A 56,372-nucleotide genomic window follows, 5' to 3' on the forward strand; every position below is an offset into this window, starting at 1 on the left:
CTCCAGCGGGCCCAGGATACGCAGGCGCGGATGACGGTCGCGGGGAGGGCGCACGACGCGGCCCGCCATCAGCGCGTCGAGCACGCCCGGAAACGCGCCCGGCGCGAGCGGGTCGGCCTCGCCGGCGGCGTCTGAAAGCTCCTCCAGGAAAGCCGAAGCGGCGGCGTGATCGTCGCTTTCCGCCCCCTCGGACAGCGCCGCGTAGGCCCAGGCGAGCGCATCCACGAGTGCGCCGAACGCCACGGCGCGCTCCGCGGCCAGCGCCGCGAGCGGCCCGAGCGCGGCCTCCAGCCTGTCCGCCAGCGCGGCGGCCTCGGCCCGATCCGCAGCGCCGAAGCGCTTCGGGATTGCGCTGCGGGGGTTGGAATGTCCCTCGACGCCGGCCCGCAGCCCTGCGAAGCCCGCGCCCGGCAGCGGCGCCCGCAGGACGCAGGCGTCCAGGAAGTCGAGCGCGCGCGGCGAAAGGCCGGCGGCGGAAGCGAGCCGCGAGGCGGGCGCGCGCAGCAGCGTCAGGATCGCCTCCGGCCGGAGGTCGAGCGCGGTCTCGGCCGCGAGCCGGAGCAGCGCGCCAGCGGGCGTGCAGGCGAGCGCCGCGCCGGCGCTGTCGTCGATCGTGACGCCCCAACGCTCGAGTTCGCCCGCCACCCGCGCGGCGAGGTCGCGGTCGGGCGTCACCAGCGCGGCGGTCTTGCCCGCGGTCGCCAGCGCCTCGCGTAGCGCGACGGCGATCGCGGTCGCCTCGCCGCGCAGATGCGGCGCCTCGACGATCGTGACGCCCGCAAGCGCGCCTTCGATCTCCGCCGCGGACCTGCCGCTGTTCGCCCACATGTCGGTGGTCTCGGCCGGCCGCAGGGCGTCGGCGACCAGCCGGGCGCGCGCGCCGAGCGCGGGAGGCGGCGCGCCGAGCGTCCGCACCGCGCGCCGGGCGAGGCCGAGCGCCTCGACGAGCCGCGCGAGGCCTCGCTGGGGGTGTCCGTAGAGGCCCGGCCCATCGCCGGAGAGCAGGGTGGCCCAGCCGGCCTCGTCGAGGCCGTCGGTGTCGAGGCCGGGCAGCACGACCGCCCCCAGCGGGTGGCGGGCGATCGACGCGATCAGCCGACGGGTCGCGGGCGCGGTGCCGGTCGAGCCGGCGGCGATCACAGGGGCCGCGCCGTCGGCGACGCGCCGCGCGGCGGCGTCGAGCTGCAGCCGTCGCCTGCGGCTCGGGTCGAGCCGCCCGCGCTCCTCGACATGTCCGGGCCACGCCGCGAGCGCCACCTGGAGGAAGGACTGGGTGATGGCCCAGTAACGGTCATGCTCGCCGGGCACCAGTTGCGACAGGCCGGCAAGGTCGATCTCCTCGGTCTCGACGGCGTCGATCAACGTCTCGAGGTCGCCCGCGAGATGGATGGCGTCCGCGGCGGTCGCGGGGATCAGCGGGCCGTCGTCCGCCGCGAGCGACAGGACCGACCGGTCGAGCGCGTCCGCGAAGCGCAGCACCAGCTTCGCCAGCACGAGCCGCCGCTCGAGCGGCGCGGCGGCGGGCGGAAGCTCCGCCTCCTGGGCGTCGAGCGGCTCTGCGAGGCTGAGATCCTCGTCGACGTCGCCCAGCGGCGCGATCCGCGGCAGCAGGGTGGCGCGCCCGTCGAGTTCGGCCAGGAAGGCGTCGCGCAGCGCGCGGGCGGAGCGGCGGCTCGGCAGGAAGATGGTCGCGCCCGCGAGCGCGATCGGATCGTCGCGCGGCGCGAAGCCCGGAATCAGCTCGCCGTCCAGCAGCCCCCGCACGAGGGTCGGCAGGAACGGCGCGCCGGCCGGGATCGTCAGGACGTTCGGATCGCGCGAATCGGCCATCCGCGCAGGATAGCGCGCGGCGGCCGCCACGGGTCAGCGGAAGGTCAGGCGGCCGACAGCGTGAACGCCTGCTCGGCCTCGCCGATCGCCTCGGGCGTCCCGACGTGCAGCCACAGCCCGTCAAGCCGCAGACCGAACAGGCGGTCCTTCGCGATCGCGGAGTCCCATAGCCGGTTCAGCGAGAACGGGCCGTCGGGCGCGTCCGCGAAGGCCGCGCGGGGCATCACGGCGGCGCCCGCATAGACGAAGGGCGCGACCTGCCGCTCCGGCCGCCGCCTGAGCTTGCCGTCGGGCGTAAAGCTGAAATCGCCCGGGCCGTCGAAGCCGACGCTGCCGGTGAGGGCGGCGACCAGCAGCAGCGCGTCCATGCGCGCCGGGTCCCAGTGCGCCATCAGGCGCTTCAGGTTCGAACTCGCGCCGTCGATCCAGAAAGTGTCGGCGTTGAGGATCAGGAACGCCTCGCCGTTCAGCAGCGGCAGCGCCTTCGCGACCCCGCCGCCGGAATCGAGCAGCCCGGACCGCTCGTCCGAGATCGCGACGTGCGGCGTGCGGCGGCCGGTCAGATGGGCCTCCACCTGATCGGCGTGATGATGGACGTTGACCACCGCCCGCTGCACGCCGGCGCGCGCCAGGCCGTCGAGCGCATGATCGAGCAGCGTCCGGCCGCCGACCCGGACGAGCGGCTTCGGCAGCGTGTCGGTGATCGGGCGCATCCGCGTCCCGAGCCCGGCGGCGAGAACCATCGCGTCGGTCACGGGCGTCACGCCGCGTCCTCCGTCACCCCCAGATGGGCGTGATACCAGGCCGCGAGCTCGGCCAGGTCCGGATGGGCGAGGTTCGTGGCCAGCGCCCGCCGCACGCGGGGAATGTTCTTCAGGTAGCCGGGCTTGCCGTCGCGCTTCGCGAGCCGGACGAAGATGCCGAGGATTTTGGTCGCGCGCTGCGCGCCCATCGTGGCGTAGGCGCGGGCGAACTGACGCGGCTCGAAGGCGGGGTCGGCCGCGCGCCGCCCTGCGAGATAGCGCGCCGCGAGCGTCATCTCGAGCTGCTCGGGCATGTCGACGCGCGCGTCCTGCAGCAGCGAGACGACGTCATAGGCCGGCGGGCCCAGCACCATGTCCTGGAAGTCCAGCAGGCCGAGGCGCTTCAGCCCCTCGCGGTCCGGCCGCCAGGTCAGGTTCGGCGAGTGATAGTCGCGCAGCGTCCAGGTCAGCGGCTCGGAGAGCACCGGCTGCAGCGCGGCCGCCCAGAGCTCGCGGAACGCCTGGCGCGCCTCGGGCTCCGGAGCGGATCCGGTGACGTGCGGCAGGTACCACTCGTTCAGCAGGTCGCTCTCGGCCAGGAAGGCGGAGAGATCGTAGAAGGGCGGGCGGTAGAGCTCCTTGCCCACCGGCAGCTCCGTCGGAAGCGGCCGGCAGTGCAGGTCGGCCAGCAGGTCGACGGCGGTCTCGTATCGCCCCGGGATCGGCGAATCGAGCGCCACCACCGGCTCGACGCCCAGATCCTCGACCAGCAGGAAGCCGGTCCTGACGTCGGAGGCGTAGATCTCGGGCGCGGCGTAGCCGAGCGCCCTCAGCCCGTTCGCGACCGCCACGAAGGGCCTGACGTCGGTGGCGAGCTTGGCGAGCTGCGCATAGGTCTTGCCGTCGCGCACGATCGGCCCCGGGGAACGCGGCGGGGAGTCCATCAGGATCGCGGTGCGGCCGTCGAGCGTCAGCCGCTCATAGAGCCGGCTGGAGGCGTCGCCCTGGATGTGGTCATGCGCGGCGGCGGCCCAGCCGGCGCCTTCGAGGAACTTCTGACCGTCGCGGAGCCGGGCCAGCCGGGGGGCGAAGCCGCCGCGGCCGGTGAGGCGGGCGCGGCGCGCCGCCGGATCGGGGCCGAGGTCCAGCTCGAGGTCGAGCCGGTCCGGCGGCAGCTCGGCGCCGAGCCGGTCCGGCCATTCGACCAGCACGATCGCGTCTTCGCCGGCCTCCTCCCAGCCGAGTTCGTCGAGCTCTTCAGGGCCGGACAGACGGTAGAGATCGGCGTGGACGATCACGCCGCGCGGCAGGTCGTAGGTCTGGAGCAGGGTGAAGGTCGGGCTCGGGGCCTCGAGCTCCGGGTCGCCGGCGCGGGCCCGCACCAGCGCCCGCGCGAAGGTGGTCTTGCCGGCCCCGAGTTCGCCCGAGAGCGTCATGAGGTCGCCGGGCTTCAGCGCGCGGGCGACGACCGCGGCGAGCGCCGCGGTGGCGGCCTCGTCCGGGAGCGCCACGTCCCAGCGCGCCTCGTTCATGGTTTCGGGCTGCAGCGCCGTCCTGGTGCGCGCGGCGGGACCTCTCATTCGGCGGCCTCGGAGTTGATGGCGCGGAGCGGGAAGCGGCAGGTCACCACCGTGCCCTCTCCGATCCTGGAGTCCAGCGCGACCGAGCCGCCATGCAGCTCGACGAAGGAGCGGACGATCGACAGGCCGAGCCCGACGCCGCGATGCGCGGCCCCTGCGGTGCGGCTTTCGAACCGGTCGAACACCTTGTCGGCGAGCTCCGGCGAGATGCCGCTGCCCCTGTCCGCGACCCTGAAGATCATGGCGTCCTGCGTACGCTCCGCGCTCACCCTGACGGCATGGCCGGGCTTTGAGAAGCCAATAGCGTTCGCCAGCAGGTTGAACAGGATCTGGCGCACGCGCTTGCCGTCTGCCACGAAGGTCCCGACGCTCGGCGGCGCGTCGATCTCGAGCCCGAGACCGGCTTCGGCGAGGCGGTCCCGCACGCCCTCCACCGCGCCGTCGATCGCGTCGCGCGCGTTCACCGGCCCGAGCTCGAGCTCCATCGCCCCGGCGTCGATCGTGGTGAGGTCGAGAATGTCGTTGATGATGGCGAGCAGCGCCGACGAGGACGACAGGATGTGATCGACATATTCCCGCTGCTTGGGGCTGAGCGCGCCGAGCCGCGGGTCCCCGAGCAACTGGCCGAAGCCGATGATGTTGGTGAGCGGCGACCGCAGCTCGTAGGAGACGTGGCTGGTGAAGTCGGCCTTCAGGCGGGCGGCGGCCTCGACCGCCTCCGCGCGGTCGCGCAGCGCGCGTTCCACGTTCACCCGCGCTGTGACGTCCGTGAACGTCGCGAGCGTGCCGCCGTCCGGCAGCGGGAGCGTCACGACGTCGATCACCGCGCCCTCCGCGCGGTCGATGCGCGCCGTCAGCGGCTGGCGCTCGTCCGGCATCGCGGTCATGGCCATCTTGAGCCGGCGCCAGAGCTCGGCGTCGGCGTGGCGGGCGCCGCACGCGGTCAGGATCTGGTCGGCGTGCGGGCGCTCGGCGAGTTCTTCCTCGGAGAGGTCCCAGAGCGCCTGGAAGGCCGGGTTGTGCAGGCGCAGCCGGCCGTCCGAGCCGAACACCGCGACCGCCTCCTGCAGATGGTCGATGGTTTCGCGCTGCACCTTGGAGAGCGCGTTGAACCGGCTCTCGAGCGCCAGCCGCTCGGTGACGTCGTCGAACAGATAGGTGACGCCGCCGCGCGGATTGGGGGCCGCGACCACGCGCAAGGTGCGGCCGTCCGGAAGATGCCACCAGTGCTCGCGCGCTTCGATCGCCCGGTAGGCCTCGTGCAATTGGGCCTTCCAGGTCCGGAAGTCCGCCTGCTCGGGCAGCTTCCGGTCCGCCCGCAGGCGATCGAGGATCACGGCGTCGCTGGGCGAGGTCTCCAGGAAGGCGGGGTCCAGCGACCACAGCTGGCGGTAGGCCTGGTTGTGGAAGACGAGCGCGCCGTCGGGCCCGAAGATGGCGACCGCCGTGGTGAGTTCGTCGAGCGTGCGGCGATGGGCGTCCATCTGGCGCGACAGGTCGGCGCGCACGTCCTCGAGCTCGGAAACGTCGGTCGCGATCGCGGCGGAGCCGAACGCCGCCGGGGCCTCGACCACGTCGAAGATGCGCCGGGCGCCGGCGAACACCGCAGGCGCCCGCTTGCGGAACACCTGCCCGGCGTCGTTCGCGCGCCGCGCCGCCGCCCGCTCGTTCTGATCGAGGAACTCGGCGCCGCGCTCGACCGCGGCGCGGCCGTCCAGCGCTTCGACCGCCTTGCCATAGGCTTCGTTGGCGTAGATCAGCCGCCCACTCTCGTCGCGCAGCCACACGGGGTGGATCAGCGCCTCGGCGAGCGCCGTGAACCGCCCGAGCGCGGCGTGCAGTTCGGCGTTCCTGGCGTCGGTCTCGGCGCGCGCCAGCCGTTCGCCGGTGACGTCGCGCAGCCGCAGCATCACGGCGGATCCGATGGCGCGGCCGTCGGCCTCGATATGCGCGCCGCGCGCGGTGCGCAGCATCAGGCGGAGCGGCTCTCCGCGTCGGCGCAGCGCCTCGACGGCGCCGTCGATCATTCGCGCGGAGGACGCGTCGAGCCAGGTTCCGAAGGCCAGCAGGCGGGTTCCGGCGGGGGCCCCGGGCAGCCGCGAGGCGTCGCCGACGATCTCGGGATCGCGTGCGCCCGCCCGCCAGATCACGATGGCCTGGACGTCCGCGGCGGCGAGCACTTCAGCGAGATCGAGGCGGGCGCGCAGTTCGCCGATGGTGGCGTCGGCCTCGGCGCGGGTCTCGGCGATCCGCCGGCGGGCCCGCACCAGCAGGACGGAGCTGACGACGGCGGCGAGCGCCGAGCCGACGAACAGCGCCAGCGCGGCGGTTTCGGGCGCGCCCAGCGCTGCGGCCTGCGCGTGCCCGGGAATCAAAACGCCGACGGCTGCTGATGCGGCCGTCGGAAGAGCGGCGCGTGGCCGCAACCGTTCGGACATGTGGCGAAGCCCCCGACGACGACGGAAGAGCGTCGCCGCTCCCGCCTTCAGGCGCCTCGCCCCCGACGGCGCCCGTCCCGAATCACCTTGAAGTTAGCCGAGGCCGAGGCCCCGCCCCAAGAGTCCGGAACGGGAACGGGCGGCGAAAATCGCCGCCCGTGGCGCCTCAGTACCGGTAGTGCTCGGGCTTGAACGGCCCTTCGCTCGGAACGCCGATGTAATGCGCCTGCTTCTCGGACAGCTTGGTCAGCTTGACGCCGATCTTGCCGAGGTGAAGCGCGGCGACCTTCTCGTCGAGCGTCTTGGGCAGGGTGTAGACCTGCTTGGCGTAGCGGCCGTTGGTGTTGTTGGCGTAGAGCTCGATCTGCGCCAGCGTCTGGTTCGTGAACGACGCCGACATCACGAAGGACGGATGGCCGGTGGCGTTGCCGAGATTCACCAGGCGGCCTTCGGACAGAACGATGATCCGCTTGCCGTCCGGGAACTCGACCTCATCGACCTGCGGCTTGATGTTGTCCCACTTGAAGTTCTTCAGCGCGCCGATCTGAATCTCGCTGTCGAAGTGACCGATGTTGCAGACGATCGCCCGGTCCTTCATGGCGCGCATGTGGTCGACGGTGATGACGTCGATGTTGCCGGTCGCGGTCACGAAGATGTCGGCGCGGGTCACCGCGTCCTCCATGGTCGTGACCTCGTAGCCTTCCATCGCGGCCTGAAGCGCGCAGATCGGGTCGGCTTCCGAGACCATCACGCGGCAGCCGGCGTTGCGCAGCGAAGCCGCCGAGCCCTTGCCCACGTCGCCGAAGCCCGCGACCATGGCGACCTTGCCGGCCATCATGACGTCGGTGCCGCGGCGGATCGCGTCCACGAGCGACTCACGGCAGCCATAGAGGTTGTCGAACTTCGACTTGGTGACGCTGTCGTTGACGTTGATCGCCGGGAACAGCAGCTCGCCCTTGCGCGCGAGGTCGTACAGGCGGTGGACGCCCGTGGTGGTCTCTTCGGTCACGCCGCGGATCGCGAGGGCGTTCCGCGTGTACCAGCCCGGATGGCTCTTGAGGCGCTTCTTGATCGCCGCGAAGAGGATCTCCTCCTCCTCATTGGTCGCGCCGTCGAGGAACTTCGTGTCGCCCTCTTCGGCCCGCTTGCCGAGGTGGAGCAGCAGGGTGGCGTCGCCGCCGTCGTCGAGGATCATGTTCGGCGTGCCGCCGTCCGCCCACTCGAAGATGCGGTGGGTGTATTCCCAATACTCTTCAAGCGTCTCGCCCTTGACGGCGAAGACGGGGGTGCCGGAGGCCGCGATCGCGGCGGCGGCGTGGTCCTGCGTCGAATAGATGTTGCACGAGGCCCAGCGGACGTCGGCGCCGAGCGCCTTGAGCGTCTCGATCAGCATCGCGGTCTGGATCGTCATGTGCAGCGAGCCGGCGATGCGCGCGCCCTTGAGCGGCTGCGACGGACCGTATTCCTCACGCACCGACATCAGGCCGGGCATCTCGGTCTCCGCGATCGCGAGCTCCTTGCGGCCCCAATCGGCGAGGGAGATGTCTTTCACGACGTAGTCGGGCTGGCTCATTGGGAGGTCCTTGCGTTGACGGGCGCGTCCCGCGGGCGCGCCGAGATCCGTTCCGGTCGTCCGTAGCACGTCGCCCGACGGCGTTCAATAAAGACATAAAGAAGTCTTTATGTGTGACGGCCACTGAAGGCGGACGCACGCAAGCGCCCGGCGGGCGGCCGCGGCGGCGCCAGATCTGCTGCTGTGGAGGAAATGCCCCGAGGCGTCTGGCTCAGAAACCGGACGTCACGGAGGCGAGGCGCGTCGGGAAGATGGTCGGCCCGCTTCCGCCGGTCGGCACGATGGCGGTGCGCATCGAGGCGGTGACGAAGTCGTTCGCCCCATATGCGAGCGCGTTGGCGTCGGCCGCGCCGAAGCCCGCGAAGGCGACCTGGACCCGGCGGTCCACCGGTCCGCCGGCGATCGACGTCAGCGTCTCGGTCTGCGGCCTGGAAAGGCGTTCCTTGTCCGCCCTGACGGCTGCCGCCACCACGGCGGGGTCGAGGCCGGAGCCGGATGAGGGCGCGCCGAAAGCTGGCGTTTCCGGGGCGACGGAGATCGTCAGGAAGCCAGCGGCGAAATCCCCGGCGAGCGCGACGGGCGCCGCCGGCATCGCCGGAAACGGCGTCGGCGCGGGCTCAGCGCTGACGGTCGTGACGAAGCCCGCCACGGCGCCGCAGGTCAGAATCCATCGGGAACGGCGAATCCGCCGAGCCATGCTCATGTCCAAAGGGATAGGTCATCACCGCCGCTCAGCCGAGCGCCAAATGTCCGACCGAGGCGGTTCGTCGCACCCGTTGCATTTGGGCCGCACTGTGGCGCCGCGGGGGCGCTCGTCGGGCGGCCTCCCGAAGAGGTGACATTCCAAGCCCGGCTCCCCATGTCAAAGGGAGCAGGGGCATCTCGCCCCGGGGACAGACAGGATTATGACCGCTCGCATGCCTCGCCGCCTCGCCGCCCTCGCTTTCGCGAGCCTCATCGTCGGCGCCTCGTTCGCGCCGGTCGACGCAGATGCGCGGGCCGGCCGCAGCTCGAGCTTCGGCAGCCGCGGCGCGAAGACGTTCTCCGCGCCGCCTCCGACGGCCACGATGCCCAACGCCGCTCCCGTCCAGCGCTCGGTCACGCAGCCGGGCCAGGCCGCGGGCGCGCAGTCGGCCGCCCAGCAGGCGCCGCGCCGCGGCGGCATGTTCGGCGGCGGTCTCGGCGCGGGTCTGCTCGGCGGCTTCCTCGGCGCCGGCCTGTTCGGCATGCTGTTCGGAGGCGGCCTGATGGGCGGCCTCGGCTCGATGGCGTCGATCTTCGGCCTTCTGCTGCAGGTCGCCCTGATCTTCATCGCCGTCCGCCTGGTCATGGGCTGGTTCGCGCGGCGCAACAGCCAGCAGCAGCAGCCGGCCGCGGCGGCCGGACCCTCGGGCTATCGGTTCGAGGCGCCCGAGGAGCGCACCCGCGGCGGCATGTTCGGCTCGACGTTCGGCGGCGGCCTCGGCGCTGGCGCGGGTCCCGCGTCGGAGCCCGTGACGCTCGAGAAGGCCGACTTCGACGTGTTCGAACGTCTGCTCGGAGAGGTCCAGCAGGCCTGGTCGGACCAGGACATCACCCGGATGCGCTCGCTCGCCACTCCCGAGATGGTCGAGGTCTTCGCTGACGACGTCGCCGATGACGCCAGCCGCGGCGTGATCAACCGGGTGAGCGACGTGAAGCTGCTGCAGGGCGATCTGGCCGAGGCGTGGCGCGAGGGCGGTCGCGATTACGCGACCGTGGCGATGCGCTACGAGCTCAAGGACTGGACCGAGGAGCAGGGCAGCGGACGGGTCGTCGACGGCGACCGCGACGCGCCGACCGAGGCGGCGGAGCTGTGGACCTTCGTCCGCGCGAGCGGCGGCCGGTGGCTGCTCTCGGCGATCCAGCAGTCGGCCTGAGCCGACAAGGCGAAGAGGAGCCTACTCCTCTTCGCCGAACCTGCTCTCGACAAGGCGCGTCAGGGCGTCGAGCGCGGCTTCCGCCTCGGCGCCTTTGACTTCGACATGGATGGTGGTGCCGGGCCCGGCCGCGAGCATCATGAGGCCCATGATCGACGTTCCGCCGACGGTCTCCCCGGCGCGGCTGACGCGCACCGAGGCGTCGAACTTCTCGACAGTCTGGACGAATTTGGCGGAAGCGCGGGCATGCAGCCCGCGCTTGTTCACGATCGCAAGCTCGCGAGAGACGCTTTCACACGAGTCCACAAGCGTCTCCGCCTCGAGCCCACGATCATTTGCCGGAGAGCACGCGGCTCGCGACGTTGATATATTTGCGCCCCGCCTCCTGAGCCTGGACGACCGCCGCGTCAAGTGGAAGATCGGACCGGACGCTCGCGAGCTTGATCAGCATCGGCAGGTTGATGCCGGCGATCACCTCGACCTTCCGTCCATCCATGCACGATATCGCTAGGTTCGACGGCGTGCCGCCGAACATGTCGGTCAACACCGCGACGCCGTCGCCGCTGTCGACCTCGCGCACCGCGGCGAGGATGTCCCCGCGGCGCAGCTCCATGTCGTCTTCCGGGTCGATGGTGATCGTCGCGATCTGCTGCTGCGGACCCACGACGTGCTCCAGCGCGGAGCGGAACTCGCAGGCGAGACGACCGTGTGTCACGAGGACGAGGCCTATCATGCAGTCTTTGCGCAAAACTCATTGCGCTCCGGGTCGGGATCGGCGGCCATGGGCCGGCCGTTCCTTTGGACAGGCGCGTGCGGCGCCAAACGCTTCATTTTTCCATGTTGCGGCGCGAACGCAAGCTCTGATGCTTCACGGTCAGGCGCCGGCCAGTTCCGGACCGTGAAAAGCAGGAGGGCCGCCGCCTCCGGATCGCCGCGGCGCACGGCGATCCGCGGCAGAGGAACGTCCAACAGGCGCGCAGTGGCGGCGTCCGGCTCGGGCATGCGCTCCGGCTGCACCTCGATGTCCGCCACGAACCTGACCACGCACGCGCTCAGCGCGGGAAGCCTGAGGAGGCCGACGCCGCGACGCTCGATCAGACCTTTGAGGACGTCGGGCGCCTCCGCGACCAGGCGGCCGCCGGCCAGACTCAGCCGCGTCCGGTCGTCAGCGACCAGCCGCGCGAACAGCCCTGCGGCCTGGGCGCGCTCGATGAGAGCCGCCGAGAGGCTGGATTTCCCTGCGCCCGAGGGGCCGCGGATCAGGACCCCGGCCTCCCCGACGACCACGCAACTGGCGTGAACGGAGCCCGTCCCGGTCATTTCATGGCCGCCGGCAGCCGCACGACGAAGCGCGCGCCCGTCACCCTGGCTTCGCCCGCGACCGTCTTCATGCGGTTCTCCGCCTTGATCCGCCCGTTATGAGCCTCGACGATCTGCTTCGAGATCGAAAGCCCAAGGCCGGAGTTCTGCCCGAAGCCCTGCTCAGGTCGATCGGTGTAGAAGCGGTCGAAGATCTTGTCGACGGCGTCCGGCCGGATGCCCGGACCGGTGTCGTCCACCAGAATCTCGACCGAGTTCCGCACGCGCTTGCAGGTCACCTTCACGACTGAGCCAGGGGGCGAGAAGGAGCGGGCGTTGTCGATCAAATTGGTGATCACCTGCGCCAGCCGGGAATCGTGGCCGAGCACCAGATAGGCGTCGCGGCCCTGCGCCGCATCGACCACCTTGAGCTCCACAGTGACGCCGTGCTCGCGCGGCGCCCCGTTCTGCATGTCGATCACCGTGGTCAGCAGCTTGACCATGTCGACCGGCTCGGCGTCCTGCCGCTGAAGCTCGGCGTCGAGCCGGCTCGCGTCGGAAATGTCGCTGATCAGCCGGTCGAGCCGGCGCACGTCGTGCTGGATGACGCCGAGCAGCCGCTCGCGCGACTCCTCGGTCTTGGCGAGCGGCAGGGTCTCGACGGCGGAGCGCAGCGAGGTCAGCGGGTTCTTCAGCTCATGGGCGACGTCGGCGGCGAAGCGCTCGATCGCCTCGATCCGCGCGTAGAGCGCGCTCGTCATGTCGCGCAGCGCCCCGGACAGATGGCCGATCTCGTCCGAGCGCTTGGTGAAGTCCGGGATCTCGGCGCGGTGCTTGTAGCGGTGGCGCACGCGCTCCGCGCCGTCCGCGAGCTTGCGCACCGGTCCGGCGATCGTGCTGGCCAGCAGCAGCGACAGCACGAGCATCACGGCGGCCGCGACCAGGAACACGCGCATGATCGCGAAGCGCTCGGCCTGCACGATGGAGTCGATGTCGCCGCCCTGCGTCGACAGCAGCAGCACGCCGGTCACCGCCCTGAAGCGCTGCACGGGCACGGCGACCGAGACGATGATCTCGCCCGCGTCGTTGACCCGCACGATGCTCTGCGGGGAGCCCGACAGCGCCTTCGTGACCTCCGGATAGCCGCGGCCGTTGCTCGCGCCGAGCTCCGCATAGAGCGGAAGGTCCGAGCGTCGAAGCCAGCTCTTGATGGTGCGGCCGATCTGGTCGAGCAGCCCCGGATCATGGGTCTGGGGCGGCGGCAGGTCGAAGCGCAGGATGTCGCCGCGGGCGTAGAGCGAGCGCGAGTCGAGCAGCAGCGCGCCGTCGCGGTCGTAGATGCGCGCGCGGGTCCGGGTCGGCGTCACCAACCGGCGCAGCACCGGAGCGACGCGCTCGGGATTGATCGGGAATTCGAGGCTCTGCAGCCCCTCGTCGCCCGGCGAGGCGGTCTGCCCGGCCTGGAGTTCGAGCAGCTTGTCGGGGTCGACATAGAGCTGGTTGGTCTCGACGGTCGCCGAGGAGGCGATCGCGCCGGCGATGATCTCGCCCTGGATCAGCAGGCTCTGGACGCGGGCGTCGATCAGCCCGGCGCGGAACTGGTTGAGGTAGAGGATGCCCGAGACCAGCGCGACGAGGCCGGCGAGGTTCAGAACGACGATGCGCCGGGTCAGGCTCGAGAAGCCGAGGACGCGCAAGGCGCGGAGCGCGCGCATGACCTTGACGCGCCATGGCTCGCGCTGGCCGGCGTCCTCGTCTGCGTCGGTCGGGACGACGTCGTCCGCCCGCTCGGCTTCCACGCTCATGAATGATGGACTGAAGCGCCGCGCGAGCCGCCGGCGCTCAGATCTCCTTGAACCGGTAACCCACGCCGTAGAGCGTCTCGATCATGTCGAAGTCGTCGTCGCAGGACTTGAACTTCTTGCGCAGCCGCTTGATGTGGCTGTCGATCGTGCGGTCGTCGACATAGACCTGATCGTCATAGGCCGCGTCCATCAGCGCGTTGCGGCTCTTGACGACGCCGGGCCGCATGGCGAGCGCCTGCAGGATCAGGAACTCCGTGACGGTGAGCGTCACCGGCTCGCCCTTCCAGGTGCAGGTGTGGCGCTCGGGGTCCATCATCAGCTGGCCACGCTCGAGCGCCTTGGAGTCAGGCCCCTTCGGGGCGCCGGGGACGGTCGGCTCCTTGGCGGCCGCGCGCCGCAACACAGCCTTGACGCGCTCCACCAGCAGACGCTGCGAGAACGGCTTACGGATGAAGTCGTCGGCGCCCATCTTGAGGCCGAACAGCTCGTCGATCTCCTCGTCCTTCGAGGTCAGGAAGATCACCGGAAGCTCGGACTTCTGCCGCAGCCGGCGCAGCAGCTCCATCCCGTCCATGCGGGGCATCTTGATGTCGAAGATCGCGAGATCGGGCGGAGAGGCGCGCAGCCCCTCGAGCGCCGTCGCGCCGTCATTATAGGTCTGGATCCGGTAACCCTCGGCCTCAAGCGCGATGGACACAGAGGTCAGGATGTTGCGGTCGTCATCGACCAGGGCGATCGTCGGCATGGCGCCTTCTTGTATAGCACAGAGTGCAGGGCATGAACCGACTTGGCGTGGCTTTAATGTGACGCAAGGTCGCGAGCCCTCTTTTTGGCCGCATCTGCGATCGAAGCGAGGCCAGGACCGTCGAAGGAGCGCGAAGCATGACCACCTCGAACGCTTCTCCCGCGCCGGAGGAAACCGCCGCTTTCGACCCTGCCTCGGTCGCCCGCGCGCTCGTCAGATCCGCCCGCCGCGCCAGCCTGGGGACGATCGACCGCGTCTCCGGCCTGCCTTACGTCTCGCTGGTCGCGGTCGCGACCGCGCCCGACGGCGCGCCGCTGCTGCTGGTCTCGAACCTCGCGCGCCACGCCGCCAACCTCGCGGCGGATCCCCGCGCGAGCCTGCTGTGCGCGGAGGTCGGCGCCGGCGATCCGCTGGCCCATCCGCGGGTCACGCTGTTCGGACGCTGCGCGGCCACGGACAAGGCGGCGCACAAGGCGCGCTGGCTCGCCCGTCAGCCCGAGTCCGAGCTCTATTTCGACTTCGCGGATTTCAACATGCTCCGGCTGGAGCCAGAGGGCTGTCATCTCGTGGCGGGCTTCGGGCGGATCGTGGATCTCGGATGGCCGGAAATCCGCACCGAGACCGCGGGCGCGGAGGCGCTGCTCGCCGCCGAGGCCGGGGTGGTCGAGCACATGAACGAGGACCATGCCGACGCCACGCGCCTCTACGCCACCGCGCTGCTCGGCGCGCCGGACGGCGACTGGACGTTCCAGGGCGCCGATCCGCTCGGCTGCGAGCTCGGCCTTGACGGCCGCGCCGTCTATCTGCGCTTTCCCCAGCCCGTCACGGGGCCCGGAGAGGTTCGGCGCGCGCTCGTCGATCTGGTGGCCGAGGCGCGGTCGCGCGGCCCAGCACGGTGAGCCGCCCGGGCCCGGAGCCCGGCCAAACGTGAAGGCGAGATTAACGGTCCGTCACGTTGAGGTCGTTTTTAGCTGTTTGATGCCGCGCCTCGCGTGCTAGCGACGGCGCCTGTCAGGGCGACCTTCTCGAGCCAAGGAGAGACGCGTTGAGGCAGATCGGCGTTTGGAATCGCGACTTCGGCGCGGAAGCTTTCGGCTTCGAGGCGCTCGCGGGCGTGAACTGGAACCTCGGGCCTGCGGCGCTCGTCGAGCGGGCGGTCCGGCGCGGCGAAGGCGCGCTCGCTTCGAGCGGCGCGCTCGCGGTCGACACCGGGCCGCACACCGGGCGATCTCCCGAAGACAAGTTCATCGTGCGGGACGAGGCGACCGAGAGCACGGTCGACTGGAACGCGCACGCCAGCCTGACGCCGGAGCAGTTCGAGACGCTGCGCCAGGACTTCCTGGCCCACGCGCAGGGGCGCGAACTGTTCGCCCAGGACCTTCACGTCGGCGCCGATCGCCAGCGTCGCCTGCCGGTGCGCACGTTCAGCGAATACGCCTGGCGCTCGATGGCGGTGCGCACGCTGCTGGGCGAGCCCGGCGCCGACGAACTCGGTGGCTTCACCCCGGAGCTGACGGTGCTGGACATGCCGTCCTTCCGCGCGGATCCGGAGCGGCATGGCGTGCGGTCGGCGACCGTGGTGGCGATCGACCTCACGCGTCGCATCGTGCTGGTCGGCGGCACGGCCTATGCGGGCGAGATCAAGCACGCGATCCTCACGGTCATGAACCACCTGCTGCCGGATCGCGGCGCGCTGCCCCTGCACGCCGCGGCCTCCGTCGGTCCCGACGGCGACGTCGCGCTGTTCGTAGGTCTGTCGGCCACCGGCAAGACGACGCTTGCGGCGGACCCGGCGCGCAGCCTCATCGGCGACGACGCGCTTGGCTGGAGCCCGGACGGCGTCTTCAACCTGGAGGCCGGCTGCTACGCCAAGGCCGCGGCGCTGTCGGCGGAGGCCGACCCGGCGCTGCGCAGCGCAGCCACGCGTTTCGGCGCCCTGCTGGAGAACGTGCCGCTCGATCCGGAGACCCGCGACCCCGATCTCACGGCCCGCCCGCGGACCGAGAATGCGCGCTGCGCTTTCGGCCTGGCCTCGCTCCCCGGCGTCAGCGCGTCCGCGGTCGCCGGCCACCCCACGAATCTCGTGCTGCTGACCTGCGACGTGCATGGCGTGATGCCGCCGATCGCGCGGCTGACGCCCGAGCAGGCCGTCTATCATTTCCTTTCGGGCTACACCTCGCGCGTCGCCGACGCCGAAAAGGGGGCGCGCGAGCCCGAGGCGACGTTCTCCGCCTGCTACGCGGCGCCCTTCATGCCGCGCCCCGCCGCGGTCTACGGCGAGATGCTGCGCAGCCTGATCCTGGAGCACGACGTGAAGTGCTGGCTGGTGAACACCGGCTGGACCGCGGGCGCCTATGGCGTCGGCCGGCGGGTGCCGGTTGAGGCGACGCGCGCGCTCATCGCCGCGGCCCTCGACGGATCGCTCGACGCGGCCGAGACCTACACGGACAAGTTCTTCGGCTTCACCGTGCCGCTCAGCGTCCCGGGCGTCGACACGATGCTCTTCCGGCCGCGCAAGGCCTGGGCCGACAAGCGGGTCTACATCGCCACCGCCCGCAAGGTGATGACGATGTTCCAGTCGAACTTCGCGGCCTTCGGCGACTCCGTCGATCCCGAGGTCGCCGCGGCGGGGCCCCACGAATATCGCGAGGCCGCGGAGTAGCCGGCGGGCGCTCGCGGAGCTCCGGGACCGGCTTCATATCAGGGTCAGCAAGGTGACCACCGCGAAGCACGGGATCAGCACGGCGAACGACCACGCCATGTAGCCGAAGAAGCTCGGCATCTCGACGCCGCGGTTGCGGGCGATCGACAGGACCATGAAGTTCGGAGCGTTGCCGATATAGGTCAGCGCCCCCATGAACACCGCCCCGCCCGAGATCGCCGCCAGGGTTTTGGCCTTCACGGTCATCAGCTCCGCGGCGTCGCCGCCTGCGAGATTGAAGAACACCAGATAGGTCGGGGCGTTGTCGAGCACGCTCGAGAGCAGGCCGGTCAGCCAGAAATAGACGGCGGGGCGGGGCGCGCCGGCCTCGTCCGAGACCAGCGCGACGAGCGGGGCGGCGGCGCCGTTCATGCCCGCCTTCAGGATCAGGAGGGCCGGGATCAGCGTCACGAAGATGCCGGCGAAAAGCTTGGCGACCTCGCGGATCGGCTCCCAGTCGAAGCCGTTGCGCTCCCGGTACTCGGTCGGCGTGATCTTCAGCGAGATAAGAGCGAGCACGATCAGAGTGACGTCGCGCGCCACCGCCTGCAGGGAGAGGTGCGTGCCGTAGACGTCGAACTCGATGCCGGGCTTCCAGAAGCCGCTCACAAGGATGGCCGCGACCGCGCAGGCGAGCAGCGGGATGTTGCGCAGGCCCGACAGGCCGAGCGGGGAATCGGGCGACGGATCCGGCTTCGGCGAAAAACCCTCGCGGGCGTAGAACCAGCGGTCCAGCACGTAGAACAGCGGCAGGAGGATCGCGACCAGGACGCCGGTCTGGGGCGCGAGATGCGTCGCCGTCCAGAAGAAATCGACGCCCTGGAGAAAGCCGAGGAACAGCGGCGGGTCGCCGAGCGGCGTCAGCGAGCCGCCGATGTTCGACACGAGGAAGATGAAGAACACCACCACATGGGCGTTGCACCGGCGCTGGTCGTTCGCCCGGATCAGCGGGCGGATCAGCACCATCGAGGCGCCGGTCGTGCCGATCACGCTCGCAAGCAGGGCGCCGACGGCCAGCAGCGCGGTGTTGACGGCCGGGCTGCCGTGCAGATTGCCCCGCACCAGGACGCCGCCCGAGATCGTGAACAGCGTGAACAGCAGCACGACGAACGGCACATATTCGGCGACCGCGGCGTGGATCACCTCCGACGCCGCCGGACCGACGCCATGGACGAAGCCGAACGGGATCAGCAGCAGGGCCGCCCAGAAGGCCGCCACCTTCCCGTAGTGGTGGTGCCAGAAATGGGGGGCCGCGAGCGGCAGGATCGCGATCGAGCCGAGCATCCCGACGAGTGGCGCGACCCAGGCGACCGACAGTTCCTGGCCGTCGACATGGCCCGAAATCACCCCGCGCAGCAGCGGATCGAAGCCGTACAGGACGGCGGCGAGCACGATCACGAAGGCCGCGAGTTGCGGTAGAAGCCGTCGCTCGGCGCGGCGCGTGATCATGCGGACCTCGTCGGAAGACTCTGGTGGTTCAAGGCCTAGACGGCGAGGCGGGGCGCGCCAAGGCCGCGCGTCGGCGCCGGCCGCGGCCCGACGACGATACGGGAAGCATTCGCCCGCTCAGGGCTTCAGATCCATGGGGATCGCGCCCGGCGCGGCGGTGAGCGAGATGGTCACCCGGCGGTTGGCGGCGATTTGCGGCGCGTCCGGGAACATGGGCTCGGTCGAGCCCTTGCCCTGCACGGCGGCGAACCGAGCGTCCGGGACGCCGTCGGCGGCGAGCAGCCCGCGGACGGCGCTCGCCCGCTCCGCCGAAAGCCGCCAGGCGTCGGTGTTCGCGCCCTCGGACACGCCCGAAGCGGTGTGGCCGGTGACGGAGATCGGATAGTTCAGCGCCCGCAGCGAGGGCGCGAGCGCCGCGAGAGCGTCCACGACGCGCTGCGAGGGCGCGGCCGATCCGGCCGGGAACATCGAGCGGCCGTCCTGGTCGACGATCGCGATCGAGACCCCGTCGGGGCTGTCCTCCACCACGATCTGGTTCGAGATGTCGGCGATCTCGGGCATCGACCGCAGCGCCTGGCGCAGCGTCGCGGCGGCGCGGGCGAAGCCGCGCGCGGCCGGCTCGGTGTCGCGCCGGTCGGGCGAAAGGGGGCCGGCGAGATCGGAGGTCTCATCCGGGGTGCGGGCGGTGTTGTTGAGCAGTTCGGTGCGGGCGGGCGAGCCGGCGATGTCGATCACGCCATCGGCGATGACCTGCTTCTGCGAGCCGAAGGCTTCGCGCATCGAGCCCGCGACGATGGCCATCTTCTTCTTGTCCTGCGACGAGAACGCCACCAGGACCACGAAGAACGCCATCAGCAGCGCCATCAGGTCGGCGAAGGTGACGAACCAGCCGTGCCCGCCGCCGTGGGCGTCGTGCTTCTTGCGCGCCATCAGGCGGCCGCTTCGAGCAGATCTGCGCGATGCTTCTCGGGCAGGTAGGCGAGCAGCATCTCCTTGATGACGGCCGGGCTCTTGGACGCCCTGAGTTGCAGCACGCCGTCGATGACCAGCGTCTGGTTGAGCTCGTCATGGGCGAACTTGATGGTCAGCTTGTCGGCGATCGGCAGGAAGAAGAAGTTCGCCACCACCGCGCCGTAGAGCGTCGCGAGCAGCGCGATCGCCATGAAGGTGCCGAGCTTCGAAGGGTCGGACATCTCGGCGAACATCTGCACCATGCCGATCAGGGTGCCGATCATGCCGAAGGCCGGGGCGCAGTCGCCGATCCCGCGGAAGACCTTCGAGGCCATTTCGAGCCGGTGCAGGTTGAGGTCGCGCTCTCGCTCCAGCGTCTCGCGGATGAAGTTCTCGTCGAAGCCGTCGGCGACGTAGCGCACCCCCTTGGCCAGGAAGGCGTCGCGCGGGTTGGCCTTGTCGAGACCGACCGGCCCGGATTTGCGCACGATCGCGGCCATCTCGGCGATCTCGGAGATCAGGTCGCGCGGGTTGCTGTGCGCGCCCTTGATCACCGTTTTGAACGCCGTCGGGAAGGCCGACAGGATCGCCGACAGCTCGAAGCGGATGAAGGTCGCCGCGAAGGCGCCGCCGAAGATCACGAGCACGGCGTGCTCGGAATAGTAGCGCTCGAGCCCGCCGCCCTCGTGGATCAGGAACCCCAGGACGCCCGTCCCGAAGGCGAAGCCGATGATGGTGGCGAAATCCATGCCCGTCCCTCAGGCGCGCCGGAGCGGCGGCGACGCGGGCATGGTGAGGAGTTAGGGTTAAGGCCCTTTTAAAGAGGCGCAAGGCGCCGCAGGAACGTGAGCCGGCTTGGCTCGGCCTCAGGCGAGGCCGAGCTTCAGCAGATCGTGGATGTGCACGAGGCCCGCCGGCCTGCCGTCGTCCACGACGAACAGCGCGGTGATCGCGCGGCTCTGCAGCTCGCTGAGCGCGCTCGCCGCAAGGTCGTCGGGCGCGATCACGCGGGGCGCGTGCGTCATCACGGTCTCGACGCGCTTTGCGGTCAGGTCCGGCCCCATGTGACGGCGCAGGTCGCCGTCGGTCACGATTCCGACCAGCGCGCCCGCCGGATCGACGACGCCGACGCAGCCGAAGCTCTTGGTCGTCATCACGATGAGCGCCTCGGACATCAGCGTGCCCTCGGCGACCAGCGGCACGGCGTCGCCGGAATGCATGACGTCGCGCACGAAGGTGAGCACAGCGCCGAGCTTGCCGCCCGGGTGGAAGCGCTTGAAATCGCCCGGCGTGAACTCGCGGCTTTCCAGCAGCGCGACCGCAAGCGCGTCGCCGAGGGCGAGCTGCATCGTGGTCGAGGTCGTGGGCGCAAGCCCGTTCGGGCAGGCCTCGCCGACGCGCGGCAGCACGAGCGCGACGTCCGCGGCCCGAGCGAGCGCGCTGTGGGCGTTGGAGGTGATCGCCACCACGGGCACCCGAAAGCGGGACGAGTACTGGACGATGTCGCGCAGCTCGGCGGTCTCGCCCGACCAGGACAGCGCCAGCACCACGTCGTCGGGCGTGATCATGCCGAGGTCGCCATGGCTCGCCTCGGCCGGATGCACGAAGAAGGCGGGCGTGCCGGTCGAGGCCAGCGTCGCGGCGATCTTGCGCCCGATATGGCCGCTCTTGCCCATCCCGCTGACGATCGTGCGGCCGCGGGCCGAGGCGATCTTCTCGACCGCCGCCGCGAACGGCCCGCCAAGCTCTTCGCGCAGGGCGCGCCCCAGCCGCTCGAGACCGGCCGCTTCGATGTCGATGGTGCGCGTCGCCGACGCGACGGCCGCAGCCTGCACGGCGGCCGCGTCGACGGGGCTTGCGGCGATCCCGGGGGCGGGGAGGGGGGACGAGGAAAGAAGCGGTTGAACCATTCGGGACGCGGACTCCGGAGAACGCACTGCGAAACCTTGAAACTAGCACTTTTGATCCCGGCGCGCAGCGAAGGCGCGGCGGCCGGGAGGCAAGGCTTTGTTAACCACGGCTGTTTCATCCTCGTTAACCATGCCGGAGCGCGCGGCGCCATGTTCCTTCGCGGCCAAAGGAAGCGATGTCCCGTCGCCGGGCGATCTATGTCGGCCTCCTGATTGGCGGGGCGCTCGTCGCGTGCGGCGGCGTCCGCGCGCAACAGACGCAGCCCGACCCGACCCGCGCGACCAACGCCGCGGGCGATGAACCTCTGCGCCGGCTCGACCCCTCGACTCTCGCGGGCGGCGACTATGGCGGGACCGAGCCCGCGCCGCTCGCCGGCGGGGACTACGGCCTCACGTCGCCCACCGAGACGGACACGGCCGTCCCGGGACCGGCGCTGATCGGCGATCCGCTGGCCTCGCCGCCCGGCGGTGCCCAGCCGCGCCGGCCGGAGCCGCCTGACTTCAGAGCCGACGAAGAGGCGTATGCGCCAACCGGCGTGCGCGCCGGCGCGTTCATCCTGCGGCCCTCGCTGGAGACGGCGGGCGGCTACGACAGCAACCCGCTGCGCGATCCCGGAGGCGGCAAGAGCTCGCCCTTCTACCGACTGCGGGGCGTGCTGGACGCCCAGTCGGACTGGGAGCGTCACGAGGTGACCGTCAAGCTCGACGGGCAGATCCGCCGCTACACGGACCTGCCGTCGCCGGGCTACGAGCCCAATCTCAGCGCGGTCGTCGACGGGCGGTTCGACGTCACCCGGCAGACGCAGATCACGTCCCAGCTTCGCGCCTCGCTCACCACGCCCCGGCGCGGCGACCCCGACACGCCGACAAACATCAAGGGCGACGAGGTCGACAAGTCGATCGGGGCGACGCTGGGCGCGTCGCACGCCTTCAACCGGCTGAGCTTCAAGGTGGAGGGCCTCGTGGATCGCTACCTGTTCAACGACGCGAAGCTCCAGAACGGCGAGACTCTCGACAACTCCGACCGGATCTACAACGCCTATGAGATCAGGGCGCGCGGCGCCTATGAGCTGTCGCCGGCGCTGCAGCCCTTCGCGGAGGTCGCGGTGGACACGCGCGACTACGACAGGACCATCGGGGACGACGGCCGCCGGCTCGGCTCGAGCGGCTACGCGATCCGGGGCGGCGCGCGCTTCGAGGCCACCCGTCTGATCACCGGCGAGGCAGCGATCGGCTACGGCCGGCAGACGCCCAAGGACAACGACCTCAAGCCGGTCGACGGGCTCATCTTCGACGCCGACGTGACGTGGTCGGCGACCGCTCTCACCACGGTGCGGCTGAACGCCCAGACGTCGTTCCAGGAGACGACGCTCGACGGCGCCGGCGGCGTCCTGGAGCGCACCGCCGGCGTCGCGATCGAGCACCGTCTCCGCCGCAACCTCATCCTGACCGGCCGGGCCGATTACGCGCGGTCGAGCTATCGCGGGATCGGCCGGATGGACGACGGGCTGACGCTCACGCTGGAAGGCGAGTACCGGCTGAACCGCACGCTTTCGATGATCGGCAGCTTCCAGCACGAGCGGCTCGACAGCAATCTGCCCGGCGAGGACTACAAGGCCTCGATCATCGAGTTCGGCATGAGGGTTCGGCGCTGACCCGCTGCGCGCGCATGGCGGTCATGCGCTGAAAAGCGCCGTTCGTTGACGCGCGTTAAGCATCGTTGCGGTAGCTAGAGGCCTCCTCTCGCTCCCCGGCGCTTATCTTCATGTCAGTCACCGATCTCGGAGTCTCGGCGCGCGGCCGCGCGCTCGATCCAACGGCGCGCGGCGTCATCGCGATGGTCGTCGGCATGGCGTTCCAGGTGACGAACGACGCCGTGGTCAAGCTGATCGCCGCGCGCCTTCCGGCCTCGGAGATCATGGCGCTGCGCGGCGTGATGGCGATCGCGCTGATGCTCGCCGTCATCCTGGCCGCCGGCCACGGGCCGCGTCTGAGGACGCTGGCCCATCCGCTGGTCGTGCTGCGTTCCGCGCTCGAGGCCGGCTGCTGTCTGCTCTACGTCACCGCGCTGTCCGGCCTGGGGCTCGCCGAGTTCACCAGCATCGTGCAGGCGACGCCGCTCATCCTGACCGCGATCGCGGTCGCGATCGGCTGGCAGAGCGTGGGGGCGCGGCGCTGGGCCGCCATCGGGGTCGGCTTCGTGGGCGTTCTGCTGGTCGCCAAGCCGTCGCCCAGCGGCGTCAACGCCTATGCGGCGCTCGCGCTGCTCTCGGCGGTCATCATGGCGGTGCGCGATCTGGTGACGCGCCGCATTCCGGGCCACGCGCCCTCGCTGGTGGTGACCCTCGGGGCGACGATCGCGGTGACCCTGCTGGGCGCGGCCGGCGGCGCCGCGCAGCCCGCCTCCTGGATCGCCCCGGACGCCCGCGAGATCATCCTGCTCGTCGGCGTGGCGGCGCTCGTCTGCGCCTGCAACATGACGATCGTGCTGGCCTTCCGGCTCGGCGACATGGCCGTGGTCGGGCCGTTCCGCTACAGCGTCATCCTCGGCTCGTTGATCCTCGGATACGCCGTGTGGGGCGATCGGCCCGACGCGCTCGGCCTCGTCGGGGCGGCGCTGATCGTCGGCTCCGGCCTCTATGCGCTGCGGCGCGAGCGCGAGCGCGGCGAACCGACGACCGCCGCGGAGGGCGTCGCCGGTCCGGTCTGAGCGCGCTCAGAGAGCGAGCAGCGTCTCGAGCTCCGCGCGGAAGTCGCCGGCCATGTCGGGGCGGGCGAGCGCATAGGCGACGTTCGCGGTCAGGAAGCCGATCTTGGATCCGGTGTCGTAGACCTTGCCCGGGAAGGCGTAGCCCGAGAAGGGCTGCGTCTCGGTCAGCCGGAGCATCGAGTCCGTGAGCTGGATCTCGCCGCCGGCGCCCGCCTCCTGCCGGCTGAGCAGATCGAAGATCTCCGGCTGCAGGATGTAGCGCCCCGAGATCGCAAGGTTCGACTCGGCCGTGCCGGGCTTGGGCTTTTCGACCATCGAGGTCATGCGGAAGCCCTTGCCGACCTTCTCGCCGGCGCCGACGATGCCGTACTGGTGCGTCTGGTCCTCGGGCACCTCGTAGACCGAAACCACGTTGCCGCCTCCGGCCTCCTCATAGACGTCGATCATGTCGGCGAGGCAGCCGCGCGGCGACTGGTGCAGCATGTCGGGCAGCAGCAGCGCGAAGGGCTCGTCGCCGACGATGTCGCGCGCGCACCAAACCGCGTGGCCGAGGCCGAGCGGCTCCTGCTGGCGGGTGAAGCTCGTCTGCCCGGCGGCCGGGAGCATCTCCCGCAGCAGTTCGAGCTCCTTGGTCTTGCCGCGCCGCTCGAGCGTGGCGTCGAGCTCGAAGTGCTTGTCGAAGTGATCCTCGATCACGCTTTTGTTGCGTCCGGTCACAAAGATGAAATGCTCGACGCCGGCCGCCTTCGCCTCCTCGACCACATGCTGGATCGCTGGACGGTCGACGATGGTGAGCATCTCCTTGGGAACAGCCTTGGTGGCGGGCAGGAAGCGCGTGCCGAGACCGGCGACAGGGAACACGGCTTTGCGGATCTTGCGGGACATGAGGGCTCCAGGAGGGGGCAGCAGCCGCAGATTGGCCGCGGTCGGCGTGTAGATTTGTGTCGTTCGGGCGGTCCGTAAAGGGCGGCGCCCACGATCCACGTATCAAAGCGGGATTGGAACGCGGTTAACGGAATGCAAACTCTGACGCGTATCCTCAGTGGAGCATTCAGAGCAGCGGCGTCGCCCCGCCGTTCGGGGCGCGCGTCGCCGGGAGAATACGCCATGACGAACGGAACTCGCGCGCGCCTCCTGCGCGCCTTCGCCGCGACGGCCCTGGGCCTGGCCGCAGCGCTGGCGGTCGCGCCGGCGTCCGCGCAGAGCGACCCGCGGCTCGCCGCTTTCATCGCCAAGCTGAAGCCGGAAGCCGCCCGCGCGGGCGTCAGCGCCGCGACGGTCGACCGCGCCTTCCGCGGCGTGCGGCTCGACACCGAGGCGATCGCCAAGTCGCAGACCCAGCTCGAGTTCAAGCTGACGATCGCGCAGTATATCGACACCCAGGTGTCCGACACGCGGATCGCGGCCGGCAAGTTGAACTACGCGCAGTGGAGCGACCTGCTGGCGCGCATCGAGCGCAGCTACGGCGTGGATCGCTACGCGGTGCTCGCGGTGTGGGGCATGGAGACGAATTACGGCGCCTCCATGGGCGGCCACAATGTCATCGAGGCGCTCGCCACTCTGGCCTGCTGCCAGCCGAAGCGGCCGCAGTTCTTCCGCAAGGAGCTGATCGCGGCGCTGCAGATCCTGCAGAACGGCGACATCACGCCCGACAAGATGATCGGTTCGTGGGCCGGCGCGATGGGCCAGACCCAGTTCATGCCGACCAGCTACAAGGCCTACGCGGCCGACGGCGACGGAGACGGCAAGCGGGACATCTGGACCTCGGTTCCGGACGCGCTGGCCTCGACGGCGAACTACCTGCGCAAGCATGGCTGGAGGTCGGGCGAGACCTGGGGCTACGAGATCGTGCCGCCGGCCGGCGCGAAGTCCGGCCAGGCCATGTCGCTCGCGCAGTGGCGCGCCGCCGGCGCCAAGCGGGTGGCGGGGCGCGAACTGCCGGGCGGCGCCGCGCGCGCGACGCTGTTCCTGCCGGGCGGCGCGGGCGGGCCGGCCTTCCTGATGTTGCAGAACTATCGGGTCATCAAGCGCTACAACAACGCCGACGCCTACGCGATGGCGGTCGGCCATCTGTCCGACCGCATCCGCGGGGGAGGGCCGTTCGTCACCCAGTGGCTGAACCACGACCGCCCGCTCGACGAGCCGAGCCGGATGGAGCTGCAGGCCCTGCTCGGCCGTATGGGCTTCGACGTCGGGGAGCCGGACGGCAAGATCGGCCCGGCGACGCGCTCCGCGATCATGTCCTATCAGAAGACCCAGGGACTTCCGCCCACGGGCTACGCCAGCGTTTCGCTGCTGCGCCGGCTCAAGACGGGGCGGTGAGCCCCGCCGGCGTTTGCGGGCTACGCGGGGCGTGGTAGCGTAGTCCGCATGAAACGGCTGGTCCTGGGCGCGCTGCTGGCGATCTTCGCCGCTCAGATGCTCGCCTTCGCGCCGGAGGCGGGCGCGCAGGACTATTACCGTCGCTACCAGGAAGCTCCGCCGCCGTCCGAGCGGTCGGCGCGCCAGCGCCGCTACGTGGACGAGGACGACGCCTACTTCCAGCGGCGCATGCAGTATTACCGGCGCGACCAGGTCGCGCGCCGTCAGCAGGAGGCGCGGCGCTCGACCGAAGCGGCCCGGCCGCGGTCCGTCTTCCCGATCCCGTTCCTGCAGCGCCTGTTCGGGTCGCGTGACGACGACGAGCGGGAGGCTCCCGGCGACTGGCGGGCCAGGCGCGATCCCGGCGCGGTCGAGGTGCGGCCGCAGCGCCGGACCGTACGGCGCAGCAGGCCTCCGGCCGAGCCCGCCAAAACCCCTCTGCCGCCGAACGTCGTGGCGTTGCCCAAGGTCGCCCCCGACACCTTCGTGGCCGTGTTCGGCGACACCGTCGCCGACGAGCTCGCCGGCGGGCTGGAGGAAGCCTTCGTGGACGCGCCGGGCCTCGTGGTCCGCCGCCACGTCAAGGCGAACGCCGGCCTCGTGCGCTCGGACTATTTCGACGTCGTGGCGGACGCCCGCAAGGCGGTCGAGTCCGAGCAGATCACCTTCGCGGTGATCGACGTCGGGGTGAACGACCGGCAGCCCTTCGTCGACATGCGGCACGCTCCGCCGCTCTCCGACGAGTGGATCAGGCGCTACGGCGAGCGGGTGAACGCGCTGCTCGCGCCCTTCAGGGAAAAGAAGATCCCGGTCTACTGGGTGGGCCTCGCGCCGAGCGAGAGCCGCAAGGCGAGCGCCGATCACACCGCGCTCAACACCCTGATCAAGGAGCGCGTCGAGGCCGCCGGCGGAACCTATGTGGACGTCTGGGAGGGCTTCGTCGACGAGGGCGGCGCCTATATGGCGGACGGCCCGCAACTCGACGGCCAGATCGGCCGGCTGAGGCTCGACGACGGGGTGCATTTCTCGCGGGCGGGCGCCCGCAAGCTGGCGCACTACGTCGAGCGCGAGATCCGCAAGGTCTACCGGCCCTCGGCCAGCGATCCGAACGCGATGATCGGAGCGATCGCGCCCGAGGGGGATCCGCAGCCGCCGCCCGGCGCGCCGGGCGAGATGAACCGGCCGCGCCCGCTGTCGAGCCCGATGATCGTGCTGACCGCGCCCCGCAAGGCGGAGGGCGGCGCGCTCGCGGCGGCCGCAATGGCGGTGCCGGCGCGCGACGCTTCGCCGGACGCCGAACGGGTTCTGGTGAACGGGGAGACGCTCGACCCCGAGCCGGGCCGGCTCGACGATCACCGCTGGCCGGGCGCGACGCCCGCGAAGGCGGAGAGCAAGCCCGAGACGCCGGCGGCCCCCGATGCGGGGCCTCGTGCGGGCCTGGACAATGCCCGCACGCCCACGCCCTCGCCGACTGCGCCCCAACCCCAGCCTTGAGCTAGCGCTGCGGCCGTTCCCCGCCGCAGCCATCAGGCGGAGACGCCCGGTCGGGCCGTCAGCGCGGCAGCGTGGTGGCGCCGGTGAGGAAGACGTCGATCGCGCGCGCCGCCTGGCGGCCTTCGCGGATCGCCCACACCACCAGCGACTGGCCGCGCCGCATGTCGCCCGCCGCGAACACCTTGGGGCTCGAGGTGACGTAATTGTCCTCGTCGGCGAGCACGTTGCCGCGCTTGTCGAGCGCGACGCCGGACTGCTCGATCAGGCCCTCGAACACCGGGCCCGTGAAGCCGAGCGCGATGAACACCAGGTCCGCCTTGATGACGAACTCGGTGCCGGGGATCGGCTGGCGCTTGGCGTCCGCGCGCGCGCAACGCACGCCGGTGACCTTGCCGTTCTGCCCCTCGATGCCGAGCGTGACGGCGGCGAACTCGCGCTCCGCGCCCTCCGCCTGGCTGGACGAGGTGCGGAACTTGGTCGGCCAGTAGGGCCAGGTGATCAGCTTGTCCTCGATCTTCGGCGGCACCGGGCGGATGTCGAGCTGCGTGACCCGGATCGCGCCCTGGCGGAACGCGGTGCCGACGCAGTCGGACGCCGTGTCGCCGCCGCCGATTACGACGACATGCTTGGCGCCGGCTTCGACGGTCGCCTCGGGGATGTGGTTCTCGAAGCCGTTGCGGCGGTTCTGCTGCACCAGATAGGGCATCGCGTAGTGCACGCCCTCGAGCTCCTGACCGGGCAGCTGCGGGTCGCGGGGCTTCTCCGCGCCGCCGGCGAACAGCACGGCGTCATGGCCGGCGACCAGCTCGTCCACGCTCATGTCGACGCCGACATTGACGCCGTAGTGGAAGACCACGCCCTCGGCTTCCATCTGCTCGACCCGGCGGTCGATGTGGCGCTTCTCCATCTTGAAGTCCGGGATGCCGTAGCGCATCAGGCCGCCGGCCTTGGGCTCGCGCTCATAGACGTGGACCTCGTGGCCGACGCGGGCGAGCTGCTGGGCGGCCGCCATGCCGGCCGGCCCCGAGCCGACGATCCCGACCTTCTTGCCGGTCTTGTGCTCGGCGGGCTCCGGGACCACCCAGCCATTGGCCCAGGCCTTGTCGCCGATCGCCTGCTCGATCGTCTTGATCGCGACCGGGATGTTCTCGAGGTTGAGCGTGCACGCCTCCTCGCAGGGCGCGGGGCAGATGCGGCCGGTGAACTCGGGGAAGTTGTTGGTGGAATGGAGGTTGCGGGAGGCCTCCTGCCAGTCGTCGGCGTAGATCAGGTCGTTCCAGTCCGGAATCTGGTTGTGGACCGGACAGCCCTGCGGCCCGTGGCAGAACGGGATGCCGCAATCCATGCAGCGCGCGGCCTGCTTGCCGACTTCCGCGTCCGACAGCGGCAGGGTGAATTCGCGGAAATGACGGATACGGTCGGAGGCCGGCTGATAGCGCGCCTCCTGCCGCTCGATCTCGAGAAAACCTGTGACCTTGCCCATTTCCTGGTCTCCTCCTTGCGGAGGCCCCGTTCGCTTGTCCGCACGCCATGACCGTCACGGGCTCAGGCCCGGTCGACACAGGTTTAGACCCGTTCTGATGAGACCCCGGAGGCGCCCTCTTAGGGCCTCCGGGACGACGACGCTAGTCGCGGCTGCGCATCACTCCGCCGCCTGCAGGGCCCGCGCCGCCTCCAGCTCGCGCAGAGCGCGGCGGTATTCGACGGGCATCACCTTGACGAACTTCTTCCGGTAGGAGGTCCAGTCGTCGAGGATCGCCTTGGCGCGGGTCGAACCGGTGTGGGCGAGATGCGCCGAGATGAGCTGCTTCAGCCGCTCCTCGTCATGGCGCGTCATGTCCGGATCGACATGGATGCGGCCCTTGAACTCCAAGTCCCCGCCGTGGTGGTGGAGCTCCTCGAGGAGCTCCTCCTCCTCCGGCACCGGCTCGAGATCGACCATCGAGAGGTTGCAGCGGGCGGCGAAGTCGCCGGCCTCGTCCAGCACATAGGCGACGCCGCCCGACATGCCGGCCGCGAAGTTGCGGCCGGTCTTGCCCAGCACCACGACCACGCCGCCCGTCATGTACTCGCAGCCATGATCGCCGGCGCCCTCGACGACCGCGATCGCGCCGGAGTTGCGGACTGCGAAGCGCTCGCCGGCGACGCCGCGGAAGTAGCACTCGCCCTCGATCGCGCCGTACAGCACGGTGTTGCCGACGATGATCGACTCCTCGGCCACGATCCCCGCGTTGGCCGCCGGACGCACGATGATGCGCCCGCCCGAGAGGCCCTTGCCGACATAGTCGTTCGCCTCGCCCGTCAGGTCGAAGGTCACGCCCGCCGCCAGGAACGCGCCGAAGCTCTGGCCGGCGGTGCCGGTCAGCTTCACCGTGATGGTGTCGTCCGGCAGGCCCTGGCTGCCGTAGCGCTTGGCCACCTCGCCGGACAGCATCGCGCCGGCCGCCCGGTTGCGGCTGATGATCCGGTGCTCGATCACCACCGGCTCGCCGCTCTCGAGCGCAGGACGCGCCGCCTCGATCAGCGCGCGGTCCAGCACCTGCTCGAGATGGTGCTCCTGGCTCTCGTTGTGACGGATCGCGACGTCGGCGCCGACCACCGGCTTGGCGAACAGCTTGGTGAAGTCGAGGCCGCGCGCCTTCCAGTGTCCGATGGCCTCACGCTTGTCGAGCAGATCGGCGCGGCCGATCACCTCCTCGAGCTTCGTGAAGCCCATCTCGGCGAGCAGCAGCCGCACCTCTTCGGCGACGAAGAAGAGGTAGTCGATGACGTTCTCGGGCGTGCCCTTGAAGCGCTTGCGCAGCACCGGGTCCTGCGTGGCGATGCCGACCGGGCAGGTGTTCAGGTGGCACTTGCGCATCATCAGGCAGCCGGCCGCGATCAGCGGGGCGGTCGAGAAGCCGTACTCGTCGGCTCCGAGCAGCGCGCCGATGACGACGTCGCGACCCGTCCTGAGCCCGCCGTCGACCTGCAGGCGGACGCGGCCGCGCAGCTTGTTCATGACGAGCGTCTGCTGCGTCTCGGCGAGACCGGTCTCCCACGGACCGCCAGCGTGCTTCAGCGAGGTCAGCGGGCTCGCGCCGGTGCCGCCCTCGAAGCCCGAGATGGTGATGTGGTCGGCCCGCGCCTTGGCGACGCCCGCCGCGACCGTGCCGACGCCCACTTCGGAGACGAGCTTGACCGAGACGTCAGCCGTCGGATTGACGTTCTTGAGGTCGTAGATGAGCTGCGCCAGGTCCTCGATCGAGTAGATGTCGTGGTGCGGCGGCGGCGAGATCAGGCCGACGCCCGGCGTCGAGCGCCGGACCTTGGCGATCGCGGCGTCGACCTTGTGGCCCGGCAGCTGGCCGCCCTCGCCGGGCTTGGCGCCCTGCGCGACCTTGATCTGGATCATGTCGCCGTTGACGAGGTACTCGGCCGAGACGCCGAAGCGGCCGGACGCGACCTGCTTGATCGCCGAACGCTTGGAGTCGCCGTTCGGCATCCGGGTGAAGCGCTCCGGCTCCTCGCCGCCCTCGCCGGTGTTCGACTTGCCGCCGATCCGGTTCATGGCGATCGCGAGCGTCTCGTGCGCCTCGCGCGAGATCGAGCCGAACGACATCGCGCCGGTCGAGAACCGCTTGACGATCTCGGAGGCCGGCTCGACGTCCTCGAGCGCCACCGGCTCGCGGCCGCGCTCCTGCGCGGCGCGGATGCGGAACAGGCCGCGCAGCGTCAGCAGGCGCTCAGCCTGCTCGTTCATCTCGCGGGCGAAGTCGGAGTACTTGGCGAAGGAGCGCTGCCGCACGGCGTGCTGAAGGTCGGCGACGGATTCCGGCGTCCAGGCGTGGTCCTCGCCGCGCATGCGGTAGGCGTATTCGCCGCCGACCTCGAGCGCGGAGCGCAGCACCGGCACGTCGGCGAAGGCGAGCGTGTGGCGGCGCACGGTCTCCTCGGCGATCTCCGCCAGGCCGACGCCGCCGATCGGGGTCGCGGTTCCGTAGAAGAACTTGTCGACGAACTCCTTCGACAGGCCGACCGCGTCGAAGATCTGCGCGCCGCAATAGGACTGGTAGGTCGAGATGCCCATCTTGGACATGACCTTGAGCAGGCCCTTGCCGATCGACTTGATGAAGCGGGTCTGGACCTCGCGCGCGTCGACCCGCTCGGGAAAGTCGAGCGCCTTGTGCATCGACTCGAGCGTCTCGAAGGCGAGATAGGGGTTGATGGCTTCGGCGCCGTAGCCCGCCAGCACCGCGAAATGATGGATCTCGCGCGGCTCGCCGGACTCGACCACCAGGCCGACCGAGGTCCTCAGGCCCTTGCGGATCAGGTTATGGTGGACGGCCGCGGTGGCGAGCAGGGCCGGGATCGCGATGCGGTTCGGGCCGACCAGCCGGTCGGACAGCACCACGATGTTGAAGCCGCCATGCACGGCCGCCTCGGCGCGCTCGCACAGCCGCTCGATGGCGTCCGCCATGCCGGCCGCGCCCTTCTCGGCCGGATAGGTCGTGTCGAGCGTGCGGGTCTGGAAATGGCTCTCGGCGAGATCGTCGATCGCGCGGATCTTCTCCAGGTCCTCATTGGTGAGGATCGGCTGGCGCACCTCGAGCCGCTTCTTCTTCGACGAGCCGTCGAGGTCGAACAGGTTCGGCCGCGGCCCGATGAACGAGACGAGGCTCATCACGAGCTCCTCGCGGATCGGGTCGATCGGCGGGTTCGTGACCTGGGCGAAGTTCTGCTTGAAGTAGGTGTAGAGCAGCTTGGAGCGGGTCGAGAGCGCCGAGAGCGGCGTGTCGGTGCCCATCGAGCCGACCGCCTCCTGGCCGATGGTGGCCATCGGCGGCAGCAGCAGCTTGACGTCCTCCTGGGTGTAGCCGAAGGCCTGCTGCCGGTCGACGAGGCTCGCCTGAGCGCGCGGCCGCGGAGCGGGCGCGTCCGGCAGGTCCTCGAGCACCAGCTGGGTCTTCTTCAGCCACTCCTTGTAGGGACGCGCCGCCGCGAGCTGCGCCTTGATCTCCTCGTCGGAGACGATGCGGCCCTCTTCGAGGTCGATCAGCAGCATGCGGCCGGGCTGCAGCCGCCACTTGCGGACGATCTTCTCTTCCGGGACCGTCAGCACGCCCATCTCGGACGCCATGACGACGAGGTCGTCGTCGGTCTGGAACCAGCGCGCGGGACGCAGGCCGTTGCGGTCGAGCGTGGCGCCGATCTGGCGGCCGTCCGTGAAGGCCACGGCGGCCGGACCGTCCCACGGCTCCATCATGGCCGCGTGATACTCGTAGAAAGCGCGGCGCTGCTCATCCATCAGCGGGTTGCCGGCCCAGGCCTCGGGCACGAGCATCATCACCGCGTGGGTCAGCGAGTAGCCGCCCTGCACCAGGAATTCGAGCGCGTTGTCGAGGCAGGCGGTGTCCGACTGGCCCTCATAGGAGATCGGCCACAGCTTCGAGATGTCGTTGCCGTAGAGTTCGCTGTCGAGCGAGGCCTGGCGGGCGGCCATCCAGTTGACGTTGCCGCGCAGCGTGTTGATCTCGCCGTTATGGGCGACCATCCGGTACGGATGGCTGAGCGACCAGGTCGGGAAGGTGTTCGTCGAGAAGCGCTGATGAACCAGCGCGAGCGCGCTCTCGAACCGCTCGTCCTTCAGGTCCGGGTAATAGGCCGCGAGCTGGTCGGCCAGGAACATGCCCTTGTAGACGATGGTCCGGCAGGACAGCGAAACCGCGTAGTAGCTCGAGGCGCGCGGGTCGGCGCCGTAGATCTCGTTCGAGACCACCTTGCGCAGGATGAACAGCCGGCGCTCGAAATCGTCCTCGCTCTCGATCGAGGGCGAGCGGCCGATGAACAGCTGCAGCTGCGCGGGCTCCGTCGGCTTGACGCTCTCGCCGAGGGAGGAATTGTCGGTCGGCACCTCGCGCCAGCCGAGGAAGGTCTGGCCCTCGTTCGTGACGACGCGCTCGAACACCGCCTTGACGTGAGCGATCGCCTCCGGGTCCCGCGGCGCGAAGATGTGGCCGACCGCGTAGTGGCCCGGCTCCGGCAGGGTGAAGCCGAGCCGCTCGGCTTCGGCCGCGAAGAACCTGTGCGGGATCTGCACCAGCATGCCGGCGCCGTCGCCGGCGCGCGGGTCCGCGCCCACGGCGCCGCGATGCTCGAGGTTCTCGAGGATCTTGATGCCGTGCTCGACGATGGCGTGGCTCTTGCGGCCCTTCATGTCGACCACGAAGCCGACGCCGCACGAATCCTTCTCGTGGCGCGGGTCGTACAGGCCCTGAGCGGCCGGAAGACCGGAATCGATCGTATCCGGAGCCTGGCGCGTGGCGGTCGCCACGGGACCGGGGTTCCGAATGTCGCTCTCGCTGGTCTTCGTCATCGCCGTCCCTCGCGCTGGGTCGATCTTGAGGTCGCCCGCCATTCAGCCGCACGCACGCGTATGGCGGCCGAAACGGGACCGGCCGGTCCTCCGACCGCCCGCCGCCGCATCGTCCGCAATTCGCAGAACACAGCCGCAGTTCGCAAATGGACAGCCTTGCTGTCCTATCGCGCACGTTTAAGCAGAAAACCGTCGACCGGTAAAGCGCCCGCGTCAACCCGCCGGCGCTGAAGCGCGGCCCGCGGGAGAGGGGCGCGCAAATAAAAAGGCGTCCCGGGTTTCCCGGGACGCCCCCGTCTGGCGGCGCTGTTTCGCCGATTACGCAGCCTTCGCCTGCGAGTCGACCACCTGCGCGTCGATCTGGGCCGGCTTGGCGCCCGCGCCGATCGGGATGATCCGGGGCTTCTTGGCCTCCGGAACCTCACGCACGAGGTCGATATGCAGCAGGCCGTTCTCCAGGCTCGCGCCCGTCACCTGGACGTGGTCGGCGAGCTGGAACCGGCGCTCGAAAGCGCGCGCGGCGATGCCCTGGTGGAGAACGTCAGTCTTCCGCTCCTCGGCCGCCTTCTCACCGCGGACGGTCAGCGCGCTTTCCTTGACCTCGATGTTGAGGTCCTTCTCGCTGAAGCCCGCGACCGCGACCGTGATCCGGTACGCGTTCTCGGCGGTCCGCTCGATGTTGTAGGGCGGGTAGCCCGGGGTCGAGGCGTCGCCGCCGGCCACGCTGTCGAGCAGCGAGAACAGGCGATCAAAGCCGACGGTCGAACGGTAGAGCGGGGCAAGGTCGAACTGGCGCATCTCATATCCTCCTGATGAAGCGACATAAGCTCGGTCCGCCATGACGGCCGGACCTGATTTCACCTTTCGCCACAGCCGGTTGGCCTGTGACGGACGAAATTTGGGAAGTCCGCCGAGAACCGTCAAGAGGGGTCCGGGACGGCGCCGGATATGTTTGCTAAGACGGGCCCGGAGCGGCCCGGCCGCGCGACGTTCCAACCGGGTTTGCAATGCCGTTCTCTGCGCCAGGACGCTCGGCTCCGCCGCGCGACGCCTTCGACTCGCTTCTGTTCCCGCCGGGGGAGGGCGCCCCGGCCGGCGCGCGCGTGCGGATTCTCTCCGCGGCGGACGGCGTGCGGCTGCGCGCGGCCTTCTGGCGGCCGCCCGGGACCGCCCGCGGCACGGTGTGCCTGTTCCACGGCCGCATCGAGTTCATTGAGAAATACGCCGAGACCGTCGGCGACCTGCTGGGCCGCGGCTTCGCGGTCGCGACGCTGGATTTCCGTGGGCAGGGTGGCTCGCAGCGCCTGCTGCGAAACCCGCTCAAGGGGCACGTCGCGGACTTCGCGCAGTACCGCCTCGACGCCGAGGCGCTGATGCGCCAGCTCGTCTTCACGGACTGCCCGCCCCCGTTCTTCGCGCTCGGCCACTCGATGTCCGCGCCGGTTCTGCTCACGCTCGCGGAGCGGCAGCCGCAATGGTTCGAGCGCATCGTGCTGATCGCGCCGCTGATCGGCCTGCGCCGCAACGTCAACGGAAGATGGGCGCACGGGCTTGCGGCCGGGCTCTGCGGCGCGGGCCTGTCTCGGGCCTATGTGCCCGGCGGGGTCGACCGTCCGATGTCCCTGCTGCCGTTCGAGGGCAACCCGGTCACCTCCGACAGCAAGCGCTACGAGCGGACCGCGGCGCTGATCCGGCACGCCCCCGAGCTCGGTCTCGGCGCGCCCACCATCGGATGGCTGCACGCCGCCTACCAGGCGACCGCCGCGATCGGCCGGCGCGGGCGACCCGAGGCGTTCCGCGTGCCGACGCTGATCATGACGGCGGGCGACGACCGCATCGTGGATCCGCTCGCGGGCGCGAGCTTCGCGGCGCGGCTCAGGGGCGGCGGACATCTGATGATGCGGGGCGCGCGCCACGAGATCATGAGCGAGCGCGACGACATCCGCGACCTGTTCTGGGCGGCGTTCGACGCCTTCGTGCCAGGCAGCCGCGCGCTCCGCTGAGGGCGCTCAGGCGAGCGGATCGGGGCCGTAGCGGTTGGTCCTGCGCGACCCGCGCACGAAGCCGAGATAGACGAACAGCGCGAGGCTGACCGCGCCGCCGAGCACCGCCGCGTAGGTGGGCGCGAGGCCGAAATCGCCCCCATAGGCGATCGCCGCCGCGGCGACCAGCACGCCGAGCCCGAGCCAGCCGTTGCGGCCGTGATCCTGGAAGCGCCGCACCGACAGCGAGGCGAGCGTCAGCGCCGAGACCACGAAGGCGATCGAGGACAGGATGAGAAAGGCGGGCTGGCTGTACGGCTGCGCCAGCCAGCCGGCGGCGACCAGAAGGCCGCTGACGATCGCGGACGCGAGCGAGCGCCGCCAGTAGACGAGCCGCGGGATGCGTCCCGCGAAGCTCAGATAGTCGCGCCTCAGGCGGGCGAGCATGCCGGCGCTCAGCCGCGCGCGAGCCGCTCGAGCGCGGCCTCGTGCAGCCGCCGGTCGCCCGCGGCGACGATGCGGCCTCCCTGGCTGGCCGGCCCGCCCTCCCAGTTGGTCACCACCCCGCCGGCGCCCTCGATCAGCGGGATCAGGGCGACGATGTCGAACGGCTTGAGGTCCGCCTCGATGATGAGATCGACATGGCCGGAGGCCAGCATGGCGTAGGCGTAGCAGTCCGCGCTCCAGCGCGTCAGGCGGCTCTCGGCCGAGACGGCGTCGAACGCGGCGCGCTCCTCCGGGGTGAACATGGTCGGCGAGGTCGCCATCAGCATGGCGTCCTCGATCCTGCTGCAGGGGCGCGTCCTCAACCGACGCGTTCCGGCGGGGCCGCGATAGGAGGCGCTCATGCCGTCGCCCGAGAAGCTCTCGCCGATGAAGGGCTGGTGCATCAGCCCGAAGCACGGGGTCCCGCGGCGCAGCAATCCGATCAGCGTGCCCCAGATCGGCATGCCGAGGATGAAGGAGCGCGTTCCGTCGATCGGGTCCAGCACCCAGACGAACTCCGCGTCCGTGGCCTGGTCGCCGTGCTCCTCGCCGATCACGCCATGGCTCGGGAAGGTCTCCCGGATTATCGCGCGCATCACGCTCTCGCCGGCCTTGTCGGCGGCCGTCACGGGGTCGAAGCCCGCGCCGCGGCCCTTGTCCTCGACGCCGATGGAGGTCCTGAAGAACGGCAGAATCGCCTGCGCCGAAGCGGAGGCGAGACGATCGACAAAGGCGGCGAAGTCGACTGCGGTCATCGGGTGCATCCGCTGAGAAGCAGCTCCGGAAGCGCCCGGAGCGCCGTGTATATCGCCGATCACGCTGTCCGAGTGACGCGCAAAAAAATCGCCGGCTTATGCGACAGGCCGTCGCATCCGGCGATTAGAGCGTTTTGCCCTTGCTTTTTGTGCGGCGCAGCCGCATTTTATTGCGGCGCGGCATTGCGATCTTCGATCGTACCGCCGCTGCCCTCCTTGGGCGTTTCCTCCCTAGACTTGGCCGCTCGCTTTACTGCGGGCGGCCTTTTTTTTAGGTCATTTTGTCCAGGCAGCGGGACATTGGCTTCATCCGTGGCGGATTGCAACGGTTTTTCTATCAGACGATAGGAGCCCCCGCGGCAGGCCCTATTCGGCCGCCGCGCGAGGCGACGCGAGCGCCCCGAAAGGCTCGGCGACCAGCTGCTCCACGAACGCTGTCAGCGTCTGCCGAAGCCGGTCGAATCCGTCGAGCTTGGAGTGGCTCCGCTCGTCCATGTAGAGCGCTCGGTTGATCTCGATCTGCAGTGCGTGGAAGTCGCTCGCCGGCGCGCCGTAATGCTCGGTGATGTAGCCGCCCGCATAGGGCCGGTTGCGGACCACGCTGAAACCGAGCTCCCGCAGGGTCTCTTCCGCGAAGCCGATCAGAGCCGGAGAGCAACTGGCGCCGTAGCGGTCGCCGAGGACGATGTCCGCCCGGGAGCGCTCGTCCCGCGCCAGCCCCGCCGAGGGCATCGAATGGCAGTCCACCAGCACCGCGACGCCATGCAGCCGATGGGCGCGGGCCAGCACCCGTCGTAGCGTGCGGTGATAGGGTTTGTAGATGCCCTCGATGCGGTCGAGCGCCTCGCCCACCGGCAGCCGGGCGCCATAGATCTCCTGCGCCTCCCCCACGATCCGGGCGATCGTGCCGAGGCCCCCCGCGACCCTGAGAGAGCGGGTGTTGGCGAAGGGCGGCAGCCGGCCTTCGAACATGCGCGGGTCGAGCTCGTAGGGCTCGCGGTTGACGTCCAGGAAAGCGCGCGGGAAGTGCGCCCGCATCAGCGGCGCGCCGAACGACGGCGCGGCCCCGAACAGCTCGTCGACGAAGGCGTCCTCCGAGCGACGGAGCGCCCGCGCGTCGAGCCGCGAGGCGGCGAGGAACCGGGCCGGATAGCGAGCCCCGGAATGCGGCGAGTTGAACGTCACGGCCGCCGGGGAGCCTTCAGGCTCGATGACCTCGAATGCCGGGTCGAGGAGATCCGGATCGTCCAAGAAAGTCACTTTCCTCAGGGCCGTCGGCGGCGTCGATCCACCGATTGTGGCCCGTGGCGGGCGCCCGTGTCCATCACCGCCTCCGCGGAAACGATCTGTTTACCAAACCGTCCCCTTATGGGATGAATCCGTGGTCCTCGCGCGAACATGCAGAGCTCTTTCTCAGTGAACGCCAACACCAAGATCCTCCTCGCCGAAGACGACGACGACATGCGCCGCTTTCTGGTCCGCGCGCTGGAAAACGCCGGACACTCGGTCGTCTCCTTCGACAACGGCCTGTCGGCCTATCACCGGCTGCGGGAAGAGCCGTTCGAGCTGCTCCTCACGGACATCGTGATGCCCGAGATGGACGGCATCGAGCTCGCGCGGCGCGCCACCCAGCTCGATCCGGACATCAAGGTGATGTTCATCACGGGTTTCGCGGCGGTGGCGCTCAATCCCGATTCGCAGACGCCGAAAGACGCCAAGATTCTGTCGAAGCCGTTCCACCTGCGCGAGCTGGTGACCGAGGTCGACAAGCTTCTGGCCGCCTGAGGGCGCCCCTCTGCTTTCCTCGCGCGACATCGTTCCGCTGACGCTGATCGTCGGCGCGATTCTGCTTTGGGCGACCGGAGCCCTTGACCGCCTTGGCCTCGAGGGCGCGGGCGACGGGCTCGCGATCGGCGCGGCCATCTGCACGCCGCTCTGGCTGCTCCGGCTTTGGCGCAGCCGGCGGTCTTGATGGAGGCGACGGACAGCGCGTCCACCGCTTGCCAGCTCTGCGGCGATCCGATATAGCCGCGCTCTCTTCGGGGCCATCCCGCACGGACCCCGGAACGACATATCGCCGGCCTTCGGATCGGCGAATGGGCGTGTAGCTCAGCGGGAGAGCACTACCTTGACATGGTAGGGGTCACAGGTTCGATCCCTGTCACGCCCACCACTGATAAATGAGGGGTTTCCGGCTCGCCGGAAGCCCCTCTTTTGTTTCCGGGACCCGGATCTTCGCGCCCCCGGGCCCGGGCGGCGTTTCCCGCCGCCCGTCAGAGGCGTTCAGCTTCCGAACGACACCACGAACTCCCGCACGCCCGAGGCGATGAACTGCACGGCCACGCAGGCCAGCAGGAACCCCATGACCTTCGTCACCGCCTCGATGCCGTGCTCTCCGAGCGCGCGGGCGATCCACGACGAGAAGAACAGCGCCACGTAGGCGATCATGACCGTGATCGCGACGCCGACGACGACGATGGCGTGTCCGATGACGGTGCTGTCCCCGGGGATCTGCGACCCGTAGCCCATGACGACAGCGATCGATCCCGGCCCGGCGAGGCTGGGCATCGCCAGCGGCGAGAACGAGAAGTCGAGCGTCGCCCGCTTGATCTGGTCCGGCGATTCGTCGACCGTCGAGGCGTCGGTCTCGCCGGTGAACAGCATCCGGAACGCCAGGACCAGGATGATCAGCCCGCCCGCGACCCGGATGCCGGCGAGCGAGATCCCGAACACGGCGATGATCGCGTTGCCCAGGAACAGGAACGCGGAGAGAATCGCGAAAGCATAGAAGCAGGCCATCCGGGCCTGATGATCCTTTTCCTTCTCCGGCATGTGCTTGGTCAGCGCCAGGAAGAGCGGGATCGTGCTGAGGGGGTTCATGATCGGCAGCAGGCCGAGGACGATCGCCGGAATGTATCTTACGGCGGCGTTCAGTTCTTCCATGGGCGGCTGATCCGGTCAGAGCGCGGGTGTGACGGCTTTTAGCACGAGAGGGGAGCCGGCCGCAGCCAGAGCGCCAACCGGGGCGCAGCCGGCGCGGAAAGCCTGCCCAATCCGGCGCCTTGCGCGTTGTAGGCTTGTCCTAGCCGCCGGAGGCCGCCCGCCGTGAAGATCGCGACTTTCAACGTCAACGGCGTCAACGGCCGGCTTGCCGTGCTGCTGCGCTGGCTCGAGGAGGCGAGGCCGGACGTCGTCTGCCTCCAGGAGCTCAAGGCGCCGCAGGAGAAGTTTCCCGAGGAGGCGATCCGAAAGGCCGGATACGGCGCCGTCTGGCTCGGCCAGAAGAGCTGGAACGGCGTCGCCATCCTGGCGCGGGGGAGGGTGCCGGTCGAAACGCGCCGCGGGCTGCCCGGCGAGCCGGAGGACGCCCACAGCCGCTACATCGAGGCGGCGGTGAACGGGGTGCTGGTCGGCTGCCTCTATCTGCCCAACGGCAATCCCGCGCCGGGTCCCAAGTTCGACTACAAGCTGCGCTGGTTCGAGCGCCTGACGGCCCATGCGGCGGAGCTGCTCGCGAGCCGCGCGCCGGTCGCGCTGGTGGGCGACTTCAACGTCATGCCGACCGATCTCGACGTCTACAAGCCGGAGCGCTGGACCGACGACGCGCTGTTCCGCCCGGAGGTCCGCGAGGCGTTCCGCCGGCTTGTGGATCAGGGCTGGACCGACGCCGTGCGGGCGCTTCATCCCGGCGAGCGCATCTACACCTTCTGGGACTACTTCCGGAACGCCTGGGGACGCGACGCAGGGCTGCGGATCGACCATCTGCTGCTGAGCCCCGCCCTGGCCGGCCGCCTTGTTGCGGCGGGCGTCGACCGCGAGGCGCGGGGCTGGGAGCATGCGAGCGACCACGCGCCGACCTGGATCGAGCTCGCCGCGGAGGACGCCGCGCCGCCGCGGCGGGGCCGCGCGCGCAAGGGAGACGGCTGATGGCGCAGGACCCGTACGACCTCGAGCGGTTCGTCGCCGCCCAGGCGCCTGTCTTCGAGCAGGCGCTGGCCGAACTTCGCGCCGGCGCCAAGCGCAGCCACTGGATGTGGTTCGTCTTCCCGCAGCTCCGCGGGCTCGGCTCGTCCCCGATGGCGAGCTTCTACGGCCTGTCCTCGCTCGACGAGGCGCGGGCCTATCTGGCGCATCCGGTGCTGGGGCCGCGGCTGGCGCGGTGCGTCGAGACAGTGCTGGGCATCGAGGGCCGGTCGCTGGGCGAGATCTTCGGAACGCCGGACGACATGAAGTTCCGGTCGTCCATGACGCTGTTCGCCCGCGCCGCCGGCGAGGCCGACAGCGTCTTCGCCCGGGCGCTGGCGCGCTACTGCGACGGCGCGGAGGACGCGCGGACGCTGGCGCTCATCGGCGCCGGCTGACGGGGACGTCGGGGGGCCGTCCAGCACGGCGAAAGCTCGAGCCCGACCGGCGTAGTCCCGCAGGCCTCCGGCCCCTCGGCCACGAAAGCGAGCGCGGCCGCGATGTGGGCCGGCGAGTAAGGCTTGGCGATCACCCCGACCGCGCCCGCGAAGTCGTCCGGCACCAGCGAGCGGTGGCCCGTGGTCAGCACCGCCGGCACCCCCTGATCGGCGGCCGCGCGGGCGACCTCGAGCCCGGTGAGGCCGTCGGCGAGACCGAGATCGATCAGCGCGAGGTGCACCCGGGCCGAGCCCAGCAGGGCGATCGCCGAGTCCCGGTCGGCCGCGAGCCCGACCACCTGATGGCCCGCTTCGACCACCGCGGGCTTGAGGCATCCGGCCACGACCATGTCGTCCTCGACGATCAGCACCCGCATCAACACCCCCCGAATCATCCCCACCCGGTGTTACCGCCGCAGCCCCGCCGGCGCCACGCCCGAGGCCCGGGAGGGGTCTTGGAGGCTGACGTTTGGTCGCGTGCGCGGCCTGCGGGAGACATGCTATCGGTTCGCCCGGGGAGACATCGGCCTTGCATCGGGTCCGCACCTTCACACGGCTGCTCGGCGTCTGGGCCGTCGCCTATGTGCTGATCGCACAGGCGGCGCTGGGCGCGTTCGCCATGGTCGGACAGGCGCACGCCGCGCCGAGCGATCCCTTCGGCGTCCACTGCCTCAACGGAGACGCCTCCGCGGACCAGGACACCCACGGCCAGCTTCAGCGCGCCGCGTGCTGCACGATCGCCTGCCTGAGCCACGCCGCGGCGCCGCCGCCCGAGCTGATCGTCTTCACCTTCGCCTACGCGCCGCAGCCTGCCGCGCCGCGGGCGGCCTTCGCGGCCGAACGGCCGTGGCGCGAGATCGCCGAACGAAGGCCGACGCGCCCGCGCGATCCTCCGGCCGCCGTCTGACCACCACGCATCGGGGCGATCCGGGCGCGCATGCGCCTGCGCCCTGCGATCGCGTGGCCGCCGCCTAGGCCCGACGGCGAGCGCCGCCCGGGCCGACGCGACCGATCGGCCCGTCCCGGACCTTCCGAAATGCTGAGATCTGCCCTTCTCGCAGGGGTCGCGCTGTGTGGCGCAGCCCTGCCGCAATACGCCTATTCACAAGACGCCGAGAGCACGCAGCTCGAGGAGATCGTCGTGCAGGGCGCCGGCTCCGCCGACAGCCTGACCTCGCCGCCGCTCGAGGAGCGCCGACGCGAGATCGAGCGCACGCCCGGAGCCGTCGAGGTGATCGACGCCGACGGCTACAAGAAGTCGACGCCGGCGCTCACCATCAAGGACGCGCTCGATTTCACGCCGGGCGTGTTCGTGCAGCCCAAGTGGGGCGACGACACGCGGCTCTCGATCCGCGGCTCGGGCCTGTCGCGCAATTTCCATCTGCGCGGGGTCCAGCTCTACATGGACGGGATTCCGATCAACACGGCGGACGGCTACGGCGATTTCCAGGAGATCGACCCGTCCGCCTATCGGATGATCGAGGTCTACAAGGGCGCCAACGCGCTGCGCTTCGGCGCCAACTCCCTCGGCGGCGCGATCAACTTCGTCACCGCGACCGGCCGCGACGCGGACGCCAGCCTCGTTCAGGGCGCGGTGGACGTCGGCTCGTTCGGGACCTATCGGCTGCAGGCGAGCTCCGGCGGCGCATATGGCGCGGTCGACTATTTCGTCACCGGCTCACGCACGCACACCGACGGGTTCCGCGACCACAGCAACGGGCACGCGGCGCGCTTCAGCGGCAATGTCGGCTACCGGATCGGCGACAATGTCGAGACCCGCTTCTACCTGAACGCCAATGAGGTCCGGCAGAACATCCCCGGCAGCGTCACGCGCCGCGCCGCGCTGCACGACCCGAAGGCGGCCGCGCCGAACAACCTGGCGCTGGACCAGGAGCGCAACGTCGACACCCTCCGGTTCGCCAACAAGACGACGATCCGCCTCGCCGACACGACCTCGGTCGACCTCGGAGCCTTCGTGGTGGACCGGCATCTGATGCACCCGATCTACCAGTGGCTGGACTACAAATATCTGAACTACGGCGGCTTCGCCCGGGTGACGGACGAGCGCGAGATCGGCGGGCGCGCCAACCGCTTCGTGGCTGGCGTGAACGTGCTGGCAGGGACCACGGACGCCAGGCAGTACGTCAACGTCGCCGGCCGCAAGGGCGCCAAGACCTTCGACGCCGACCAGTTCTCGAACAACGTCTCGCTCTACGCCGAGAACACGTTCTACGTCGCCCCGACGGTCGGGGTGGTGACGGCGATCCAGTACCTTTACGCCAAGCGCCGGCAGAAGGACCATTTCTTCAACGACCCGCCGCTGGGCGGCAATCCCGCCACGCCCGACCCCGTCCCGGACGATTCCGGCTCGAAGACCTACTCGCTCGCGAGCCCCAAGATCGGCCTGCTGTGGGACATCGATCCGACCTGGCAGGGCTATGCGAACGTCTCGCGCAGCGTCGAGGCGCCGAGCTTCGGCGAGAACAACTTCGCCGGCCCCGCGCTCGCCAAGCCCCAGAAGGCGTGGAGCTACGAGATCGGCACGCGCGGCCGGCGCGAGAACTTCACCTGGGACGTCGCGGTCTACCGCATGAACATCCGCGACGAGTTCTTCTGCCGGGACAGCGGGACCAACTCCGGCTCCTGCACCGTGGTCAACCTCGACAAGACCGTCCACCAGGGGGTTGAGCTCGGCCTCGGCGCGGCGGTGCTGAAGGACATCTTCGTCAAGGATGCGGGCGTGGCGACCGGGCAGGGCGCCAGCGGACCGTCCGGCGACAAGCTCTGGCTGAACCTCGCCTACACGTTCAACGACTTCCGCTTCGACGACGACCCGAGCTTCGGGAACAACAAGCTACCCGGCGCGCCGCGGCACTATCTGCGGGCGGAGCTGCTCTACAAGCATCCGGGCGGCTTCTACGCCGGCCCGAACGTGGAATGGGTCCCGCAGGCCTATTACGTCGACAGCGCCAATACGCTGAAGACGAAGGCCTATGCGCTGCTTGGCGCGAAGGCCGGCTACGACGCCGGCGGGGCGTTTTCGGCCTATGTCGAGGCGCGCAACCTCGCGGACAAGAAATACATCGCGAGCGTCAGCGTCACCGACCGCGCGAACCCGCAATCCGCGCTGTTCGAGCCGGGCTCCGGCCGAGCCCTCTACGCCGGCGTCAAATACCGCTGGTGATCCGCCGCGCATCGGCCGGCGGGCGCCGCCGGCCGTCCTCCAAGACGATTTCTCCGATCCAGATGAGGCAGACGCCCATGCTGAAATCCGCCCTCGTTCTCGCCGCCGTCGCGCTCGGAAGCGCTACGGCTGCGGCTCACATCGTGGTCGATCCGGCGGAGGCGCCGGTCGGCTCCAGCGTCCGGGCGACGTTCCGCGTCACGCATGGCTGCGACGGCGCCCCCACCACGGGGCTGCGCGTGGTGATCCCGGACGGCTTCATCGGCGTGAAGCCGATGCCGAAGCCGGGCTGGTCGATCAAGACCGGGCGGGGCAAGTACCAGGGCGCCTACGCCTACTATCACGGCAAGACGCTCACTGAGGGCGTGACCGAGGTCTCCTGGTCCGGCGGCGAGCTGCCGAACGCCTTCGTCGACGAGTTCACGCTTTTCGGCTTCGCGGCCCGCGAGCTGAAGGCGGGCGACGTGCTGCGCTTCTCGGTCATCCAGGACTGCGCCGGCGGCAAGACGACGGAATGGACCGAGATCCCCAAGACCTCGGACGATCATCCGGAGCGGCCGGCGCCGAGCGTCACGCTGACCTCGGGCGCCGAGCCGCACCGCCACTGAGGCGGAGCGGGGTCAGCCGCCCTTGGCGGCGATCGCCTCGTGCCAGGCGACGGCGCGGCGCGCCATGCCGATGTGCTGGCGCTCATACATCCGGCCTTCGACCCGGATCGCGCCGCGCCTGGCGTTCTCCGGGAGGTCGAAGGCCGCGATCACCTTGCGGGCGCGCTCGACCTCCTGAGCCGAGGGCGCGAAGCAGGTGTTCGCCGGCTCGATCTGGTTCGGGTGGATGATGGTCTTGCCGTCGAAGCCGAGATCGCGCGACTGGCGGCACTCCTCGCGGCAGCCCTCGATGTCGTCGAGATCGTTGAACACGCCGTCCAGGATGGCGAGCCCTTCGGCGCGCGCCGCCGCGAGCGCGAACATGATCCAGGGCATCATCGGCGCCCGGCCCTTCACGATCTGCGCCCAGGTGTCCTTGGCGAGGTCGTTGGTGCCGAGCACGAGGCAGGAGAGCCGGCAGCCCGGCACCGTCCTGCGGGAGGCCGCGACCTCCTTGATGTTGAGGATCGACGCGGGCGTCTCGATCATCGCCCAGACCGCGATGCTCTCGGGCGCGTCGAGCGCCTCGAGCCGGTTCGCGATGCTCTCCAGCACGGCCGGGGAGTTCACCTTCGGCATCAGGATCGCGTCCGGCCGCGCCTCGATCGCGGCCTTCAGATCCTCCTCGCCCCACGGCGTCTGGGGGGCGTTGACGCGGATCACGATCTCGCGGCTTCCGTAGCCGCCAGCCTTCACTGCCGCGCACACCTGTTCGCGCGCCAGATCCTTGGCGTCCGGCGCCACGGCGTCTTCGAGGTCGAGGATCAGCGCATCCGCGGGCAGTTGCCTGGCCTTCTCGAGAGCGCGCTGGTTCGAGCCCGGCATGTAGAGCACGCTGCGGCGGAGACGGAGATCGGCCATGGGAAAGCGTCCGTTCGATTGAAGACGCCGATCACCTACCAAAGTTTTTGCGCGTGCGAAGCCCCGCTGATGGCCGGGGCTGCGTCAGGCCTCAGGCGCGCGGGCGCGCAGGGTCGTTCTTGAGGGCGGTGCGCACGAAGGTGACGACCGCCCAGACCCCGAGGCAGAGGCCGATGCCCTCGAGCGCGTAGGCGCCGTATTCGCCGAGCCCAAGGAAGCCCGCGACCGCCCAGCCGCCGGCCACGGAAGCGGCGATCGTCTGCGTCGCGATCAGGACCGTCGCGGAACCGAGGGTCACGATCCGGGCGAAGCCGCTTGAGGATTCCTGTTCGGGCGCGTCGGACACGGGCGGATGCTCCAGAGTGGGCGGCAAAGAAGCGCCGCGGCGCCCTTTTAGCATGACGGGGAGCCGCGTCGAGGCCTGCGGGTTGCCCCCTGCCGGCCGGGCCTATAGGCCTTTCGCCTTCTTCGACGGCAGGACTGATCGCTGATGGAAGCAGCCCGTTCGGATCGCGGGGTCGTGGCCGCGCCTCATGCGGCGGCCGCCGAAACGGGTCGCGCGATACTTGCGGAGGGCGGCAACGCCTATGAGGCCATGACCGCCATGGCGGCGACCATCGCGGTCGTCTATCCGCACATGAACGCGATCGGCGGCGACGGGTTCTGGCTTGTCCGCGAGCCGTCCGGCAAGGTCCGCTACATCGAAGCCTGCTGCCGCGCCGGCTCGCGGGCGACCATCGCCTTTTACCGTGACCGTGGCCGCGACGTGATCCCGCCGCGCGGCGCCATGTCGGCGCTCGCCGTGCCGGGCGCGGTCAATGGCTGGCGGCTCGCGCTGGATCTCGCCGCGGCGGCCGGCGGCCGGCTGCCGCTCGACGTGCTGACGGCGGACGCGATCCGCTTCGCCCGGGAAGGCGCGCCGGTGTCGCGCAGCCAGGGCCGCACCCTGCCAAAGGCCTGGGAGGATCTGGTCGAGGCGCCAGGTTTCCGCGAGACCTTCATGCGCGACGGCAAGCTGCTGGCCGAGGGCGAACTCCTCGTGCAGGCGAAGCTCGCCGACACGCTCGAGCATCTGACGCGCGCCGGGCTGCGGGATTTCTACGAAGGCGATGTCGCCCGCGAGATGGCGGCCGATCTCGACCGCATCGGCGCGCCGGTGTCGCGCGAGGATTTCGCCTCCCACCGCGCGCGACTGCTGCCGCCGCTCGAGATGCGGGTGCGCGGCGGGACCATCTACAACGCGCCGCCGCCGACCCAGGGCCTCGCCTCGCTGATCATCCTCGGCCTGCTCGACCGGCTTCAACTGCCGGAGGACGGCAGCGCCGGCTTCGTGCATGCGCTGGTGGAGGCGACGAAGCGCGCCTTCCGGATCCGCGATCATGTCTGCGTCGACTATGACCGGGTTCCGGCCGACCCGCAGAGCTTCCTCACACCCGAGCGGCTCGACCGCGAGGCGGCGGCCATCGACCTCGGCCGCGCGGCGCCGTTTCCTGCGCCGAAGTTCGACGAGGGCGACACGGTGTGGATGGGAGCGATCGACGCCGAGGGCAGGGCCGTCAGCTACATCCAGAGCATCTTCTGGGAGTACGGCTCCGGCTGCGTGCTGCCGGGGACCGGCGTGCTGATCCAGAACCGCGGCGCGGCCTTCTCGCTCGATCCGCAGGACAGCAATCCTCTGGCGCCGGGCCGCCAGCCGTTCCACACCCTGAATCCGCCGATCGCGGCGATGGACGACGGCCGGGTGATCTCCTACGGCACGATGGGCGGCGAGGGGCAGCCGCAGACCCAGGCCATGACCTTCGCGCGCCACGTCTGGCTGAAGCGCTCGATCGAGGACGCGCTGTCGGCGCCGCGGGTGCGGCTCGGTCGCTCCTGGGGCGAGCATGACGCCTCGCTCAAATACGAGCCGCGCTTCGACGGCGAGACCATCGACCGGCTCGCCGCCATGGGGCATGAACTCTCGGCCTTCGAGGACGGCTTCAGCGACGAGGCCGGCCACGCGGGCATGATCGTGCGCGACGCCGCAGGCCGCATCGAGGGCGCGCATGATCCGCGCTCCGATGGCGGGGCGCTCGGCGTCTAGCGGCGGGGGCGGGGAGCACGATGGCCTGATGGAGACCATCCTCACCAATGCGCGCCTTGTCCTGGAGGATGGGGTGGTCGCGGGCACGCTGGCGCACGCCGACGGGGTGATCCGGGACGTCTCCGAGGGGCTCTCGCGCGCGCCCGGCGCCGTCGATCTCGAAGGCGACCTGCTCGCCCCGGGGCTGATCGAGGTGCACACCGACAATCTCGAGAAGCATTTCGTGCCGAGGCCGGGCGTGATCTGGCCAAATCCGCTCGCCGCGGCGCTGGTCCATGACGTGCAGATGGCGGCCGCCGGCGTCACCACCGTCTGCGACGCCGTCTGCGCCGGCGGCTACGACGCCGACAACGACTACCGCCGGGCGATATTCCCGGACATGGTCGCGGCGGTGGAGCGCGGCGTCGCCGAAGGCGTCTTCCGCATCGACCATCGGCTGCATCTGCGGTGCGAGCTGAGCGATCCCAACTTCGCCGAGGACGTCGCGCCTCACGTCGCGCGGCCGCTGGTGGCGCTCGCGTCCCTGATGGACCACACCCCCGGTCAGCGGCAATGGCGCGACGTCGCCACCCTCAAGCGCTTCATGGCCGGCGAAGGGCTCAAGGGCGCCGACGCCGACGCGCTGCTCGCCAGGCGCATGGAGCGCGGCGCGGCCGCCGCAGCCACGAACTGGCCTCATGCGGTCAGGCTGTTCCTCGAGCAGGGCATCCCCCTCGCGAGCCATGACGACACCACCGCCGAGCATGTCCGCGAGGCGGCTGCGGCCGGCTGCGTGATCTCGGAGTTCCCCACCACCCTCGAGGCCGCGCGGGCGGCCCGCGCCGCGGGGCTCGCGACCGTGGGCGGCGCGCCCAACGTGGTGCGCGGCGGCTCGCATTCCGGCGGCGTCGCGGTCGAGGAGCTGGCGCGCGCCGGCCTGCTCGACGCGCTGTCGTCCGACTACGTGCCGGCGAGCCTGCTGCAGGCGGTCGAGCGTCTGACCCATGCGCCGGGGCTTCCGCTCCACGAGGCTTTCGCGCTGGTGACCTCGAGGCCCGCGGCGATGCTCGGGTTTTCGGATCGCGGGCGGCTCGCGCCGGGCCTGCGGGCGGATCTGGTCCGGCTGCGCTTCATGGACGGGACGCCGGTGCTGAGAAGCCTCACCGTCGCCGGGCGGCGCGCCCTATGAGCGCCGCCCGCTACGCGATCTATTACGCGCCGCCGCCGGAGAGCCCGCTCTGGCGCTTCGGGTCGGACGTGCTCGGCTACGACGCCGCGACCGGCGCCACCCGCCCTCCGCTCGCGCCGGAGGGGTTTTCGGCGGAGGAGTGGCTGCGACTGACCGCCCAGCCGCGCCGCTACGGATTTCACGCCACTCTGAAGGCGCCGTTCCGGCTCGCCGAAGGCGCGACCGAGGACGACCTCGTGGCCGCCGGGCGGTCTTTCGCGCGCAAGCGTCGCGCCTTCGATCTGCCCGATCTCGCCGTCACCGCGCTCGAGACCTTCGCGGCGCTGACCACGCGGGAGCCCTCCGAGCCGCTCTCCGCCCTCTCGGCCGCCTGCGTCGAGGCGTTCGAGCCGTTCCGCGCGCCGCACAGCCCGGAAGAGCTCGCTCGCCGTCGCTCGGCGGCGCTGACGGAGGCGCAGCAGGCGAATCTCGAACGTTGGGGCTATCCTTACGTGTTCGACGAGTTCCGCTTCCACATGACGCTGACCGGCAGCCTGCCCGAGCCGCTCGTGCCGCGCGCCGTCGACGGGCTCGCGCGGCTCTACGCCGAGCATGTCGGCGCCGCCGCCTCGACCGTGAACGCCGTGACGCTCTACGTGGAGGAATCGCCCGAGGAGGGCTTCCGGATCGTCGACCGCTTCGTGTTCGGGAGCTGACGGCAGGGAGGGCCGGCATGATCGCAGTGATCTTCGAGGTGACGCCGCGGGAGGGCCGCGCCGCCGACTACTTCGCCATCGCGGCCGCGCTGAAGGCGGAGGTCGAGCAGGTCGACGGCTTCATCTCCGTCGAGCGCTTCGAGAGCGTCACGCAGCCCGGCAAGTTCGTGTCGCTGTCCTTCTGGCGGGACGAGGAGTCGCTCACGAGATGGCGGGCGCACGCCCGGCACCAGAACGCGCAGAAGGCCGGCCGCGGCGAGGTGTTCGCCGACTACCGGCTGCGCGTCGCCTCGGTGGTGCGCGACTACGGCATGGACCAGCGCGCCGAGGCGCCGGCGGACGCGATCGCCCTGCACGGCTGAGGCGGCCCGGGAGCCGCCCCGACTCTGCGGTCCGGTCGAGGGTTCCGGCGCGTGCGGCCGGACATCGCCGCACGCCGCGATGACAGGCGCGTTCGCGGGCCCTATCTAGGCCTTGCGAAACAGAGAAATTCCAATGAACGCGCCTTTCCCTCCGGCCGGCGACCGCGCCGTCCGCCTCCCGATCGATCATCCTCCCGTGAAGGTCGGCCGCATCGGCGTGCTGCTGGTCAATCTCGGCACGCCCGACGGCACGGACTACTGGTCGATGCGGCGCTACCTGAAGGAGTTCCTCTCCGACCGGCGCGTCATCGAGACCAGCCGCCTGATCTGGTGGCCGCTGCTCAACGGGATCATCCTGACCACGCGGCCGGGCCGGAAGGGCAGGGACTACGCCTCGATCTGGAACCGGGAGCGCGACGAGAGCCCGCTCCGGACCATCACGCGCTCGCAGGCCGAGAAGCTCGCCGCGAGCCTCGCGTCGGCGGCCCCGAACCTCGTGGTCGACTGGGCGATGCGCTACGGCAATCCGTCGATCGCCTCGCGCATCGAGGCGCTTCAGAAGGAGGGCTGCGACCGCATCCTGCTCGTGCCGCTCTACCCGCAATACGCCGCCGCCACCTCGGCGACGGTCTGCGACAAGGCGTTCGACGCCCTGAAGGCCATGCGCTGGCAGCCGGTGCTGCGCGTCGCGCCGCCCTGGGCGGACGACCCGGTCTATATCGAGGCCGTCACGACGTCGCTGAAGAAGGAGCTGGCGAAGCTGTCCTTCGAGCCCGAGGTCATCCTGGCCTCGTTCCACGGCGTGCCGCAGTCCTACCTGCTCAAGGGCGACCCCTATCACTGCCAGTGCCAGAAGACCACGCGGCTGATGCGCGAGGCGCTCGGCCTCGACGACAGCCGCTTCCGGATCACCTTCCAGTCGCGCTTCGGTCCGGAGGAGTGGCTGCAGCCCTACACGGACAAGACCGTCGAGGGGCTGGCGAAGCAGGGCGTCAAGAACCTGGCGGTGGTGATGCCGGGCTTCACCGCCGACTGCCTTGAGACGCTGGAGGAGATCGCCGGCGAGAACGCCGAGATCTTCAAGCACAATGGCGGCGAGAACTTCGCCGCGATCCCGTGCCTCAACGATTCCGAGGAGGGCATGCGGGTGATCGAGCACGTCGTCCGGCGCGAGTTGATGGGCTGGATCTGAGCCCGGCGCCGCCGCGACGGCGCCGAGGACCGACACGAGGACGTCGTCCGCCGTCCGGCTTGCCTTCGCGCCCCCCGTGGCGCCTCATGCGGGCGTTCTCTGGGGAGTAGCCAATGCCTCTGTCGGGCTTCGACATCGCCGCCATCGTCGTCGCGGCGCTCGTGATCTTCGTCATCTTCGCCGGGGTGAAGACGGTCCCGCAGGGCTACAACTACACGGTCGAGCGCTTCCAGAAGTATACGAGGACGCTGCGCCCCGGGCTGACCCTCATCATCCCGTTCATCGACCGGATCGGCCGGCGGATGAACATGATGGAGCAGGTGCTCGACATCCCGAGCCAGGAGGTCATCACCCGCGACAACGCCTCCGTGCAGGTCGACGGCGTCGCCTTCTACCAGGTGGTCGACGCGGCGCAGGCGTCCTACGAGGTCACCAATCTCGAGCGCGCCATCATGGCGCTGACGATGACCAACATCCGCTCGGTGCTGGGCTCGATGGACCTCGACCACGTGCTGTCCCAGCGCGACGAGATCAACACGCGGCTGCTGCACGTGGTCGACGCCGCCGCCTCGCCCTGGGGCGTGAAGGTCACCCGCATCGAGATCAAGGACATCACCCCGCCGGCCGACCTCGTCGCCTCGATGGGCCGGCAGATGAAGGCGGAGCGCGAGAAGCGCGCCTCGATCCTGGTGGCCGAAGGCGCCAAGCAGGCGCAGATCCTCGAGGCCGAGGGGCGGAAGGAGGCGGCCTTCCGCGACGCCGAGGCGCGGGAGCGCTCGGCCGAGGCGGAGGCCAAGGCCACCACGCTGGTGAGCGAGGCGGTCGCGCGCGGCGACACGGCTGCGCTCAACTACTTCGTGGCCCAGAAATATGTCGAGGCGCTCAAGAGCATGGCCACCTCGCCCAACCAGAAGACCTTCGTGCTGCCCTATGAGGCGACCGCGCTGCTCGGCTCGCTCGGCGGCATCGCGGAGATCGCGCGCGACGCGCTCGGCCGTCCGGCGCCCGGCGCGCCCGAGCGGCCCGCGCGGCCGCGCAGCGGCGTGCCGGCGAGCGGGTCGGTCCCGCCCGGGCCGGAGAGCGCCTGAGGCATGCTGGCGAGCCTCGTCGTCGCGCTCGGGGCCTGGCGCTGGTTCGTGTTCGGCCTGCTGCTGCTGACGGCGGAGCTGATCATCCCCGGCAGCGTCCTGCTTTGGCTCGGCATCGCGGCCATCCTGGTCGGCTTTCTGGCCTTCCTGTTCGATCCCGGCTGGCAGATCGAACTGGTCGCCTTCGCGGTGCTCGGGCTCGTCGCCGCGATCGCCTGGTGGCGCATCGGCCGGCCGGCGGACGAGACGAGCGACGACCGACCCATGCTGAACCGCCGCGCCGAGCGCCACATCGGCAAGGTCTTCACGCTCGAGGCGCCCATCGTGGGCGGCGAGGGGCGGGTGAGGATCGACGACACCTCGTGGCGGATCTCCGGACCCGACCTGCCGTCCGGCGCCCGCGTGAAGGTGGCCGCCGTCGACGGCGCCACCCTGCTGGTGCTTCCGGAGGTCTAGGGGCGCCTCAGAGGTCGAACCGCACGCCCTGTGCGAGCGGCAGGGCGCGGCCGAAATTGATCGTGTTGGTGGCCCGCCGCATGTAGGCCTTCCACGCGTCGGAGCCGGACTCGCGGCCGCCGCCGGTCTCCTTCTCGCCGCCGAACGCGCCGCCGATCTCCGCGCCCGACGGGCCGATGTTGACATTGGCGATGCCGCAGTCGGAGCCGCGGGCGGAGAGGAACAGCTCCGCCTCGCGCAGATCGCTGGTGAAGATCGACGACGACAGACCCTGGCCGACCGCGTTGTGCAGCCGGATCGCCTCGCCGAGCTCTGAGAAGCGCATCACGTAGAGGATCGGCGCGAAGGTCTCCTGCAGCACCGGTCCGGCCTGCTCCGGGAGCTCGACCAGCGCCGGGCGGACATAGAACGCGTCGGGGCTTTCGCTCTCCTCGCGCGGGCCCCCGGTGACGGCGCCGCCGAGCGCCTCGGCCTCGCGCAGCGCCGCCTGCATCGCCTCGAACGCGGCGGCGTCGATCAGCGGTCCGACCAGCGTGCGCTCGTCCAGCGGGCTTCCGACCGCGACGCTGGCGTAGGCGGCCTTCAGGCGCGGGAGAAGAACGTCATAGGCCGCGTCATGCACGAACAGCCGCCGCAGCGTGGTGCAGCGCTGCCCGGCCGTGCCCATCGCGGCGAACGCCACGGCCCGCACCGTGAGGTCGACATCCGCGGACGGGCAGACGATCGCGCCGTTGTTGCCGCCGAGCTCCAGGATCGCGCGCGCGAAGCGGGCCGCGAGACGCGGCGCGACGGCGCGGCCCATCCGCGTCGAGCCGGTGGCGGACACGAGCGGGACGCCCGGATGATCGACCAGGGCCGCCCCGATCTCGCCGCCGCCGATCAGCACGCTCGACAGGTTCTCGGGCGCATGCCCGAAGCGGGCGGCGGCGCGCTGGAAGAGCGCCTGGCAGGCGAGGGCGGTGAGCGGCGTCTTCTCCGACGGCTTCCAGATCACGGGATCCCCGCAGACGAGCGCGAGCGCCGCGTTCCAGGCCCACACGGCCACGGGGAAGTTGAACGCCGAGATGATCCCGACCGGCCCGAGCGGATGCCAGCTCTCCATCATGCGGTGATCGGGCCGCTCGCTGGCGATCGTCAGCCCGTGCAGCTGGCGCGACAGGCCGACCGCGAAGTCGCAGATGTCGATCATCTCCTGGACCTCTCCGAGGCCCTCGGAAAGGATCTTGCCGCACTCGATCGTGACGAGCCGGCCGAGGGCGGCCTTGTGGGACCGCAGCTCCTCGCCGAACAGCCGCACCAGCTGGCCGCGGATCGGCGCCGGCGTGTCACGCCACGCCGGGAAGGCGGCCTGCGCGGCCGCGATCTTCGCCGCGGCGCCGGCCGGGTCGTCCTCCGCGACCCAGCCGATCGGGCGGCCGTCGATCGGGGAGCGGACCTCGAGCGCGCCGTCGGTCGGCGGCGCGGCGCCCAGATCGGCGAGCAGAGTTGCGGTCTCGGCGGCGAGCGAGGTGCGGAGCGTCATCGCTCTCCCATATCAGGAGAGACGGGCCGCGCAGAAGCGAGGCGCCCGCAATGGGAGCGCGCATGCACAAGGCGGCCTCGCCCGACACGCCCTTCGCCCGCTTCGCCGAGCTGCCGCGACGGGAGCCCTCCCGCGCGGCCGTCACTGCGGCGAACCTCCGGCCGGAGCCCGACTGCCTGCCGCCGCTGATCGCGGCGGCGCGGCTCGCGCCGGAGCAGGTCGCCGCCGCGCAGGCGACCGCCGGCCGGCTGGTGGAGGCCCTGCGCGCCAAGCGCGCCTTCGAGGGCATGGAGGGCCTGATCCACGAATATTCGCTGTCGAGCCGCGAGGGCGTCGCGCTGATGTGCCTCGCCGAGGCGCTGCTGCGCATCCCGGACCCCGCCACCCGCGACGCGCTGATCCGCGAGAAGATCGGCCATGGCGACTGGCGCGCCCATCTCGGCCACAGCCCGTCGCTGTTCGTGAACGCCGCCACCTGGGGCCTCCTGGTCACCGGCCGGCTGGCCGCGCCCGCGGACGGCGCGAACCTGTGGGGGGCGCTGAAGCGGCTCGTGGCGCGCGGCGGCGAGCCCGTCGTTCGCGCGGCGGTCGACCTTGCGATGCGGCTGCTCGGCGAGCAGTTCGTCACCGGGCGCACCATCGAGGAGGCGCTGGCGCGCGCCCGGAAGCGCGAACAGGCCGGCTTCCGCCACTCCTTCGACATGCTGGGCGAGGCCGCGCTGACCGCCGCCGACGCCGAAAACTATCTTGCGGCCTATCGCGAGGCGGTCGTCGCCATCGGTCAGGAGGCCGCCGGCCGCGGCTGGCGGGAGGGGCCGGGCATCTCGATCAAGCTCTCGGCGCTGCATCCCCGCTACCAGCGCGCGCAGCGCGGCCGGGTGATGGCTGAGCTGGTCCCGCGGCTGACGGCGCTCGCCCAACTCGCGCGCGGCTTCGACATCGGCCTCAACATCGACGCCGAGGAGGCCGACCGGCTGGAGCTGTCGCTCGACGTGTTCGAGGCGCTCTGCCTCTCGCCCGAGCTCGCCGGATGGGACGGCGCCGGCTTCGTGGTGCAGGCCTACATGAAGCGCGCGCCGTTCGTGATCGACTGGCTCGCGGATCTCGCCCGCCGGTCGGACCGCCGGATCATGACCCGGCTCGTCAAGGGCGCCTATTGGGACAGCGAGATCAAGCGCGCGCAGACGCTGGGGCTCGCGGACTTCCCGGTCTTCACCCGCAAGATCCACACCGACGTCAGCTTTCTGGCCTGCGCCCGCAGGATGCTGGAGGCGGGCGATGCGCTCTATCCGCAGTTCGCCACCCACAACGCGATGACGCTCGCCTCGGTGATCGAGATGGCGGGCCGGGACCGGCCGGCGTCCGATTACGAATTTCAGTGCCTGCACGGCATGGGCGAGCCGCTCTACGAGGAGGTGGTCGGCGCCGCGAAACTCGGGAGGCCGTGCCGCATCTACGCGCCGGTCGGGGATCACGAGACGCTGCTCGCCTATCTGGTGCGGCGGCTGCTGGAGAACGGGGCCAACTCCTCCTTCGTCAACCGCATCGCGGACGACACGGTGTCGACGGCGGAGCTGCTCGCCGATCCGGTCGCGGCCGCCTGCGCGGTCTCGCCCGTCGGCGCGCCTCACGAGGAGATCGCAGCGCCC

Annotated in this window: 49 protein-coding genes and 1 tRNA gene (2 of these 50 cut by a window edge); 23 read left to right on the top strand and 27 right to left on the bottom strand. The window is 70.5% G+C overall.

Features of this window, described 5'->3' with window-relative positions; translation table 11 throughout:
• From addB to GGR24_RS00255, 6 genes are all read right to left on the bottom strand, one after another.
• Positions 1-1,830: the 5' portion of a double-strand break repair protein AddB gene (gene addB, locus GGR24_RS00230; protein ID WP_183393295.1), read on the bottom strand. Its footprint begins 1,251 nt before the window's first position; the window shows 1,830 of its 3,081 coding nt (coding positions 1-1,830); the start codon lies at positions 1,828-1,830; the stop codon falls past the left edge of the window.
• A 44-nt stretch (positions 1,831-1,874) separates the two neighbouring features.
• Positions 1,875-2,573, bottom strand: coding sequence for a nucleotidyltransferase family protein (locus GGR24_RS00235; protein ID WP_183394409.1), 699 nt, complete (start codon positions 2,571-2,573; stop codon positions 1,875-1,877).
• A 17-nt stretch (positions 2,574-2,590) separates the two neighbouring features.
• Positions 2,591-4,153, bottom strand: coding sequence for a tRNA (adenosine(37)-N6)-threonylcarbamoyltransferase complex ATPase subunit type 1 TsaE (gene tsaE / locus GGR24_RS00240; RefSeq protein ID WP_183393296.1), 1,563 nt, complete (start codon positions 4,151-4,153; stop codon positions 2,591-2,593).
• On the bottom strand, positions 4,150-6,591 hold the full coding sequence (locus tag GGR24_RS00245) for a sensor histidine kinase (protein WP_183393297.1): 2,442 nt from the start codon (positions 6,589-6,591) through the stop codon (positions 4,150-4,152). Before GGR24_RS00245 ends, tsaE begins: the two co-directional genes overlap by 4 nt.
• Positions 6,592-6,757: 166 nt before the next feature.
• Positions 6,758-8,164, bottom strand: a complete 1,407-nt coding sequence (ahcY, locus tag GGR24_RS00250) for an adenosylhomocysteinase (RefSeq protein ID WP_183393298.1) — start codon at positions 8,162-8,164, stop codon at positions 6,758-6,760.
• Positions 8,165-8,375: 211 nt separating this feature from the next.
• On the bottom strand, positions 8,376-8,861 hold the full coding sequence (locus GGR24_RS00255; RefSeq protein WP_183393299.1) for a hypothetical protein: 486 nt from the start codon (positions 8,859-8,861) through the stop codon (positions 8,376-8,378).
• Positions 8,862-9,081: 220 nt separating this feature from the next.
• On the opposite strand from GGR24_RS00255, the gene GGR24_RS00260 reads away from it, so the two are divergent.
• Positions 9,082-10,062 (top strand): TIM44-like domain-containing protein, encoded by a 981-nt coding sequence (locus GGR24_RS00260; protein ID WP_183393300.1) that lies wholly within the window; start codon positions 9,082-9,084, stop codon positions 10,060-10,062.
• A 21-nt stretch (positions 10,063-10,083) separates the two neighbouring features.
• Here GGR24_RS00260 and GGR24_RS17520 read toward each other — a convergent pair whose 3' ends face one another.
• The 5 genes from GGR24_RS17520 to GGR24_RS00285 are packed head-to-tail and all read right to left on the bottom strand — an operon-like array spanning position 10,084 to position 13,911.
• Positions 10,084-10,368 (bottom strand): HPr family phosphocarrier protein, encoded by a 285-nt coding sequence (locus tag GGR24_RS17520; protein ID WP_343066154.1) that lies wholly within the window; start codon positions 10,366-10,368, stop codon positions 10,084-10,086.
• 25 nt (positions 10,369-10,393) lie between these two features.
• Positions 10,394-10,795 carry a PTS sugar transporter subunit IIA gene (locus tag GGR24_RS00270; protein WP_183393301.1) on the bottom strand — a complete coding sequence of 134 codons (402 nt, stop codon included), beginning with the start codon at positions 10,793-10,795 and terminating at the stop codon, positions 10,394-10,396.
• Positions 10,792-11,382: an HPr kinase/phosphorylase gene (locus tag GGR24_RS00275; protein ID WP_183393302.1), complete on the bottom strand. Its 591-nt coding sequence runs from the start codon at positions 11,380-11,382 to the stop codon at positions 10,792-10,794. The genes GGR24_RS00270 and GGR24_RS00275 overlap by 4 nt, the downstream gene beginning before the upstream one ends.
• Entirely contained in the window at positions 11,379-13,166 is a 1,788-nt protein-coding gene (locus GGR24_RS00280) for a sensor histidine kinase (RefSeq protein WP_183393303.1), read from the bottom strand. The genes GGR24_RS00275 and GGR24_RS00280 overlap by 4 nt, the downstream gene beginning before the upstream one ends.
• 37 nt (positions 13,167-13,203) lie before the next feature.
• Positions 13,204-13,911, bottom strand: coding sequence for a response regulator transcription factor (locus GGR24_RS00285; protein WP_183393304.1), 708 nt, complete (start codon positions 13,909-13,911; stop codon positions 13,204-13,206).
• Positions 13,912-14,048: 137 nt separating this feature from the next.
• On the opposite strand from GGR24_RS00285, the gene GGR24_RS00290 reads away from it, so the two are divergent.
• Both GGR24_RS00290 and GGR24_RS00295 read left to right on the top strand, forming a co-directional pair.
• Complete coding sequence (locus GGR24_RS00290) at positions 14,049-14,810, top strand: HugZ family pyridoxamine 5'-phosphate oxidase (protein WP_183393305.1); 762 nt, start codon at positions 14,049-14,051, stop codon at positions 14,808-14,810.
• Between the two features lie 146 nt (positions 14,811-14,956).
• The gene (locus GGR24_RS00295) at positions 14,957-16,573 is read left to right on the top strand and encodes a phosphoenolpyruvate carboxykinase (ATP) (RefSeq protein ID WP_183393306.1); all 1,617 of its coding nucleotides are present in this window, start codon (positions 14,957-14,959) and stop codon (positions 16,571-16,573) included.
• Positions 16,574-16,606: 33 nt separating this feature from the next.
• Here GGR24_RS00295 and GGR24_RS00300 read toward each other — a convergent pair whose 3' ends face one another.
• The 4 genes from GGR24_RS00300 to GGR24_RS00315 form a co-directional block, all read right to left on the bottom strand.
• Entirely contained in the window at positions 16,607-18,061 is a 1,455-nt protein-coding gene (locus GGR24_RS00300; RefSeq protein ID WP_183393307.1) for a sodium:proton antiporter, read from the bottom strand.
• A gap of 117 nt (positions 18,062-18,178) precedes the next feature.
• On the bottom strand, positions 18,179-18,991 hold the full coding sequence (locus GGR24_RS00305) for an OmpA/MotB family protein (RefSeq protein WP_183393308.1): 813 nt from the start codon (positions 18,989-18,991) through the stop codon (positions 18,179-18,181).
• Positions 18,991-19,761 (bottom strand): motility protein A, encoded by a 771-nt coding sequence (locus GGR24_RS00310; protein WP_183393309.1) that lies wholly within the window; start codon positions 19,759-19,761, stop codon positions 18,991-18,993. The genes GGR24_RS00305 and GGR24_RS00310 overlap by 1 nt, the downstream gene beginning before the upstream one ends.
• A 117-nt stretch (positions 19,762-19,878) precedes the next feature.
• Positions 19,879-20,922 (bottom strand): KpsF/GutQ family sugar-phosphate isomerase, encoded by a 1,044-nt coding sequence (locus tag GGR24_RS00315; RefSeq protein WP_183393310.1) that lies wholly within the window; start codon positions 20,920-20,922, stop codon positions 19,879-19,881.
• Positions 20,923-21,098: 176 nt separating this feature from the next.
• Here GGR24_RS00315 and GGR24_RS00320 point away from each other — a divergent pair, with 176 nt between their 5' ends.
• Positions 21,099-22,577, top strand: coding sequence for an outer membrane beta-barrel protein (locus GGR24_RS00320; protein ID WP_183393311.1), 1,479 nt, complete (start codon positions 21,099-21,101; stop codon positions 22,575-22,577).
• A gap of 110 nt (positions 22,578-22,687) precedes the next feature.
• Positions 22,688-23,632: a DMT family transporter gene (locus tag GGR24_RS00325; RefSeq protein ID WP_183393312.1), complete on the top strand. Its 945-nt coding sequence runs from the start codon at positions 22,688-22,690 to the stop codon at positions 23,630-23,632.
• 6 nt (positions 23,633-23,638) lie between these two features.
• Here GGR24_RS00325 and galU read toward each other — a convergent pair whose 3' ends face one another.
• On the bottom strand, positions 23,639-24,517 hold the full coding sequence (gene galU, locus GGR24_RS00330) for a UTP--glucose-1-phosphate uridylyltransferase GalU (RefSeq protein WP_183393313.1): 879 nt from the start codon (positions 24,515-24,517) through the stop codon (positions 23,639-23,641).
• A gap of 222 nt (positions 24,518-24,739) precedes the next feature.
• Here galU and GGR24_RS00335 point away from each other — a divergent pair, with 222 nt between their 5' ends.
• Both GGR24_RS00335 and GGR24_RS00340 read left to right on the top strand, forming a co-directional pair.
• A complete protein-coding gene (locus GGR24_RS00335) occupies positions 24,740-25,954 on the top strand; it encodes a lytic murein transglycosylase (protein WP_183393314.1) in 1,215 nt (404 codons plus the stop codon).
• A gap of 48 nt (positions 25,955-26,002) precedes the next feature.
• Entirely contained in the window at positions 26,003-27,487 is a 1,485-nt protein-coding gene (locus GGR24_RS00340) for a DUF459 domain-containing protein (protein WP_183393315.1), read from the top strand.
• Between the two features lie 58 nt (positions 27,488-27,545).
• On the opposite strand, the gene GGR24_RS00345 is transcribed toward GGR24_RS00340, so the two are convergent.
• From GGR24_RS00345 to GGR24_RS00355, 3 genes are all read right to left on the bottom strand, one after another.
• The gene (locus tag GGR24_RS00345) at positions 27,546-28,970 is read right to left on the bottom strand and encodes a glutamate synthase subunit beta (RefSeq protein ID WP_183393316.1); all 1,425 of its coding nucleotides are present in this window, start codon (positions 28,968-28,970) and stop codon (positions 27,546-27,548) included.
• Positions 28,971-29,129: 159 nt separating this feature from the next.
• Positions 29,130-33,842, bottom strand: coding sequence for a glutamate synthase large subunit (gene gltB, locus GGR24_RS00350; protein ID WP_246397883.1), 4,713 nt, complete (start codon positions 33,840-33,842; stop codon positions 29,130-29,132).
• A 318-nt stretch (positions 33,843-34,160) separates the two neighbouring features.
• Positions 34,161-34,640, bottom strand: a complete 480-nt coding sequence (locus tag GGR24_RS00355) for an Hsp20 family protein (protein WP_183393318.1) — start codon at positions 34,638-34,640, stop codon at positions 34,161-34,163.
• 305 nt (positions 34,641-34,945) lie between these two features.
• On the opposite strand from GGR24_RS00355, the gene GGR24_RS00360 reads away from it, so the two are divergent.
• A complete protein-coding gene (locus tag GGR24_RS00360) occupies positions 34,946-35,845 on the top strand; it encodes an alpha/beta fold hydrolase (RefSeq protein ID WP_343066155.1) in 900 nt (299 codons plus the stop codon).
• Between the two features lie 6 nt (positions 35,846-35,851).
• Here the strand turns inward: GGR24_RS00360 and GGR24_RS00365 are convergent, their stop codons facing one another.
• From GGR24_RS00365 to GGR24_RS00375, 3 genes are all read right to left on the bottom strand, one after another.
• Positions 35,852-36,271, bottom strand: a complete 420-nt coding sequence (locus tag GGR24_RS00365) for a DUF805 domain-containing protein (protein ID WP_183393320.1) — start codon at positions 36,269-36,271, stop codon at positions 35,852-35,854.
• 8 nt (positions 36,272-36,279) lie between these two features.
• Positions 36,280-37,065, bottom strand: coding sequence for a histidinol-phosphatase (gene hisN, locus GGR24_RS00370; protein ID WP_183393321.1), 786 nt, complete (start codon positions 37,063-37,065; stop codon positions 36,280-36,282).
• 366 nt (positions 37,066-37,431) lie between these two features.
• Positions 37,432-38,316, bottom strand: coding sequence for an N-formylglutamate amidohydrolase (locus tag GGR24_RS00375; RefSeq protein WP_183393322.1), 885 nt, complete (start codon positions 38,314-38,316; stop codon positions 37,432-37,434).
• 147 nt (positions 38,317-38,463) lie between these two features.
• On the opposite strand from GGR24_RS00375, the gene cpdR reads away from it, so the two are divergent.
• Together cpdR and GGR24_RS00385 are read left to right on the top strand one after the other, a co-directional pair.
• Positions 38,464-38,850 (top strand): cell cycle two-component system response regulator CpdR, encoded by a 387-nt coding sequence (cpdR, locus tag GGR24_RS00380; RefSeq protein WP_183393323.1) that lies wholly within the window; start codon positions 38,464-38,466, stop codon positions 38,848-38,850.
• 313 nt (positions 38,851-39,163) lie between these two features.
• A tRNA-Val gene (locus tag GGR24_RS00385) sits at positions 39,164-39,238 on the top strand.
• A gap of 110 nt (positions 39,239-39,348) precedes the next feature.
• Here the strand turns inward: GGR24_RS00385 and GGR24_RS00390 are convergent.
• A complete protein-coding gene (locus GGR24_RS00390) occupies positions 39,349-40,008 on the bottom strand; it encodes a MarC family NAAT transporter (RefSeq protein WP_183393324.1) in 660 nt (219 codons plus the stop codon).
• Positions 40,009-40,170: 162 nt separating this feature from the next.
• Here GGR24_RS00390 and xth point away from each other — a divergent pair, with 162 nt between their 5' ends.
• Both xth and GGR24_RS00400 read left to right on the top strand, forming a co-directional pair.
• Positions 40,171-40,992, top strand: coding sequence for an exodeoxyribonuclease III (gene xth / locus GGR24_RS00395; RefSeq protein WP_183393325.1), 822 nt, complete (start codon positions 40,171-40,173; stop codon positions 40,990-40,992).
• Positions 40,992-41,426, top strand: coding sequence for a DUF1810 domain-containing protein (locus GGR24_RS00400; RefSeq protein WP_183393326.1), 435 nt, complete (start codon positions 40,992-40,994; stop codon positions 41,424-41,426). Before xth ends, GGR24_RS00400 begins: the two co-directional genes overlap by 1 nt.
• On the opposite strand, the gene GGR24_RS00405 is transcribed toward GGR24_RS00400, so the two are convergent.
• The gene (locus GGR24_RS00405) at positions 41,372-41,842 is read right to left on the bottom strand and encodes a response regulator (RefSeq protein ID WP_183394411.1); all 471 of its coding nucleotides are present in this window, start codon (positions 41,840-41,842) and stop codon (positions 41,372-41,374) included. The genes GGR24_RS00400 and GGR24_RS00405 overlap by 55 nt on opposite strands.
• Before the next feature lie 152 nt (positions 41,843-41,994).
• On the opposite strand from GGR24_RS00405, the gene GGR24_RS00410 reads away from it, so the two are divergent.
• The 3 genes from GGR24_RS00410 (at position 41,995) to GGR24_RS00420 (ending at position 45,257) form a co-directional block, all read left to right on the top strand.
• On the top strand, positions 41,995-42,372 hold the full coding sequence (locus GGR24_RS00410) for a hypothetical protein (protein ID WP_183393327.1): 378 nt from the start codon (positions 41,995-41,997) through the stop codon (positions 42,370-42,372).
• Positions 42,373-42,501: 129 nt separating this feature from the next.
• Positions 42,502-44,649, top strand: a complete 2,148-nt coding sequence (locus tag GGR24_RS00415) for a TonB-dependent receptor family protein (RefSeq protein ID WP_183393328.1) — start codon at positions 42,502-42,504, stop codon at positions 44,647-44,649.
• A 77-nt stretch (positions 44,650-44,726) separates the two neighbouring features.
• Entirely contained in the window at positions 44,727-45,257 is a 531-nt protein-coding gene (locus GGR24_RS00420; protein WP_183393329.1) for a YcnI family copper-binding membrane protein, read from the top strand.
• A 12-nt stretch (positions 45,258-45,269) separates the two neighbouring features.
• On the opposite strand, the gene GGR24_RS00425 is transcribed toward GGR24_RS00420, so the two are convergent.
• Both GGR24_RS00425 and GGR24_RS00430 read right to left on the bottom strand, forming a co-directional pair.
• A complete protein-coding gene (locus GGR24_RS00425; protein WP_183393330.1) occupies positions 45,270-46,157 on the bottom strand; it encodes an HpcH/HpaI aldolase/citrate lyase family protein in 888 nt (295 codons plus the stop codon).
• 91 nt (positions 46,158-46,248) lie between these two features.
• The gene (locus tag GGR24_RS00430; RefSeq protein WP_183393331.1) at positions 46,249-46,503 is read right to left on the bottom strand and encodes a hypothetical protein; all 255 of its coding nucleotides are present in this window, start codon (positions 46,501-46,503) and stop codon (positions 46,249-46,251) included.
• 144 nt (positions 46,504-46,647) lie between these two features.
• On the opposite strand from GGR24_RS00430, the gene GGR24_RS00435 reads away from it, so the two are divergent.
• The 7 genes from GGR24_RS00435 (at position 46,648) to GGR24_RS00465 (ending at position 53,201) form a co-directional block, all read left to right on the top strand.
• Complete coding sequence (locus tag GGR24_RS00435; RefSeq protein WP_183393332.1) at positions 46,648-48,240, top strand: gamma-glutamyltransferase family protein; 1,593 nt, start codon at positions 46,648-46,650, stop codon at positions 48,238-48,240.
• 28 nt (positions 48,241-48,268) lie between these two features.
• Positions 48,269-49,408, top strand: coding sequence for an alpha-D-ribose 1-methylphosphonate 5-triphosphate diphosphatase (locus GGR24_RS00440; protein ID WP_183393333.1), 1,140 nt, complete (start codon positions 48,269-48,271; stop codon positions 49,406-49,408).
• Positions 49,405-50,103, top strand: a complete 699-nt coding sequence (locus GGR24_RS00445) for a DUF1045 domain-containing protein (RefSeq protein ID WP_183393334.1) — start codon at positions 49,405-49,407, stop codon at positions 50,101-50,103. The genes GGR24_RS00440 and GGR24_RS00445 overlap by 4 nt, the downstream gene beginning before the upstream one ends.
• Before the next feature lie 17 nt (positions 50,104-50,120).
• On the top strand, positions 50,121-50,465 hold the full coding sequence (locus GGR24_RS00450; RefSeq protein WP_183393335.1) for an antibiotic biosynthesis monooxygenase family protein: 345 nt from the start codon (positions 50,121-50,123) through the stop codon (positions 50,463-50,465).
• A gap of 133 nt (positions 50,466-50,598) precedes the next feature.
• Positions 50,599-51,657: a ferrochelatase gene (gene hemH / locus GGR24_RS00455; RefSeq protein ID WP_183393336.1), complete on the top strand. Its 1,059-nt coding sequence runs from the start codon at positions 50,599-50,601 to the stop codon at positions 51,655-51,657.
• A gap of 113 nt (positions 51,658-51,770) precedes the next feature.
• Positions 51,771-52,745 (top strand): SPFH domain-containing protein, encoded by a 975-nt coding sequence (locus GGR24_RS00460; RefSeq protein WP_183393337.1) that lies wholly within the window; start codon positions 51,771-51,773, stop codon positions 52,743-52,745.
• Between the two features lie 3 nt (positions 52,746-52,748).
• On the top strand, positions 52,749-53,201 hold the full coding sequence (locus GGR24_RS00465) for an NfeD family protein (RefSeq protein ID WP_183393338.1): 453 nt from the start codon (positions 52,749-52,751) through the stop codon (positions 53,199-53,201).
• 7 nt (positions 53,202-53,208) lie between these two features.
• On the opposite strand, the gene amaB is transcribed toward GGR24_RS00465, so the two are convergent.
• Positions 53,209-54,723 (bottom strand): L-piperidine-6-carboxylate dehydrogenase, encoded by a 1,515-nt coding sequence (gene amaB, locus GGR24_RS00470; protein WP_183393339.1) that lies wholly within the window; start codon positions 54,721-54,723, stop codon positions 53,209-53,211.
• Between the two features lie 62 nt (positions 54,724-54,785).
• Here amaB and putA point away from each other — a divergent pair, with 62 nt between their 5' ends.
• On the top strand, positions 54,786-56,372 hold the start of the coding sequence (putA, locus tag GGR24_RS00475) for a bifunctional proline dehydrogenase/L-glutamate gamma-semialdehyde dehydrogenase PutA (protein WP_246397884.1). Its footprint extends 2,058 nt past the window's final position; 1,587 of the gene's 3,645 nt are visible here — the first part of the coding sequence; it begins with the start codon at positions 54,786-54,788; its stop codon lies off the right edge, out of view.

The sequence above is a fragment of the Hansschlegelia beijingensis genome (assembly GCF_014196425.1).
Lineage (GTDB): Bacteria > Pseudomonadota > Alphaproteobacteria > Rhizobiales > Methylopilaceae > Methylopila > Methylopila beijingensis.

Excerpts from the sequence above, each read along its gene's own strand:
- GGR24_RS00235 (WP_183394409.1), bottom strand. The coding sequence starts at position 2,573 with ATGGTTCTCGCCGCCGGGCTCGGGACGCGGATGCGCCCGATCACCGAC.
- tsaE (WP_183393296.1), bottom strand. The coding sequence starts at position 4,153 with ATGAGAGGTCCCGCCGCGCGCACCAGGACGGCGCTGCAGCCCGAAACC.
- GGR24_RS00245 (WP_183393297.1), bottom strand. The coding sequence starts at position 6,591 with ATGTCCGAACGGTTGCGGCCACGCGCCGCTCTTCCGACGGCCGCATCA.
- ahcY (WP_183393298.1), bottom strand. The coding sequence starts at position 8,164 with ATGAGCCAGCCCGACTACGTCGTGAAAGACATCTCCCTCGCCGATTGG.
- GGR24_RS00255 (WP_183393299.1), bottom strand. The coding sequence starts at position 8,861 with ATGGCTCGGCGGATTCGCCGTTCCCGATGGATTCTGACCTGCGGCGCC.
- GGR24_RS00260 (WP_183393300.1), top strand. The coding sequence starts at position 9,082 with ATGCCTCGCCGCCTCGCCGCCCTCGCTTTCGCGAGCCTCATCGTCGGC.
- GGR24_RS00270 (WP_183393301.1), bottom strand. The coding sequence starts at position 10,795 with ATGATAGGCCTCGTCCTCGTGACACACGGTCGTCTCGCCTGCGAGTTC.
- GGR24_RS00275 (WP_183393302.1), bottom strand. The coding sequence starts at position 11,382 with ATGACCGGGACGGGCTCCGTTCACGCCAGTTGCGTGGTCGTCGGGGAG.
- GGR24_RS00280 (WP_183393303.1), bottom strand. The coding sequence starts at position 13,166 with ATGAGCGTGGAAGCCGAGCGGGCGGACGACGTCGTCCCGACCGACGCA.
- GGR24_RS00285 (WP_183393304.1), bottom strand. The coding sequence starts at position 13,911 with ATGCCGACGATCGCCCTGGTCGATGACGACCGCAACATCCTGACCTCT.
- GGR24_RS00290 (WP_183393305.1), top strand. The coding sequence starts at position 14,049 with ATGACCACCTCGAACGCTTCTCCCGCGCCGGAGGAAACCGCCGCTTTC.
- GGR24_RS00300 (WP_183393307.1), bottom strand. The coding sequence starts at position 18,061 with ATGATCACGCGCCGCGCCGAGCGACGGCTTCTACCGCAACTCGCGGCC.
- GGR24_RS00305 (WP_183393308.1), bottom strand. The coding sequence starts at position 18,991 with ATGGCGCGCAAGAAGCACGACGCCCACGGCGGCGGGCACGGCTGGTTC.
- GGR24_RS00310 (WP_183393309.1), bottom strand. The coding sequence starts at position 19,761 with ATGGATTTCGCCACCATCATCGGCTTCGCCTTCGGGACGGGCGTCCTG.
- GGR24_RS00315 (WP_183393310.1), bottom strand. The coding sequence starts at position 20,922 with ATGGTTCAACCGCTTCTTTCCTCGTCCCCCCTCCCCGCCCCCGGGATC.
- GGR24_RS00320 (WP_183393311.1), top strand. The coding sequence starts at position 21,099 with ATGTCCCGTCGCCGGGCGATCTATGTCGGCCTCCTGATTGGCGGGGCG.
- GGR24_RS00325 (WP_183393312.1), top strand. The coding sequence starts at position 22,688 with ATGTCAGTCACCGATCTCGGAGTCTCGGCGCGCGGCCGCGCGCTCGAT.
- galU (WP_183393313.1), bottom strand. The coding sequence starts at position 24,517 with ATGTCCCGCAAGATCCGCAAAGCCGTGTTCCCTGTCGCCGGTCTCGGC.
- GGR24_RS00335 (WP_183393314.1), top strand. The coding sequence starts at position 24,740 with ATGACGAACGGAACTCGCGCGCGCCTCCTGCGCGCCTTCGCCGCGACG.
- GGR24_RS00340 (WP_183393315.1), top strand. The coding sequence starts at position 26,003 with ATGAAACGGCTGGTCCTGGGCGCGCTGCTGGCGATCTTCGCCGCTCAG.
- GGR24_RS00345 (WP_183393316.1), bottom strand. The coding sequence starts at position 28,970 with ATGGGCAAGGTCACAGGTTTTCTCGAGATCGAGCGGCAGGAGGCGCGC.
- gltB (WP_246397883.1), bottom strand. The coding sequence starts at position 33,842 with ATGACGAAGACCAGCGAGAGCGACATTCGGAACCCCGGTCCCGTGGCG.
- GGR24_RS00355 (WP_183393318.1), bottom strand. The coding sequence starts at position 34,640 with ATGCGCCAGTTCGACCTTGCCCCGCTCTACCGTTCGACCGTCGGCTTT.
- GGR24_RS00365 (WP_183393320.1), bottom strand. The coding sequence starts at position 36,271 with ATGCTCGCCCGCCTGAGGCGCGACTATCTGAGCTTCGCGGGACGCATC.
- hisN (WP_183393321.1), bottom strand. The coding sequence starts at position 37,065 with ATGACCGCAGTCGACTTCGCCGCCTTTGTCGATCGTCTCGCCTCCGCT.
- cpdR (WP_183393323.1), top strand. The coding sequence starts at position 38,464 with ATGCAGAGCTCTTTCTCAGTGAACGCCAACACCAAGATCCTCCTCGCC.
- GGR24_RS00390 (WP_183393324.1), bottom strand. The coding sequence starts at position 40,008 with ATGGAAGAACTGAACGCCGCCGTAAGATACATTCCGGCGATCGTCCTC.
- GGR24_RS00400 (WP_183393326.1), top strand. The coding sequence starts at position 40,992 with ATGGCGCAGGACCCGTACGACCTCGAGCGGTTCGTCGCCGCCCAGGCG.
- GGR24_RS00405 (WP_183394411.1), bottom strand. The coding sequence starts at position 41,842 with ATGCGGGTGCTGATCGTCGAGGACGACATGGTCGTGGCCGGATGCCTC.
- GGR24_RS00415 (WP_183393328.1), top strand. The coding sequence starts at position 42,502 with ATGCTGAGATCTGCCCTTCTCGCAGGGGTCGCGCTGTGTGGCGCAGCC.
- GGR24_RS00420 (WP_183393329.1), top strand. The coding sequence starts at position 44,727 with ATGCTGAAATCCGCCCTCGTTCTCGCCGCCGTCGCGCTCGGAAGCGCT.
- GGR24_RS00425 (WP_183393330.1), bottom strand. The coding sequence starts at position 46,157 with ATGGCCGATCTCCGTCTCCGCCGCAGCGTGCTCTACATGCCGGGCTCG.
- GGR24_RS00435 (WP_183393332.1), top strand. The coding sequence starts at position 46,648 with ATGGAAGCAGCCCGTTCGGATCGCGGGGTCGTGGCCGCGCCTCATGCG.
- GGR24_RS00440 (WP_183393333.1), top strand. The coding sequence starts at position 48,269 with ATGGAGACCATCCTCACCAATGCGCGCCTTGTCCTGGAGGATGGGGTG.
- GGR24_RS00445 (WP_183393334.1), top strand. The coding sequence starts at position 49,405 with ATGAGCGCCGCCCGCTACGCGATCTATTACGCGCCGCCGCCGGAGAGC.
- GGR24_RS00450 (WP_183393335.1), top strand. The coding sequence starts at position 50,121 with ATGATCGCAGTGATCTTCGAGGTGACGCCGCGGGAGGGCCGCGCCGCC.
- hemH (WP_183393336.1), top strand. The coding sequence starts at position 50,599 with ATGAACGCGCCTTTCCCTCCGGCCGGCGACCGCGCCGTCCGCCTCCCG.
- GGR24_RS00460 (WP_183393337.1), top strand. The coding sequence starts at position 51,771 with ATGCCTCTGTCGGGCTTCGACATCGCCGCCATCGTCGTCGCGGCGCTC.
- GGR24_RS00465 (WP_183393338.1), top strand. The coding sequence starts at position 52,749 with ATGCTGGCGAGCCTCGTCGTCGCGCTCGGGGCCTGGCGCTGGTTCGTG.
- amaB (WP_183393339.1), bottom strand. The coding sequence starts at position 54,723 with ATGACGCTCCGCACCTCGCTCGCCGCCGAGACCGCAACTCTGCTCGCC.